The 55,477-nt window shown below is 66.1% G+C and carries 53 protein-coding genes, 3 tRNA genes and 3 rRNA genes (2 of these 59 cut by a window edge); 34 read left to right on the top strand and 25 right to left on the bottom strand.

All coding sequences use genetic code 11. The features are described from left to right. Both NP511_RS11515 and NP511_RS11510 read left to right on the top strand, forming a co-directional pair. Positions 1-752 carry the 3' portion of a coenzyme F420-0:L-glutamate ligase gene (locus NP511_RS11515; RefSeq protein ID WP_049965596.1) on the top strand. The gene continues 19 nt to the left of window position 1, outside the view, so only the last 752 of its 771 coding nucleotides appear in the window; its start codon lies beyond the left edge, outside the window; its stop codon occupies positions 750-752. Further along, positions 749-1,759 carry a 5,10-methylenetetrahydromethanopterin reductase gene (locus NP511_RS11510; protein WP_049965595.1) on the top strand — a complete coding sequence of 337 codons (1,011 nt, stop codon included), beginning with the start codon at positions 749-751 and terminating at the stop codon, positions 1,757-1,759. The genes NP511_RS11515 and NP511_RS11510 overlap by 4 nt, the downstream gene beginning before the upstream one ends. A 14-nt stretch (positions 1,760-1,773) precedes the next feature. Here the strand turns inward: NP511_RS11510 and NP511_RS11505 are convergent, their stop codons facing one another. Beyond that, a complete protein-coding gene (locus NP511_RS11505; RefSeq protein ID WP_006648101.1) occupies positions 1,774-1,968 on the bottom strand; it encodes a DUF8024 family protein in 195 nt (64 codons plus the stop codon). A gap of 107 nt (positions 1,969-2,075) precedes the next feature. Here NP511_RS11505 and NP511_RS11500 point away from each other — a divergent pair, with 107 nt between their 5' ends. From NP511_RS11500 to yciH, 6 genes are all read left to right on the top strand, one after another. Then, positions 2,076-2,327, top strand: coding sequence for a DUF7573 domain-containing protein (locus NP511_RS11500; protein ID WP_049965593.1), 252 nt, complete (start codon positions 2,076-2,078; stop codon positions 2,325-2,327). 96 nt (positions 2,328-2,423) lie between these two features. Continuing rightward, on the top strand, positions 2,424-2,618 hold the full coding sequence (locus NP511_RS11495) for a cold-shock protein (RefSeq protein WP_006648103.1): 195 nt from the start codon (positions 2,424-2,426) through the stop codon (positions 2,616-2,618). Between the two features lie 208 nt (positions 2,619-2,826). Beyond that, entirely contained in the window at positions 2,827-3,807 is a 981-nt protein-coding gene (locus NP511_RS11490; RefSeq protein WP_049965592.1) for an AAA family ATPase, read from the top strand. Further along, a complete protein-coding gene (locus NP511_RS11485) occupies positions 3,804-4,865 on the top strand; it encodes a DUF58 domain-containing protein (RefSeq protein WP_049965591.1) in 1,062 nt (353 codons plus the stop codon). The genes NP511_RS11490 and NP511_RS11485 overlap by 4 nt, the downstream gene beginning before the upstream one ends. Beyond that, positions 4,862-7,171 carry a transglutaminase TgpA family protein gene (locus tag NP511_RS11480; RefSeq protein ID WP_049965590.1) on the top strand — a complete coding sequence of 770 codons (2,310 nt, stop codon included), beginning with the start codon at positions 4,862-4,864 and terminating at the stop codon, positions 7,169-7,171. Before NP511_RS11485 ends, NP511_RS11480 begins: the two co-directional genes overlap by 4 nt. Positions 7,172-7,326: 155 nt before the next feature. Next, on the top strand, positions 7,327-7,620 hold the full coding sequence (gene yciH / locus NP511_RS11475) for a stress response translation initiation inhibitor YciH (protein ID WP_006180453.1): 294 nt from the start codon (positions 7,327-7,329) through the stop codon (positions 7,618-7,620). Positions 7,621-7,742: 122 nt separating this feature from the next. Here the strand turns inward: yciH and NP511_RS11470 are convergent, their stop codons facing one another. The 7 genes from NP511_RS11470 to NP511_RS11440 all read right to left on the bottom strand — a co-directional run bounded on the left by NP511_RS11470 (position 7,743) and on the right by NP511_RS11440 (position 11,276). After that, positions 7,743-8,108 carry a rhodanese-like domain-containing protein gene (locus NP511_RS11470; protein ID WP_049965589.1) on the bottom strand — a complete coding sequence of 122 codons (366 nt, stop codon included), beginning with the start codon at positions 8,106-8,108 and terminating at the stop codon, positions 7,743-7,745. Positions 8,109-8,213: 105 nt separating this feature from the next. Further along, positions 8,214-8,783, bottom strand: coding sequence for an NUDIX hydrolase (locus tag NP511_RS11465; RefSeq protein WP_049965587.1), 570 nt, complete (start codon positions 8,781-8,783; stop codon positions 8,214-8,216). A gap of 60 nt (positions 8,784-8,843) precedes the next feature. Then, positions 8,844-9,263 (bottom strand): DUF5809 family protein, encoded by a 420-nt coding sequence (locus tag NP511_RS11460; protein WP_006648109.1) that lies wholly within the window; start codon positions 9,261-9,263, stop codon positions 8,844-8,846. A gap of 25 nt (positions 9,264-9,288) precedes the next feature. Next, positions 9,289-9,717 carry a DUF5810 domain-containing protein gene (locus NP511_RS11455; RefSeq protein ID WP_049965586.1) on the bottom strand — a complete coding sequence of 143 codons (429 nt, stop codon included), beginning with the start codon at positions 9,715-9,717 and terminating at the stop codon, positions 9,289-9,291. Between the two features lie 36 nt (positions 9,718-9,753). Then, the gene (gene rimI, locus NP511_RS11450; RefSeq protein ID WP_049965584.1) at positions 9,754-10,227 is read right to left on the bottom strand and encodes a ribosomal protein S18-alanine N-acetyltransferase; all 474 of its coding nucleotides are present in this window, start codon (positions 10,225-10,227) and stop codon (positions 9,754-9,756) included. A gap of 201 nt (positions 10,228-10,428) precedes the next feature. Beyond that, positions 10,429-10,923: a DUF892 family protein gene (locus NP511_RS11445; protein ID WP_049965583.1), complete on the bottom strand. Its 495-nt coding sequence runs from the start codon at positions 10,921-10,923 to the stop codon at positions 10,429-10,431. Between the two features lie 62 nt (positions 10,924-10,985). Further along, entirely contained in the window at positions 10,986-11,276 is a 291-nt protein-coding gene (locus NP511_RS11440) for a DUF6360 family protein (RefSeq protein WP_006648117.1), read from the bottom strand. Between the two features lie 666 nt (positions 11,277-11,942). Here NP511_RS11440 and NP511_RS11435 point away from each other — a divergent pair. From NP511_RS11435 to NP511_RS11425, 3 genes are all read left to right on the top strand, one after another. Further along, positions 11,943-12,083: a hypothetical protein gene (locus tag NP511_RS11435; RefSeq protein WP_006648118.1), complete on the top strand. Its 141-nt coding sequence runs from the start codon at positions 11,943-11,945 to the stop codon at positions 12,081-12,083. Between the two features lie 57 nt (positions 12,084-12,140). After that, positions 12,141-12,836 (top strand): DUF7119 family protein, encoded by a 696-nt coding sequence (locus NP511_RS11430; protein ID WP_006648119.1) that lies wholly within the window; start codon positions 12,141-12,143, stop codon positions 12,834-12,836. Between the two features lie 60 nt (positions 12,837-12,896). After that, positions 12,897-12,970 (top strand) — tRNA-Lys (locus tag NP511_RS11425). A 227-nt stretch (positions 12,971-13,197) separates the two neighbouring features. Here NP511_RS11425 and NP511_RS11420 read toward each other — a convergent pair. The 5 genes from NP511_RS11420 to NP511_RS11400 all read right to left on the bottom strand — a co-directional run bounded on the left by NP511_RS11420 (position 13,198) and on the right by NP511_RS11400 (position 18,512). Further along, a tRNA-Cys gene (locus NP511_RS11420) sits at positions 13,198-13,273 on the bottom strand. Positions 13,274-13,415: 142 nt separating this feature from the next. Then, a 5S ribosomal RNA gene (rrf, locus tag NP511_RS11415) occupies positions 13,416-13,537 on the bottom strand. 129 nt (positions 13,538-13,666) lie between these two features. Next, positions 13,667-16,588 (bottom strand): 23S ribosomal RNA (locus NP511_RS11410). Between the two features lie 224 nt (positions 16,589-16,812). Further along, positions 16,813-16,884: transfer RNA gene (locus NP511_RS11405), tRNA-Ala, on the bottom strand. A gap of 155 nt (positions 16,885-17,039) precedes the next feature. After that, positions 17,040-18,512: ribosomal RNA gene (locus NP511_RS11400) — 16S ribosomal RNA — on the bottom strand. Together the 16S, 23S and 5S rRNA genes with 2 tRNA genes alongside form the textbook arrangement of a ribosomal RNA operon. 926 nt (positions 18,513-19,438) lie before the next feature. Here NP511_RS11400 and NP511_RS11395 point away from each other — a divergent pair. After that, a complete protein-coding gene (locus NP511_RS11395) occupies positions 19,439-19,816 on the top strand; it encodes a winged helix-turn-helix domain-containing protein (RefSeq protein ID WP_006648663.1) in 378 nt (125 codons plus the stop codon). Next, positions 19,813-20,109, top strand: a complete 297-nt coding sequence (locus tag NP511_RS11390; protein ID WP_006648662.1) for a DUF7521 family protein — start codon at positions 19,813-19,815, stop codon at positions 20,107-20,109. The genes NP511_RS11395 and NP511_RS11390 overlap by 4 nt, the downstream gene beginning before the upstream one ends. Before the next feature lie 195 nt (positions 20,110-20,304). Here NP511_RS11390 and NP511_RS11385 read toward each other — a convergent pair whose 3' ends face one another. From NP511_RS11385 to lipA, 5 genes are all read right to left on the bottom strand, one after another. Further along, the gene (locus NP511_RS11385; protein WP_049965401.1) at positions 20,305-21,822 is read right to left on the bottom strand and encodes a dihydrolipoyl dehydrogenase family protein; all 1,518 of its coding nucleotides are present in this window, start codon (positions 21,820-21,822) and stop codon (positions 20,305-20,307) included. A gap of 59 nt (positions 21,823-21,881) precedes the next feature. Beyond that, the gene (locus NP511_RS11380) at positions 21,882-23,522 is read right to left on the bottom strand and encodes a dihydrolipoamide acetyltransferase family protein (RefSeq protein WP_049965104.1); all 1,641 of its coding nucleotides are present in this window, start codon (positions 23,520-23,522) and stop codon (positions 21,882-21,884) included. A gap of 2 nt (positions 23,523-23,524) precedes the next feature. Next, on the bottom strand, positions 23,525-24,514 hold the full coding sequence (locus tag NP511_RS11375) for an alpha-ketoacid dehydrogenase subunit beta (RefSeq protein ID WP_049965105.1): 990 nt from the start codon (positions 24,512-24,514) through the stop codon (positions 23,525-23,527). A gap of 3 nt (positions 24,515-24,517) precedes the next feature. Continuing rightward, positions 24,518-25,627, bottom strand: a complete 1,110-nt coding sequence (gene pdhA / locus NP511_RS11370; RefSeq protein WP_006648658.1) for a pyruvate dehydrogenase (acetyl-transferring) E1 component subunit alpha — start codon at positions 25,625-25,627, stop codon at positions 24,518-24,520. A gap of 277 nt (positions 25,628-25,904) precedes the next feature. Further along, on the bottom strand, positions 25,905-26,873 hold the full coding sequence (gene lipA, locus NP511_RS11365; protein WP_006648657.1) for a lipoyl synthase: 969 nt from the start codon (positions 26,871-26,873) through the stop codon (positions 25,905-25,907). Positions 26,874-27,020: 147 nt separating this feature from the next. Between lipA and NP511_RS11360 the strand changes: the two genes are divergently transcribed. From NP511_RS11360 to NP511_RS11350, 3 genes are all read left to right on the top strand, one after another. Then, the gene (locus NP511_RS11360; RefSeq protein ID WP_049965106.1) at positions 27,021-27,536 is read left to right on the top strand and encodes a PH domain-containing protein; all 516 of its coding nucleotides are present in this window, start codon (positions 27,021-27,023) and stop codon (positions 27,534-27,536) included. A gap of 125 nt (positions 27,537-27,661) precedes the next feature. Beyond that, the gene (locus tag NP511_RS11355; protein WP_049965107.1) at positions 27,662-28,258 is read left to right on the top strand and encodes a DUF7978 family protein; all 597 of its coding nucleotides are present in this window, start codon (positions 27,662-27,664) and stop codon (positions 28,256-28,258) included. A gap of 55 nt (positions 28,259-28,313) precedes the next feature. Next, on the top strand, positions 28,314-30,668 hold the full coding sequence (locus NP511_RS11350) for a DEAD/DEAH box helicase (protein WP_049965108.1): 2,355 nt from the start codon (positions 28,314-28,316) through the stop codon (positions 30,666-30,668). 16 nt (positions 30,669-30,684) lie between these two features. On the opposite strand, the gene NP511_RS11345 is transcribed toward NP511_RS11350, so the two are convergent. Both NP511_RS11345 and NP511_RS11340 read right to left on the bottom strand, forming a co-directional pair. Further along, positions 30,685-31,335, bottom strand: a complete 651-nt coding sequence (locus NP511_RS11345; protein ID WP_006648653.1) for an HAD family hydrolase — start codon at positions 31,333-31,335, stop codon at positions 30,685-30,687. A gap of 293 nt (positions 31,336-31,628) precedes the next feature. Beyond that, positions 31,629-32,228 carry a DJ-1/PfpI family protein gene (locus NP511_RS11340; protein ID WP_049965109.1) on the bottom strand — a complete coding sequence of 200 codons (600 nt, stop codon included), beginning with the start codon at positions 32,226-32,228 and terminating at the stop codon, positions 31,629-31,631. 307 nt (positions 32,229-32,535) lie between these two features. Here NP511_RS11340 and NP511_RS11335 point away from each other — a divergent pair, with 307 nt between their 5' ends. The 9 genes from NP511_RS11335 (at position 32,536) to endA (ending at position 40,099) form a co-directional block, all read left to right on the top strand. Then, positions 32,536-33,090 (top strand): hypothetical protein, encoded by a 555-nt coding sequence (locus NP511_RS11335; RefSeq protein ID WP_049965110.1) that lies wholly within the window; start codon positions 32,536-32,538, stop codon positions 33,088-33,090. A gap of 24 nt (positions 33,091-33,114) precedes the next feature. Then, on the top strand, positions 33,115-33,489 hold the full coding sequence (locus tag NP511_RS11330) for a hypothetical protein (RefSeq protein ID WP_049965111.1): 375 nt from the start codon (positions 33,115-33,117) through the stop codon (positions 33,487-33,489). A 161-nt stretch (positions 33,490-33,650) separates the two neighbouring features. Further along, on the top strand, positions 33,651-34,001 hold the full coding sequence (locus NP511_RS11325) for a hypothetical protein (RefSeq protein ID WP_006648647.1): 351 nt from the start codon (positions 33,651-33,653) through the stop codon (positions 33,999-34,001). A gap of 127 nt (positions 34,002-34,128) precedes the next feature. Continuing rightward, complete coding sequence (locus NP511_RS11320; RefSeq protein WP_006648646.1) at positions 34,129-34,374, top strand: hypothetical protein; 246 nt, start codon at positions 34,129-34,131, stop codon at positions 34,372-34,374. A 111-nt stretch (positions 34,375-34,485) separates the two neighbouring features. Further along, the gene (locus tag NP511_RS11315) at positions 34,486-35,676 is read left to right on the top strand and encodes a helix-turn-helix transcriptional regulator (RefSeq protein ID WP_049965112.1); all 1,191 of its coding nucleotides are present in this window, start codon (positions 34,486-34,488) and stop codon (positions 35,674-35,676) included. 150 nt (positions 35,677-35,826) lie between these two features. Continuing rightward, a complete protein-coding gene (locus NP511_RS11310) occupies positions 35,827-36,528 on the top strand; it encodes a hypothetical protein (RefSeq protein WP_049965113.1) in 702 nt (233 codons plus the stop codon). A gap of 501 nt (positions 36,529-37,029) precedes the next feature. Further along, positions 37,030-37,695 carry a DUF4382 domain-containing protein gene (locus NP511_RS11305; RefSeq protein WP_049965114.1) on the top strand — a complete coding sequence of 222 codons (666 nt, stop codon included), beginning with the start codon at positions 37,030-37,032 and terminating at the stop codon, positions 37,693-37,695. 269 nt (positions 37,696-37,964) lie between these two features. After that, positions 37,965-38,741 (top strand): DNA topoisomerase I, encoded by a 777-nt coding sequence (locus NP511_RS11300; RefSeq protein WP_049965115.1) that lies wholly within the window; start codon positions 37,965-37,967, stop codon positions 38,739-38,741. Between the two features lie 281 nt (positions 38,742-39,022). After that, entirely contained in the window at positions 39,023-40,099 is a 1,077-nt protein-coding gene (gene endA, locus NP511_RS11295; protein WP_049965403.1) for a tRNA-intron lyase, read from the top strand. Between the two features lie 222 nt (positions 40,100-40,321). On the opposite strand, the gene NP511_RS11290 is transcribed toward endA, so the two are convergent. Continuing rightward, complete coding sequence (locus NP511_RS11290; protein WP_049965405.1) at positions 40,322-41,248, bottom strand: ornithine cyclodeaminase family protein; 927 nt, start codon at positions 41,246-41,248, stop codon at positions 40,322-40,324. A 63-nt stretch (positions 41,249-41,311) separates the two neighbouring features. Then, positions 41,312-41,908 carry a DUF8170 family protein gene (locus NP511_RS11285; RefSeq protein WP_049965116.1) on the bottom strand — a complete coding sequence of 199 codons (597 nt, stop codon included), beginning with the start codon at positions 41,906-41,908 and terminating at the stop codon, positions 41,312-41,314. A gap of 127 nt (positions 41,909-42,035) precedes the next feature. Here NP511_RS11285 and NP511_RS11280 point away from each other — a divergent pair, with 127 nt between their 5' ends. Both NP511_RS11280 and NP511_RS11275 read left to right on the top strand, forming a co-directional pair. Then, entirely contained in the window at positions 42,036-42,473 is a 438-nt protein-coding gene (locus tag NP511_RS11280; protein ID WP_006648637.1) for a helix-turn-helix domain-containing protein, read from the top strand. 81 nt (positions 42,474-42,554) lie between these two features. Next, complete coding sequence (locus NP511_RS11275; RefSeq protein WP_049965117.1) at positions 42,555-44,150, top strand: tryptophan--tRNA ligase; 1,596 nt, start codon at positions 42,555-42,557, stop codon at positions 44,148-44,150. Positions 44,151-44,179: 29 nt separating this feature from the next. Here the strand turns inward: NP511_RS11275 and NP511_RS11270 are convergent, their stop codons facing one another. After that, the gene (locus tag NP511_RS11270; RefSeq protein ID WP_233274323.1) at positions 44,180-46,207 is read right to left on the bottom strand and encodes a PAS domain-containing sensor histidine kinase; all 2,028 of its coding nucleotides are present in this window, start codon (positions 46,205-46,207) and stop codon (positions 44,180-44,182) included. A gap of 359 nt (positions 46,208-46,566) precedes the next feature. Between NP511_RS11270 and NP511_RS11265 the strand changes: the two genes are divergently transcribed. The 3 genes from NP511_RS11265 (at position 46,567) to pheT (ending at position 51,371) form a co-directional block, all read left to right on the top strand. Further along, positions 46,567-47,853: a hypothetical protein gene (locus NP511_RS11265; RefSeq protein WP_049965119.1), complete on the top strand. Its 1,287-nt coding sequence runs from the start codon at positions 46,567-46,569 to the stop codon at positions 47,851-47,853. A 279-nt stretch (positions 47,854-48,132) separates the two neighbouring features. Further along, positions 48,133-49,659: a phenylalanine--tRNA ligase subunit alpha gene (gene pheS / locus NP511_RS11260; protein WP_049965120.1), complete on the top strand. Its 1,527-nt coding sequence runs from the start codon at positions 48,133-48,135 to the stop codon at positions 49,657-49,659. Further along, complete coding sequence (gene pheT, locus NP511_RS11255; protein WP_049965121.1) at positions 49,659-51,371, top strand: phenylalanine--tRNA ligase subunit beta; 1,713 nt, start codon at positions 49,659-49,661, stop codon at positions 51,369-51,371. Before pheS ends, pheT begins: the two co-directional genes overlap by 1 nt. A gap of 163 nt (positions 51,372-51,534) precedes the next feature. Here pheT and NP511_RS11250 read toward each other — a convergent pair whose 3' ends face one another. After that, positions 51,535-51,732 (bottom strand): SymE family type I addiction module toxin, encoded by a 198-nt coding sequence (locus NP511_RS11250; RefSeq protein WP_006183297.1) that lies wholly within the window; start codon positions 51,730-51,732, stop codon positions 51,535-51,537. 222 nt (positions 51,733-51,954) lie between these two features. On the opposite strand from NP511_RS11250, the gene NP511_RS11245 reads away from it, so the two are divergent. The 3 genes from NP511_RS11245 to pheA all read left to right on the top strand — a co-directional run bounded on the left by NP511_RS11245 (position 51,955) and on the right by pheA (position 54,936). Next, the gene (locus NP511_RS11245; RefSeq protein ID WP_006183296.1) at positions 51,955-52,263 is read left to right on the top strand and encodes a non-histone chromosomal MC1 family protein; all 309 of its coding nucleotides are present in this window, start codon (positions 51,955-51,957) and stop codon (positions 52,261-52,263) included. Positions 52,264-52,714: 451 nt separating this feature from the next. Then, positions 52,715-54,025: an MFS transporter gene (locus NP511_RS11240; protein WP_049965406.1), complete on the top strand. Its 1,311-nt coding sequence runs from the start codon at positions 52,715-52,717 to the stop codon at positions 54,023-54,025. A gap of 92 nt (positions 54,026-54,117) precedes the next feature. After that, entirely contained in the window at positions 54,118-54,936 is an 819-nt protein-coding gene (pheA, locus tag NP511_RS11235) for a prephenate dehydratase (protein ID WP_049965122.1), read from the top strand. A gap of 24 nt (positions 54,937-54,960) precedes the next feature. On the opposite strand, the gene NP511_RS11230 is transcribed toward pheA, so the two are convergent. After that, positions 54,961-55,122 carry a hypothetical protein gene (locus NP511_RS11230; RefSeq protein WP_015298660.1) on the bottom strand — a complete coding sequence of 54 codons (162 nt, stop codon included), beginning with the start codon at positions 55,120-55,122 and terminating at the stop codon, positions 54,961-54,963. A gap of 91 nt (positions 55,123-55,213) precedes the next feature. Between NP511_RS11230 and NP511_RS11225 the strand changes: the two genes are divergently transcribed. Further along, on the top strand, positions 55,214-55,477 hold the 5' portion of the coding sequence (locus tag NP511_RS11225; RefSeq protein WP_049965123.1) for a peroxiredoxin. 195 nt of this gene lie beyond the right edge of the window; only the first 264 of its 459 coding nucleotides appear in the window; the start codon lies at positions 55,214-55,216; the stop codon falls past the right edge of the window.

The raw sequence follows: 55,477 nt of genomic DNA, 5'->3' as shown, positions 1-55,477 counted from the left end.
CGGACCTGCCCGAGGTCCGCCCCGGCGACGACATCGCCGCCCTCGTCGCGGATCGGGTCGACCTCGAGCCGGGCGACGTACTCACCGTCGCGAGTACGATCGTCTCGAAGGCCGAGGGTCGGACGGCGGATCTCGAGGACTATCCCGTCAGCGGGCGAGCCGAGGAGATCGCCGACCGGATCGAATCGGTCGCGGGCGAGGAGAAGGACCCGCGGTTCGCACAGGCGGTCTTGGAGGAGAGTTCGGAGCTGCTGATCGACTGTCCGTTCCTGCTGGCCGAGACGCGCTTCGGCCACATCGCGCCGAACGCGGGGATCGACCGCTCGAACGTGCCCGATCACGACATCCTCCTGTTGCCGCGCAAGCCGAGCGAGAGCGCCGAGCGGATCCGCTCGGGGCTCGCGAAGCGGGGCTACGATGACGTCGGCGTCGTGGTGACCGACACCTGCGGGCGACCGTTCCGGCACGGACAGACCGGCGTCGCGATCGGCTGGGCCGGGCTGCCAGCCAGCCGGGACTGGCGCGGCGAGGCGGACCGGGACGGCCACGAACTCGGCGTCACCGTCCAGTCGGTGATCGACGAACTCGCCGCCGCCGCGAACCTCGTGACCGGCGAGGGCGCGGGCGGGACCCCGGCTGTCGTCGTCCGCGACTGGGAGTTCGGCGACCACGAGGGGAGCGACGAACTCTTCCGGTCGGTCGACGACGACCTGATTCGACAGGCGCTGCGGGAGTGGAGGGGCGACGCATGAGCGACGGCTCGAGTCAACCGACCTGGGGGATCGAACTCACGCCCGAACACCCGCCCGAGCGGCTCGCCGATCTGGCCGGGCTCGCGGAGGACGAGGGGTTCGATGTCGCGTTCGCGAGCGGCCACTACTTCAACCGCGATCCGTTCGTCGTCCTCTCGCGGATGGCCGACGCCACCGACGACCTGCAGCTTGGCCCGGGCGTCGTCAACCCCTACGAGACCCACCCCGTGAAACTCGCCTCACAGACCGCGACGATCGACGAGGTCAGCGACGGGCGGGCGGTCTTCGGCGTCGGTGCCGGCGATCGCTCCTCGCTGTCGAACCTGGGTATCGAGCGCGACAGCCCGCTCCGGCGCGTCCTCGAGACGTTCGACCTCGCGCGGGACCTCTGGGACGGCGAGACGGTCACCCACGAGGGGACCTTCACCGCGCGGGACGCCTCGCTGAACCTCGAGCCGGCCGGGGAGATACCGGTCTACGTCGGCGCACAGGGCCCGCACATGCTCCGAATGAGCGCGAAACACGCCGACGGCGTGTTGATAAACGCCGCCCATCCGCGGGACCTCGAGTGGGCCGCGGGGCAGGTAGAACAGGGGCTCGCGGAACGGCCCGACGACTACGGCGACTTCGAGTCGCTCGCGTTCGCCAGCGTCAGCGTCGCCGCCGACGAGAGCGAGGCACGCGAGGCGGCCCGGCCACCCGTCGCCTTCATCGTCGGCGGGGCCGCCGAGCCGGTCCTCGAGCGCCACGACATCGACTGGGAGGCCGCGAGCGCGGTGAGCGAGTCCCTCGAGCAGGGTGACCTGCCCGAGGCGTTCGGCCGCGTCACGCCGGCGATGATCGACGCCTTCTGTATCGCCGGGACGACCGAGACGGTCGCCGACCGGTTCGGGGCGGCACTCGAACACGTCGACGGGATCGTCGTCGGTTCGCCGCTGGGGCCGGACCTCGAGGACGCGGTCGAACGGGCGAGCGAGGCGCTGGCGCGGGTGAGTACCGACGGCTGAAAAGCGACTCGCAGTCAGTTCGCGGTAAAGAGGTCACCGACCGCGCCGAGGGTGAGCGCGCCGAAGACGGCCAGCGAGAAGACGACGAGGAGGCCACCGATCAGGACCAGCAACGGCGCGAGCCCGTCCCCCGCAGCGACGTCACTGAAGAGTTCGGTCATCTCGGTGAGGTTGTCCACGACGATGTTCGACGGTGTGATGGTGTCCATATGCGGGGGTTGTTATCGGGGCTACTTGTCCGTGCCGGTCCCGCCCGGCCGGTCGACCACACAGCATCGTCGGAGCGATTAAGCCGCTCCCGCTCTAACATCGGCCCGTGACTGAGGACGCGACGCTCTCGGCGTTCGACGACGAGGAGACGGCCACCGAGTCGGCCACCGAGTCGGGCGGCGACGGGGCCGGAGCCGAGACGGAGTCAGGGAGCGACGACGCGAGTCCCGGCGATGGGGCGAGCGTCCGCTCGACGTACGCGTGGGGAACGTACACGTGCAGCCACTGTGAGACCGCGGTCGACCGGGTCTGGCGCGCGGACGGCGACCTCGTCTGTCCGGACTGCAAATCATGGTAATCGGCGACTGCCGGCGGTAACGACCGGCTTCTCGAGGGTGTCCTGCGGGCGGGCTCCCGAAGTTTTATATCTTCGTCGCGGCTTTGTACACGTGCAATGGCGAAAGGTACGGTCGACTTCTTCAACGACACTGGCGGCTACGGCTTCATCGAAACTGACGACGCGGACGAGGACGTGTTCTTCCACATGGAGGACATCGGCGGTCCTGACCTCGAGGAGGGGCAGGAGTTGGAGTTCGAGATCGAGGAGGCCGAGAAGGGGCCACGCGCGACTAACGTCGAGCGGCTCTAGGTCGTCCCGAACGGAGGTATCGTTTTCCGACTGCTAGCCGGATAGCTTCGGCACCGTCGATCAACGGGTTCGAGCGACGATCGGTCGACCGGCCGCCGATACGTCTCATACGAGTATTAATTCCCGTGACACAAAACATATGTCTCGGAGCGCCGGATGTCGTAGTAACGGCCGAGTCGCCCGCCTCCCCGCGGCCAGTGACGAGAGTATGACCGATGCCAATCCGACGCCGGACGCGAGTACCGATCCGCCGACCGACGGCGATACCCTCCGGATCGACACCGTCGAACGGCTCTGTGACGACATCGAGCGAAACGTCGCCGACGTCATCGTCGGGCACGACGACGCCGTCGAACACGTCGTCACCGCCTTGCTCGGCCGCGGCCACGTCCTGCTCGAGGACGTGCCGGGAGTCGGCAAGACCATGCTCGCGCGCTCGATCGCCAGATCCGTCGACTGCTCGTTCAGTCGGGTCCAGTTCACCCCCGATCTCCTCCCGACGGACGTGACCGGCGTCAACGTCTTCAACCAGAAGACCCGCGAGTTCGAGTTCCAGCCCGGCCCCGTCTTCGGCAACATCGTCCTCGGCGACGAGATCAACCGCGCGCCGCCGAAGACGCAGGCGGCCCTGCTCGAGGCGATGGAGGAAGAGCAGGTCACCACCGACGGCCGGACCCGCGAGCTGCCGACGCCGTTTACCGTGATCGCCACCCAGAACGCCGTCGAGCCCAACCGGACCTACGAGTTGCCCTTCGCCGAGGTCGATCGCTTCATGAAGAAGCTCCGCCTGGGCTACCCCGACCCCGACGAGGAGGCCGAACTGCTCGGCCGGACCGTCGGCGATCACCCCATCGAGTCCCTCGAAGCGGTGACCGACCGCGAGACCCTCGTCGCCGCCCGCGAGACCGTCTCGACGGTACAGGTCGCCGAGCCGGTCCGGGAGTACGTCACGCGGCTGGCGGCGTACACCCGCGAGAACGCCCACATCGGCGTCAGCCCCCGCGGGACGATCTCCCTGCTGCGGGCGGCCCAGGCCCGGGCGGTCACCAACGGTCGGGAGTACGTGATTCCCGACGACGTCGAGACCGAGGCGCGGGTCGTCCTGGGCCATCGGATCAAGACGAACGGTCGCGAGCGCGACGGTATCGCGGTCGTCGAGGACGCACTCGAGCGCGTCCCCGTCGAATGAGACTCACGCGCCGCGGCTGGGTCGCCGTCGCCGTCGTCCTCGCGGCCGCCGCGATGAGCTGGCGGTTCGGGCCGCGTGCGTTGAACGCGGTCGTCGTCCCGCTGCTCGTCGTCCTCCTCGCCGGCGCCGTCGTGGTCGCCCGCGCCGAACGGCCCCGCGTGACCCGCCGTCCGCTCGCCGAGGGGTTCATCGGCGAGGAACGAACGGTTTCGGTCGCGATCGAAACCAACGGCGCCGTCGCAGCGACGGTATCCGATACCGTCGGCGACGGCCTCTCGGCGATCACGGCACCCCACGCCGAGACGACCCTCGACGGCGAGGCGACGTTCGCCTACGACCTGCGGCTCGAGGCGCGCGGCCGCCATCGGGTCGGGCCGCTCTCGATCGTGGTCAGCGACGTCGTCGGCCTGGTCGAACGGCGGTTCGAATACGAGGAGACGGCGACGGTCCTGGTCTATCCCCGGGTTCGGGCCCTCGACGGCGGCCCCGCGGTCGATCGGCGGACGCTCGCCAGCGTCGCCGACCGACGGACCCGCGAGGAGTTCGACCATCTCCGGACGTACCAACGGGGCGATCCGATGGCCGACGTCCACTGGAAGAGCGCGGCCAAACGCCCCGACGAGGACCTCGTCGTCACGGAGTACACCGACGACGACGCGGTCGGTGCCGTCACGATCGCCGCCGATTGCCCGACCGACCGTGAGGACGGGGCCGACGAGATGGCGTCGGCCGCCGCCAGCGTCGCGACCGCCCTCCTCGAGCAGGGGGCGACGGTCGGGCTCGTCACACCCGACGCGACACAGCCACCGGGAACGGGCCGTGCCCATCACCGGGACCTGCTCGGACTGCTCGCCGTCGCCGAACCGGGTGAACTCCCCGAGGAAGAGCGCCGAGACGCCGACGTCGTGGTCCGGACCGAGTCGACCGGGACGACGATCACGGTCGACGGCCGGGAGATCCCCTTCGATCGGCTGTTCGGCACGGATCGTTCGGACCGGATGGGAGACGACGGGCCGGTCGATCCCGACCCCGGCAATCGATCGGGGGTGAGCGTATGAGGACGGAGACCGCGAGCCACGCCGGCGAGCGGACGGTCACGATCGATACCGACGGGAGGGTCGATGTCGCCCGCTGGCTGGCACTCGGCTGTGTCTTGGTCCTGACGGCGTCGTACGTCTCGGTCCTGTACGGCGTGACACAGGTCGTCGGCGGTAGTCGATCACTGCTGGCGATCGTCGGCCTGAGCCTCGCCGCGGCGACGGTCCTCGCGGGGCTGATCCGCCCACGGACCGCGGCGATGGTCGCCGCGGTCGGGGCCGGGATCGGGTTCGCCTACTACTTCACGTCGGCCGGCGTCGAACTCGGTACCGTTCTCACGGCGACCGACCAGCTCGTTTCCGATACCGTCGCGCTCGCGACCGGGCTCCCGTTGCTTCGAATGGTGCAGGCGGGGACCTGGACGCTCGGGTTCGCGCCCGCCCCCGTGTTCCTCTCGTGGTATCTCGCCGCCCGGGGCCGGTACGCCGCCAGCGTCGTCCCCGGCGGCGCGGCGCTGGGCTTTCTCGTTCTGACCGGGGACGCGGGGACACCGGCCGCGCTCGCCGGCACCCTCGCAGCCATCGGTGCCGTTGCCTTCGGCGACCTCCGCCACCGTGGCGGCTCGATCGCACAGGCGGACCTGCTCGCGGTCCTGTTCGCGGTGACCGTCGCGCTCTCGCTGTCGGTCTCGGTCGTCCCCGGCGAGCCGACGGGGCCGACACACCTGACACAGGGCGAACCCGGGACCCTCGAGGCGACGATCGACTCGGCACCCCAGCGCTCGGGGATCTCGGGACAGGTGGATCTCTCGCCGGAAGTGCGCTTTACCGTCGAATCGGACGAGCCCGCCTACTGGCGGACGGGCGTCTACGATCGGTTCACCGGCGACGAGTGGGTCCGGACCGGTCAGGACAGACGATACGACGGGCAGCTGGCTTCGCCACCCGACAGCACCGAGACCGTCAAACAGACCGTCACCGCCGAAACGGAACTCGGGATCATGCCCGTCGCACCCCAGCCGGTCGAACTCGGCGGCGAGGTCACGCGGCGGACGACCGTCTCCAGACACGGCCAGCCCCGGCCCGAAACGCCGCTCCAGCCGGGCGAGAGCTACACGGTCGAGAGCGCTGTCGTCGATCCCAGCCCGGCGGCGCTTCGAGCCGCGGGGACCGACTACCCGGGCGGAATCACCGACACGTACCTCCAGACGCCCGAAGACACCTCGAGCGCCTTTGGCGACCGAACCGACGAGATCACTGCCGACGCCGACACCCCCTACGACAAAGCGGTCGCGATCGAGGACGCCCTCGAGTCGACGAAGCGCTATTCGCTCGAGGTGTCCCAGCCCTCGGGCAACGTCGCCGAGAAGTTTCTGCTGGAAATGGAGGCGGGCTACTGCGTCTACTTCGCGACGACGATGACCCAGATGCTCCGTGAAGAGGGGGTTCCGGCCCGCTACGTCACCGGCTACACGACCGGCCAGCAGGTCGACGACGACACCTACGTCGTTCGCGGGCTCGACGCCCACTCCTGGGTCGAGGCCTACTTCCCCGACCACGGCTGGGTCCGGTTCGATCCGACGCCGAGCAGTACTCGGAGCGACGTCCACACCGACCGCCTGCAGGAGGCCCGCGCAAACGGGAACGACGACGCCGACACCGACGAGAGCGCCGACGTGCCAATCGACGGGAACGATCCCGGAACGGACGAGGAGCCACGAGATGGGGACGGATCCGACCCCTTCGACGGGAACGGAACCGAACCGAACGACCCGTCCGACGTGCAGGAACCCCAAAACGACACGGAACCCGAGAACAACGCTACGAACGACACCGACGACCCCGAGACGTCGTTCAACGGCACCACCGTCGACGGCGGGGACGAGCGATCCTGGCTCGAGCGCCTCTCGGCGATCGCACGCGAGTCGGTCGCGCTCGGGGTGGTGGCGCTCGTCGGCCTCGCTGCGGGGGCGCGTCGGACCGGCGCGCTGGCGCGACTCCGGCGGGAGATCGGCGTCTACTGGCACGGCCCCCGGCGCGATCCCGACCGGGACGCCGAACGCGCGTTCGAGCGCCTCGAGCGCCTGCTGGCTCGACAGTACCGGCCCCGACGACGGTCGGAATCGGCCCGGGCGTATCTGACGGCCCTTGCCGCGGCCGCCACCGAAGGCGAGCCACCGACGGATCCGCGCCTCGAGCGCGTCCTCGAGGCCTACGAACGGGCGACCTATGGCGGGGGCGTCGACAGGGAGGACGCCGACGCAGCGATCGCAGTCGTCGACGATCTCGCCCGGGACCGGCTCCCGGTGATCGGCCGTCGAGAGTGACAGCGACTCCGGGTGTCCACGGTCAGATGATTCCGGAAGTGGGGAGAGCGACCGCGATTTCCCCGCGTCTCCGGCTCGCCCCTTGAAAAAGAACCACGCGAAGGCATGCGGGTCCCGATAGTGTTTAATATGCCCGTTTCATACCAACGAACGTAATGTCGGAAGTCTGCTCGACGTGCGGGCTGCCCGAGGAACTCTGCGTCTGCGAGGACGTGGCCAAGGGCCAACAGCAACTCAACATCCGCATTGACGAGCGCAGATACGGGAAAGAGGTAACGATCGTCGAAGGATTCGATCCGAAGGACGTCGATCTGGACAGTCTCTCGTCGGATCTCAAATCAAAATTCGCCTGTGGTGGCACCGTCGAGGACGACCAGATCGAACTCCAAGGCAACCACACCGGCCGCATCGAGGAGTTCCTTCGGGACCGCGGCTTCAACGTCGCCTGATGCCCGCGATGCTCTGAGACGACTTCCGAACCCACGACCGCGTCGCCGCTTCAGTATCCGTTTTTCGCGTCGCTCCACTGAGAGCCACCGCTATCGGTCGAGTCGATACGATCGAGACCGCGTTAGAAGGGCGATTCCTGCTCGGCCTCGTCGTCCTCGCCGTCATCCTCGCGGACGAGCCCGAACTTCATCCCGTACTTGTCCAGCCCGCCCGCCATGCTCTCGACGCGCGCGTCGGCGGTCCCCTCGTAGGTGCCGATGAGCTGGGCCGCCTGGACGCTTGCCTTCCCGTGTGGACAGACCGTGACGATGTGATCCTCGCCCTCGAGTTCCTCGAGCCGGTCCATGAGCCGATCGAACGGAATGTTCTCGCTGTCGGGGATGTGGCTGTGGTCGAAGCTCCGCTCGTCGCGGATGTCGACGATCCGAACGTCCGCGTCGTCCTCTACGAGTTCCTTGACCTCATCCGGGGAGATTTCGCCGTCCATTACCGGAACGATAGGCATCGACGCGAATAAGAACCGGGGTTTGGGCCCTCGACGGCCCGACAGATCCCCTGCAATCGCCCGTCGTACCGATTTCGACAGTCCGTCTCAGAGGACGCCGTCTTCCTTCGCCAACAACAACCCCGAGAGAGTCGCGTCGTTCGTCGGTCCCTCGCGGACGCGCTCGAGCGCCTCGCTCACCGGGATCGTCCGGACGTCGAGGAACTCGTTGGTGTCCAGTTCCCGCTCACCCGGCTCGAGTCCCTCGGCGTAGACGATTCCGCGGTCGTGGCGCAACACGCCCGTCGCGACGGCGTACTCCTGTAGCAGGGCCGTACTCGAGGGCCGGAAGCCGGTCTCCTCCTCGAGTTCGCGGGCCGCCGCCGTCGTGTAGGACTCGCCGCCCTCGACGATCCCCGCCGGCAACTCGAGATGCGTCTCGCGGATCGTCGGCCGGTACTGCTCGACGAACAGGAGGTGATCGCCGTCGCCGTCCGCGTCGGCGAGAACGCCCCCGTCGACCCGCGCGACCACGACCACCGCGTCCGGCAGCTGGGCCCAGTAGTAGCGCTTTTCGGTTCCGTCGGGCTGTTCGAGCAAGTCGTAACCGCCGTCGTACCAACTCGTCTCGTACTCGGTTCGCTCCTCGAGCAACGCCCACTCGTCGGGTACAGTCATCGGCTATCACTGCGGACTCGAGGCCGTAATAGATGGTCGTTCGTCGAGCCACGAACCGTCTCAGGACCGGTCGACTACGTCCCGGTACACCCGCCCGAACGCCTGCCGACGGAGCGTCGCGACCGCCGCCTCGGGCTCGTTCTGGAAGGTCGCGGCGACGGCCGTACCGTCCGGTCCCGCGTGCCAGACGACGCGGTCGACGTCCTCGTGGCCGACTTCAGTCACCTCGCCGTCGTACCCCTCGCGCCACTCCTCGTACTCCTCGCGAGATCCGACGTGAACCTCGAGTAGATTGGCGAAGAGGGCGTCTCGAGCCGTTTCGACGACGTCGCCGGTGACCCGGTCGTCGTACTCCTCACGATCGAATTCCATGGCCTTCGCGACCTCGCGGACGACCGTCTGTGCCGCGGGTCCGACCGACTCGTAGCGTTCCCGCGCCTCGGCGGCCGACTCGAAACTGAACGTCCCCTCGGAGTGCATATTCGGACGGTCGACCGACTGGCAGTTACGCGTTTTCGTTCCCGTCGGCGCCGTCCGCCGAGTCGGCCCCCTCGTCCCCGTCCGAGGTCTGCATCTCGCGGGTCAACTCGGCGGCCTCCTGCAGAACGTCCGCCGCTTCGGCCGTCAGGTCGCCGCGACCGGGGCCGCGGCTCTGTCGACTCACCGCCCCCTCGAGCGAGTCGGGACGGCCCGGTTCGCGACCGTGGCCGTGATCGTGACCGCTCCCTTCGAACTCCGGCGTGTCGATCTCCTCGGCGTGCGGACTGACGCGGGCCCCGAGTTCCTCGGGGCTACAGTCGGCCCAATCGGGCGCGTACTCCTCGAGCCACTTGCGGTGTTCCTCGCGGCCCAGCGATGCGGTGATGGCGAGATGGTTCGCGAGATGGACCGCGTCTGCCTCCTCGGCATCACAGACCGGACAGGCGTATCCCATACCCGGAGATACGGCCGCAGACGGTAAAACGTCCCGCTACTCCACTTTGCGGATCATCACGATCGCGTCCTCGCCGTCGCCGTAGTACGCCGGCACCCGGCGGAGCGGCTCGAACCCGAACTCCCGATAGAGCCGTTTGGCCCCGTCGTTCGACCGGCGCACCTCGAGTTTGACCGTGCCCGCACCCTGAGCCGCGAGGACGCCGAGCGATCGGGACAACAGTGCGGAACCGATGCCGGCACCGCGGTGGTCGGGATGGACGGCGATGTCCTTGACGTGACCCAGCGCGCGGCCGATCTGCTGGGTCACGTCGGCCACGATATAGCCAGCGATCTCGCCGTCGGTTTCGGCGACCAGAAACCCGGGATTACCGAGAAAGCGTTCGAAGGCGTCGTAGGGCCAGGGCTGGGAAAACGAGTCGTTCTCGATGCGAACGACCGCGAGCAGGTCCGCCCGCTCCGCGGGCCGGATCGATACCCGTTCGCCGTCCTCCGGCGCGAACGTCGTCACAACCAGAAGTTACACGCCGAACAGTAAAAGCCGTACGCGTCCCGGAAGCGAGCCGACGATACGACGGGCTCGAGCCGGGACCGACCGCCTACTCCTCGGCGTCTTCGTCGTCCCCGTCGAAATCGGTCGTCGGTTCCGCGTCTTCGGTACCGCCGTACTGGGTCTGCTCGTCGTCCGCGGCGGCGTCGTCCGTCACGGGACTCACTCCGCTGGGATCGCACCCATCTCGAACTCCTCGGTCAATTCTTTCAACTCCTCGAGAGCTTCCTGTTCCTCACGGAGGTTCTGTTCGAGGAGATCGGCCGCCTCGTCCATCCCGAGCTGGTCGGCCAGCGGGATCAGGTTCCCATAGGCCGCGATCTCGTAGTGTTCGGTCTTCTCGGCGGCCGCCATATTGTGATAGTCCATCACCGCCTGGTCCGGCTCCATCGCCGTGAACTCCTCGTACTCCTCGAGCAGCCCTTCGACTCCCTCACACTCCTCTTTCTCCGGTGGCTCGCCGAAACTGTCGAAGACCTCCTCGAGCCGATCGATCTGTCCCTGTGTCTCCTCGCGGTGATCCCCAAACGCCTGTGCGATCTCGTCGCGATCGGTATTCGACTCCAGTTCCTCGAGCGCGTCGAGCAGCTGGTGTTCCGCGTGATAGATGTCCTCGAGGCCGTGTTCGAACAGGTCGTGGATCGTCTCCATACTCATCGTGAACCAGTCGCTCGTTCACCCGCTGGGCGAAAAAGCCGAGAGCCTGCGACGGCAGGCGCTCACGACTCCGTTTTCGTCGCCTCTTCGACCCGAGTCGCGTGTTTCTCGAGGTCCGCGGCCAGCGTCCGGGCCTGTTCGGCCGTCAACTCGAGATCCTCCATATGCTTCGGGATGTACTCCTCCGAGAGGTTGTCGAATTCGAGCCGGAGCCGGACGCGCTCGGGATCCTCCCGATCGGCCGTCGCGTCGACGACGGCGACCGACTCCCACTCGAACGTCTCGCCCACTGCCTTCCCCTCGACGTAATCGAGCGTCGTGCGTGCAGTGACCGACAGCAATCGATCGGACATGTCAGTCGGGTCAATTCGCCGAGTCGACTTATACTACTCGTCCACCGTATCGATCTCGGGGTTCGGCCACCGCCTCCGAAGGGCCGGAACCGAACCCACTCACCGACCGTTCCATCCGGCCGCGTACCCACCGCGCGCGCGAGCTGCTGGGAGCCACCGCCCGACGGATCAGCCGGGTCGTCGACCTCGATCGAATGCCGAACAGTGCCAAAGCCACCAGCACGACCACGAACCATCGACCAGAGACGGCGTTCGTGCCTCACCTACCGGCCGTTTTTGCCCCAAATGGCTCGAGAGAACTCGACGCCGACTCGGTTAGAAACGAGCGATACTGCGGCCGACGGTCCACGACGGCCGCCGCTCGGCCGCTGTCGAGATCCGGGAGTTCCCATCCGAGACGGCTATCGCTCCCGTTGTGACCGCCTAGACTCGCGTTCGTGGCCCCAGTGCGGAGCCGTTAGTTCCCCTTCCCAATAGTGGTGACTCGAGCCACGGGATAAGACGAGTACATCATCGCCCCGCAGCACCACATCGCTCGGCGACTCACGATCGGTTTCGATCGACCGACCCGTCGGAGATAGCGGCATAATCACCCCATAAGACAGAGCGCGGGTATTGCTTGCAGCCGAAGCGATACTTATCCCGTCGTGGTCCAAAGGGGGCCCCATGACAGACGCAGCCGAATGCAGACCGGAGCCGCTCGAGCAGGAGACGAAAGAGCGCGACGACGCCCACCTCGACGACATCGAAGAAGGAGCCGGCTGTACGGAAATCTGGGAACACCTCGCCGAGAAGCGCGAAGAGTAGTGCGAGAATTTCGCCACGGCAACGACCTTTTTGACCGTCACTCCCGTATTCAGGTGCATGACTGACAACCGGTCCGGAGATCGTTCCTCCCGCCGCGGTGAAAACGGTCGTTCGATCCCGACGGACCGAGAATCACCCGTCGGCGCACCGGTCATCCGGGGCGACGAGTCGGTCGCGGGAACACACGCTCGCGAGGCCGTCCAGTTCGATCCCGACGATCCCGAGAGCCTCGCGGACGCCGCCGAGATCGTCCGCCAGTTTGCGGGCGGTGCAACCAACGACGACCACCTGTACATGCTCCGCGGGGCAGCCGCCTGCGCGGCACTCGTTCGCGGCGAGGGATCCTACAAGGCAGCCGCCGAACGTGCCGGCGGCGAAGCGACCGTCTCCTTTATTCGGAAGTGGGCTCGAGTCCATGATCTGCCGCGCTCGGTACGTAAACAGGTCGCGATCGGACAAATCGCGCCGACAGCTGCCAAACACATTGCCCGCGTCGGCGGCGAAGCACGGCTGCTTCTGGCCTGGGCAACACTCGATGGTGACCTTACAGTCCGCGACGTCCGAAGCGTCGCCAGTATGATCAACGACGGCGACTCCATCGAACATGCCCTCGCGGATCACGGTGTTACCCTCGGCGAACTCAGTCTTACCCTCTCGCCAACGACCTATCGCGACCTCCGCCGTCGTGCATCGGTCGATGACGTCGATCCGGGCCGGATCGTCACCGAAGCACTCGAACAGTACTTCGAATAGCAGTCCCGCGCGACGAAGAAAGAAACGTTTAACCGCTCCTCACCGAAAGTAGGGAACACAGGGCCGGTAGCTCAGTTTGGCAGAGCGTCTGGCTTTTAACCAGACGGTCGCGTGTTCAAATCGCGCCCGGCCCGCTTCTGCGAGGAACAGTTCGTGACGAGCGGAGCGGGGATCGTGTGTTCAAATCGTGCCCGGCCCAGACTGTGAGGTGTTTTGCTACTAACAACTGGACCGACGCCACTGTATGTAGAGAGATCGTAGTCTTCTGCGTGAAGCGAGTACGAGAGACCCGACTGTTCGAAGGAAGTCACTCGTCATATAAACGGGTCAAACCGATAGCTGCCATCGTTGAAAACGGAAAAGCCAAGGGCCGGATTTGAACCGGCGGTGGGCGGCTCTGCAGGCCGCTGCGTTCGGCCGGACTCTGCCACCTTGGCGCGTTTTAGCGTTGTTACTGCGTTCGTTTAAGCATAGCGGTACGGATCAGCACTTGTATCGGATCGAAGTACGCTATAAATACAGAAACCCCCGACGGCCACTGGATAGCAGTGGCTGTTCGGGGGTGAAAGTGAGTATGAATGGTGGCGGCGAATCAGATTTCCCAGAGGGTCGCCCACTCCAGTACTGACCGAAACGCAGGCGAGCTTATCTTCCGTGTTCGGGATGGGTACGGGAGGCACCTCGCCGCTATGGCCGCCGTAATGCCGATTCACGGAATCGAACCGCGATCATGCCAATATCGGTGGTGTGTCCAAGACCGAATGTACGTGTAGTCCAGTTTGCGTCCGGACCCGTTCACGCGTCACGGATCCAATGCGATGTAGTGTATGAGTGTGTGGCTTGGCCGATTAGTTCTCGCGGGCTCAACACCTCGTTGCCTTGGTGCGTACACCCCGAGTCTATCGATCTCGTCTTCTACGAGTGGCCTCGGTGGTATCTCTTTTTCAGGTGGGTTTCGAGCTTAGATGCGTTCAGCTCTTACCCCGTGGTGCGTCGCTGCCCAGCACGTGCCCTTTCGGACAGCTGGTACACGAGTGGCACCCATTCGTAGTTCCTCTCGTACTATACGAACGTTCCCGTCAGATACCGTAACACCCCCAATAGATAGCAGCCGACCTGTCTCACGACGGTCTAAACCCAGCTCACGACCTCCTTTAATAGGCGAACAACCTCACCCTTGCCCGCTTCTGCACGGGCAGGATGGAGGGAACCGACATCGAGGTAGCAAGCCACCCGGTCGATATGTGCTCTTGCGGGTGACGACTCTGTTATCCCTAAGGTAGCTTTTCTGTCAGCAATTGGCCGCATCAAGCAGCCTAATTGGTTCGCTAGACCACGCTTTCGCGTCAGCGTCCGTCGTTGTGCCGGACACTGTCAGACTTCCGTTTGCTCTTGCGCTCTTTTCCGCGTCTCCGACGCGGATGAGGAAATCTTGGGGCGCGCCCGATATCTTTTCAGGCGCGTACCGCCCCAGTCAAACTGCCCGGCTACCAGTGTCCTCCGCCAGGAGTGAGAGTCGCAGTCACCATCGGGTAGTATTTCAATGCTGCCTCGGTGGCCCGCTAGCGCGGGTACCTGTGTACCGGCTCCTACCTATGCTGCACAATGGCGACCACGTCTCAGTGACAGCCTGCAGTAAAGCTCTATAGGGTCTTCGCTTCCCCTTGGGGGTCTCCAGACTCCGCACTGGAACGTACAGTTCACCGGGCCCAACGTTGGGACAGTGGCGCTCTCGTTGATCCATTCATGCAAGCCGCTACTGAAGCGGCAAGGTACTACGCTACCTTAAGAGGGTCATAGTTACCCCCGCCGTTAACAGGTCCTTCGTCCCCTTGTACGGGGTGTTCAGATACCTGCACTGGGCAGGATTCAGTGACCGTACGAGTCCTTGCGGATTTGCGGTCACCTATGTTGTTACTAGACAGTCGGAGCGCCCGAGTCACTGCGACCTGCCCCATTGCAGGGCAGGCATCCCTTATTGCGAACGTACGGGACTAACTTGCCGAATTCCCTAACGTCGGTTGCTCCCGACAGACCTTGGCTTTCGCCGCCACGAGTACCTGTGTCGGATCTCGGTACGGACAGTGTGTTTGCCTTTTCACGGGCTCTAGGTTGACCTCTCTTACGCTATCCAGCCATTCGGTCGCTTCGTGCCATTACGGCTTCCACGAACTTCGACTGTTCGACCGGGCGAAAGCCCGGCAGAGGCGGCCCCAAAGCGTTGGCTTTGAGTACACACTGGCATAGGAATATTAACCTATTTCCCTGTTGTCAGCTTCGACTTACGGGCTGACTTAGGACCGGCTAACCCTCAGCTGATCAGCATTGCTGAGGAACCCTTACTCGTTCGGCCGTCGGGGTTCTAACCCGACTAACGCTGCTACTATGACCAGGATTTTCGTTACTGAACGGTCCACACGACTTCTCAGCCGTGCTTCCACCCGAACAGAACGCCAACCTACGAGATCACCAGTCTGAGTGGTGCTGCTAGGTCTCGGTGGTAGACTTGAGCCCCGATCATTTTGGGCGCCTCAAACCTCGGCCGGTAAGCTGTTACGCTTTTCTTAGAGGGTAGCTGCTTCTAAGCTCACCTCCCGGCTGTCTAGGGCTTGAGACCACCTTCGATCGCACTTAGTCTACACTTGGGGACCTTAACCCAGCTCTGGGTTGTCTCCCTCACGGTACACAGGCTTACCCCGTGCACCGGACTCCCTGCGTCAAGCGGCGTTCATAGGTTCGGAGTTGGACAGGGGGGCACACTCCTCTCGGAGTGCGGTCCCCCAATCCGTCGCTCTACCCCATGAACTACCTCGGCAGAGGTCATGCTTCGACATGTTTCGGTTGGAACCAGCTGTTTCCGGACTCGATGGGCCTTTCACCCCTAGACGTAGGTCACGAGAGGGTATTGTAGGACACCAACTCTAACAGGCCTCCACGTGCCTTTCGGCACGCTTCGCCTTGCCCACGCCTAGATCGTCCGGTTTCGGGTCGTGCCCGTTTGACTCCCCGCGCTTGAACACGGCGGCCCTCGTGCAAAGCACTGCGGCCATGTCGGTTTCCCTACGCCTTCCTCGATGATCGAGTTAGACTCGTCAAACAGGCACACTCCCTGGTTCGTTTTTCAAAACGTACGACAGAACACCGGCTTCCCAAACTTCCTACTAGAGGTTCGCACCTCGATCGTTTTGTCCGGGACCTTGTGTGCCCTGTCGCTCCATCGCCAACTGATTTCACGCCCTATTGCACCTCCCTTCGTGGGGTGCTTTTCAGCGTTCGCTCACGCTACTTGTTCGCTATCGGTCTTGAGGAGTGTTTAGTCTTCGCGGTCGATGCCCGCGATATTCACGAGGGATATCCAACCCCCGATACTCTGGAGCTGACTCGTTCCTTACTTGTCGACGGTACGGGACTGTCACCCTGTCTCGTACTCTATTCCAAGAGACTTCGCGTCGCCGTTCGGGAAGTGATCGTCAGTCCGAACACCACATTGCCCGGAAGGGCTTCGGTTTGGACTGTGTCGCGTTTATTCGCCATTACTAACGACATCGCGTTTGCTTTCTTTTCCTGTCGATACTAAGATGTTTCAATTCTCGACGTTCCCCATTGCGCGAAGCAATTGCGGTGGGGATTCCCATTCGGAGATCCCAAGTTCTTTGCCTCCGTGCGGCTCCCTTGGGCTTATCGCAGCTTGGCACGTCCTTCTTCAGCTCTCAAGCCGAGCGATCCACCAGCTGGCACAGTAGCCACGTTCATCGGATCGGCGTTGCGACAGAGTCGCAACATCGTGACCCGGGAACGGGTCCAGTGGACGCCTGGACTACACGTACACACGGTCTCATCTGCACGCCGGTAGACGGCCGGCCTGCATTAACCCTTCCCACCCGCACTTGCGCGGGGTGGTGCATCGGTTCGTTCGGATTCAATCCTCGGGTCGTCTCCCACTTAAGGGGCACGATCCGAGATTTCCTCCGAGACATGGACCCACAGGGATTCGAACCCTGGGCATCCTCCTTGCAAAGGAGGCACTCTACCACTGAGCTATGGGCCCACGTCCGCCACGACGGCGGACAGAGCGTGAAGCGTTAGCCTTGGTAGTTCAAAGGTGCCCGATCGGCCACGACGTGGCTCGATCGAACGTGAAACCGCGTGGCGCAAAGCGCCACGAGTTAAGGTGGGCCGGGGCAGCGCCCCGGTCCCGGTCTGTGGAGGTGATCCAGCCGCAGATTCCCCTACGGCTACCTTGTTACGACTTAAGCCCCCTTGCGGAGCCCAGATTCGACCGGCGTTGCGCCGGCCTCATCCGGACCCCACTCGGGTGCTTTGACGGGCGGTGTGTGCAAGGAGCAGGGACGTATTCACCGCGCCCTTCTGAGGCGCGATTACTACCGAATCCAGCTTCATGAGGGCGAGTTTCAGCCCTCAATCCGAACTACGACCGAGTTTCGGAGATTAGCGCCCCCTTTCGGGGTTGCATCCCACTGTCTCGGCCATTGTAGCCCGCGTGTCGCCCAGCACATTCGGGGCATACTGACCTACCGTTGCCCGTTCCTTCCTCCAGTTTGGCACTGGCAGTCCTCCTAATGTACCCAACCACCGCTAGGTGTTGCTGGCAATTAGGAGTGCGGGTCTCGCTCGTTGCCTGACTTAACAGGACGCCTCACGGTACGAGCTGACGGCGGCCATGCACCTCCTCTCAATGGCTCCAGTAAGGTCATCAACCTGACTTTCACTGCACATTGTCGATGCTGGTGAGATGTCCGGCGTTGAGTCCAATTAAACCGCAGGCTCCTCCGGTTGTAGTGCTCCCCCGCCAATTCCTTTAAGTTTCATCCTTGCGGACGTACTTCCCAGGCGGTCTGCTTCACGGCTTCCCTGCGGCACAGCACAGGCTCGTAGCCTGTGCCACACCTAGCAGACATCGTTTACAGCTCGGACTACCCGGGTATCTAATCCGGTTCGTGACCCGAGCTTTCGTCCCTCACCGTCGGATCCGTCTTCCAGAGGCGCTTTCGCCACCGGTGGTCCGTCCAGGATTACGGGATTTCACTCCTACCCCGGACGTACCCCTCTGGTCTTCCGGTCCCAAGCCATGCAGTTTCCACCGGACGCCCGCGCGTTAAGCGCGCGGATTTCCCGATGGACTTGCACGGCCAGCTACGGACGCTTTAGGCCCAATAATAGCGGTCATCACTCGTGCTGCCGGTATTACCGCGGCGGCTGGCACCGGTCTTGCCCAGCACTTATTCCGCGACCACCTTACGGTCGCAAAAAGCGAGGACTATATGCCCTCGCACTTGGAGTCCCCTTATCGCACTTTCGTGCAGTGTAAAGGTTTCGCGCCTGCTGCGCCCCGTAGGGCCCGGTATCTTGTCTCAGATACCGTCTCCGGGCTCTTGCTCTCACAACCCGTACCGATTATGGGCACGGTGGGCCGTTACCCCACCGTCTACCTAATCGGCCGCAGCCACATCCTATGGCGCCGGAGCGTTTCAGATTCATGCCACTCCAGGCAGTGAATCGTATTCCGAATTAGCCTCAGTTTCCCGAGGTTATTCGGATCCATAGGGTAGTTTGGCCACGTGTTACTGAGCTATCTGCTACGAGTCTAAACTCGTGCAACTAGCATGGCTAAATCGGACTCCAATAGCAATGACCTCCGGCAGGATCAACCGGAATGCTATATGATCTCCCCAGTTGGGGAGGGTCTGTTTGGCGGTGAATGTTGGTACACACTCACACATGGGTCCACGTTCGCTGACGCCGGTCGTCTGACCGATCGAGCGTCACCGAACTACCAAGGCTAACATCAGATCCCATCTGTACGGCGGACCGCAGGGGTGGAATCCTCATTTCCTTCGGACGTATTCATACACCTTCCGGGGTACATAACCCCTTCGGGTTCGAACCGTCCGAGATGACGGACCGAGTTGAACGGCCCGTCGATCACGTCGTCTTTCGCATTTACATCCGAATGCCCTCGAGCATATAAGGGCGTCGGATCGCGGCCACGCCGGAAACCGCAGCCGGCGAGGCTGTGTGCGATCACGACTGAACGCCCAGACACGTATAAGGGCACCGGACTGTCACGGCCGGAAACCGGCCAGACCACGTCTTCGATGGAACCCTCGAGTACGCATAAGGCCGTCGGAACGAACCGACGGCATTCGAGAGCGGATGTGCAGTTCCTCCGTGCCGGGTGACGGCCGAAGGACGCGGCGACGAGCGCCACGTTGTTCGCATTACAATCGAGTGCCCGGGTAGTATATAAGGCCGTCGAACCGGGCACTCATCGAATCCCGATACCATGGCACGGTTTTCCACGAGAAAGGCACCAGCGTGTTAGTATTAAAACACTCGCTGCTCGAGCGGTACGACGGTCGGCCACGAGAATGTCACGCGGGCGGAGGTCGGCCGGTCATCCCACCCTCGTAGGGAGTCGGGCCGGATGATACCCGCGTGCGTCGTCCTCGAGCGCGGACGCGCAAGAAGGCTTCGTGTCACCGACCGCGGCCGAGAGTGCGTCTCGCTGCCGGGTGAACGGCTCGAGCGAGCGCGAGACGCATCGATGCCGATAAACCACGTGCGTTGTAACGTGGAGACGAATGGTCCGGGACCCGTTCGCTTCGGAGTCGACGCCGTCCGCGGAGGAGATCTGCTCTGCGCTGGACGATCCCGACTGCCGCGAGATCATCCGCAACCTCGAGGAACCCATGACTGCATCGGAACTCACCAAGCGCTGTGAGATCCCCCAGTCGACGCTGTACCGGAAACTCGAGTTGCTGACCGAGGCGACGCTGCTCGAGGAGTCGACCGAGATTCGACAGGACGGCCACCACGCGAGCAAGTACTCGGTCGCGTTCGACGAGATCACGCTGGGGCTGGACGAGGAGCGGCAGTTGACGGTCGAGATCGAGCGGCCGGCCCGGACCGCCGACGAGCGACTCGCGGAGCTGTGGTCGGAGGTGCGAAAGGAAACATGAACCCGTTCCCTGCCGGTCCGACGGAAACGATGCTCGCACTGGCGGTCGTGAAGACGCTCGTCCTCGTGGTCGGAAGCGTCATCACGTACTTCGCCTTCAAGGCCTATCGACGGACGCGCCAGCCGGCGCTTGGCTATCTCGCGGCCGGGTTCGGGATCGTGACGCTCGGGTTCGTCCTGGCCGGCATGCTGTACGAGGTACTCGGTGTCGCGCTCGTGACGGGGATCTTGCTCGAGAGTTTGCTCGTGTTGATCGGCTTTCTCGTGATCGCGTACTCGATGTACGCACAGTAAGCGGTCGCCGTGAACGGAACGGTCGTGGAGTTCTCGTCCCGGATCCTCGCTCGAGAGGCGTTGCGCTGTCCCAGCAGCACGGAGTTACCACACTGTTGCTGACGGACTCACACGGGGCCGTCCGTGGTCCGTCGGGAGCAAACCACACTCCGGCGCGCGCGGTGTCCGGGCGGCTAGGTCGGTCGATGGCCGGCGTCACCGATTCAGCGTGTGAATCGCGTGCCCGAGCGCGTTCTCGGCGGCTTCCATCACTGACTCCGAGAGCGTGGGGTGGGTATGGACCGTCGCGGCGACGTCCTCGAGGGTCGCGCCGAGTTCGATCGCGAGGCCGAGTTCGGCGATCAGTTCCGAGGCTTCGGGACCGACGATCGAGGCACCGAGAAGGTAGCCGGATTCCTCGTCGGCAACGACCTTGACGAAGCCGTCCGAGTCGCCGGTCGTCAGCGCGCGACCGCTCGCGCGGAAGGGGAACTGGCCGGTTACGGGTTCGAAGCCGGCCTCGGCGGCCTCGGGTTCGGTCATCCCGACGGTTCCGATTTCGGGGTCGGTGAAGACGGCTGCGGGCATGGCCTGATAGTCGATCGCGGCGGGTTCGCCGGCGATGACCTCGGCCGCGACTTGTCCCTCCGCGCTGCCCTTGTGAGCGAGCATCGGTTCGCCGGCGACGTCGCCGACGGCGAAGATATGCTCGAGGTTCGTGCGTGCGCGCGAATCGGTTTCAACGAAGCCGGCATCGTCGGTCTCGACGCCGGCTTCCTCGAGGTCGAGGGTGTCCGAGACGGGCTGGCGGCCGACGGCGACGAGTACCTTCTCGGCCTCGAGTTCGAGGCGCTCGTCTTCGACGGCTTCGGCGCCGCTCGCGGTTTCACCGCTCTCCTGTTCCGAGGCGTGTGATGCCTCGCCCCCACCATCGGCAGCGGCGTTGTCTGCCGGTTCGGCGACGACGCGGATCCCGTCATCGCCGTCGCGCTCGTGCCACTCCGACGCGGTATACCCGAATTCGAACTCGATCCCGAGGTCGGTCGCCCGCCCTTTGACGGGGCGTTTGAGATCGTCGTCGTACCCCGGCAGGATCGAGTCGAGCATCTCGATGACAGTCACGTCGGTCCCCAGTTTGGCGAAGACGCTTGCCAGCTCCATTCCGATATAGCCCGCGCCGACGACGACGATCGAGTCCGGCACCGACTCGAGGGCGAGCGCCTGTCTCGAGTCCAGCACGGGCTCGTCGCCGAAGTCGAAATTGGGGATCTCGATGGGGCGGGAGCCGGTCGCGATGACGGCGTGTTCGAACTCCAGGCTCTCCGAGCCCTGGCCCTCGCCGCTGTGGGAGACGCGGGCGGTGTTCTCGCCGGCGAAGCGAGCGGTGCCCTCGAGCAGGGTCACCCCATTGGCCTTGCAGAGCTTTTCGACGCCGCCCGTGAGCTGGTCGACGACGCCGTCTTTCCACGCCATCATCTCGCCGAGGTCGATCTCCGGCTCGGCGTGGATTCCCATCTCCTCGGCGGTCGCGGCGTCGTGAGCCACGTCGGTGGCAGTAATCAGGGCCTTCGACGGGATACAGCCGTAGTTCAGGCAGGTCCCACCGTAGGCGTCCTTCTCGACGAGCGTGACGTCGAGGTCAAGCTGTCCCGCGCGGATCGCGGCCACGTAGCCCGCGGGGCCCGCGCCGATTACGAGTACGTCCGTGCCGGTCGTGACGTCTCCGACGACCATCAGCGATCCGCCTCCGTCGTGCGTGTACTGAATGTCATGTTCGGTAGCTCCGTCTTCGGTCACTCGAGCAATAGTAGGTGCGGGTTCTCGAGGTACTCCATGACGGTGTTGGTGAACTGCGCGCCGACCGCACCGTCGATCAGTCGGTGATCGAACGACAGCGAGAGGGTCATCACGGAACGGGGTTCGATCGACTCGGTGCCGTCCTCGTCGGTGACAACGCGGGGTTTGCGCTTGATCTCCCCGATCGCGAGAATGCCCGCCTCGGGGTAGTTGATGATCGGCGTGGCGTACTCGCCGCCGATGCCGCCGATGTTGGTGATGGTAAACGTCGAGCCCTGCAGTTCGCTGGGACTGATCGTTCGATCGCGGGCCTTCTGGACGACCTCGTTCATCTCCGAGGAGAGTTGCAAGAGCCCCTTCCGATCGGCGTCCTCGATCACCGGGACCATCAGTCCGACGTCGGTCGCGGTCGCGACCCCGATGTTGTAGTAATCGCGGTAGACGATCTCCTCGCTGGCCTCGTCGATGACGGCGTTCATCTCGGGGTATTCGTGCAGCGCCGCGATGACGGCCTTCATGATGAACGGCATGTAGGTCAGCCGGATGCCACGCTCCTCGGCGCGCGGTTTGAGGTCCTCGCGGGCCGCGACGAGTTCGGTCACGTCGACCTCGTCGTGGTGAGTGACGTGGGGCGCGCTGTACTTGGACTCGACCATTGCGTCGGCGATCGTCTTGCGCACACCCGTAAACGGCTCGCGACGTTCGCGCTCGCCCTCGGCGAAGTCAGCGCCCGTCGTCCCGACCGGTTCGCCCGCCTCGAGCGATTCGCGGTCGGCCTCCTGTGCCTGTCGCTGGGCCGCAGCGTACTCACGGACCGCCTCGGGCGTGACAAAGGCCTCGCCGTCGCGCTCCTCGTCAGTCGGGATGGCGTCGATATCGACGCCTTCCTCCTGGGCGATCCGACGGGTTGCGGGCGCTGCCAGCGTTTTGTCGCGGTCGGCGGACTCGACCTGCCCCGGCGTCTCGTGTCGCCGGGCGCTCGAGTCCGCGGTTGCCGTCGCCGCGCTTTCGGTGGCCGTCTCCCCAGTAGTACCGGTCGCGGTCGAATCGGCCGTCTCGGACGCGGCCTCACCTGCCGTCGCGACGGCGCTCCGTGACTGCGATCCCGCCGTTTCGCCGCCGGACTCGCCGCCCGCCGCGGCCCGCACGTCGGCCGCGGTGATCCGCCCGCCGGGACCGCTCCCCCGAACGCTCGAGAGGTCGATCCCCCGCTCGCGGGCCATCCGGCGGACGCGCGGGGGCGCGAAGACGCGGTCGTCGGGCGGCGCGACGGCCTCGGTGTCGGCGCCGGTCGCACCGGGATCGCCCGGCTGCTCGCTCGGCTCGTCACCGCCGGCGTGTTCGCTCGTCGTCTCCCGCTCCGATTCGGTCGGCTCTGCAGTTCCCTCGGTCTCCTCACCTGCAACGTCGAACGAGATGATCACCGTCCCGACCGGAACGACCTCGCCCGCCTCGACGTGTAACTCGCGGACCGTGCCGTCGACCGGCGCGGGGACCTCCACGAGGGCCTTGTCGGTCTCGACCTCCGCGACCGGCTGGTCCTCGGTGACCTCGTCGCCCGGCTCGACCAGCCACGAGACCAGTTCGCCCTCCGCGACCCCTTCGCCGACGTCCGGTAGTTCGAACTCCCTGACCATGGTTAGAACTCCGCGGCCCGTCGAATGCCGTCCTCGATGCGCGCCGCCTCGGGGAGGTAGTAGTCCTCGAGGGCGTACAGCGGGAACGGGGTGTCGAACCCGGTGACTCGTTCGATCGGCGCTTCCTGATACAGCAGCGACTCCTCCTGTAAGGTGGCGGTGATCTCCGCGCCCAGCCCGCCGGTCTTCGGGGCCTCGTGGACGACCGCCGCGCGGCCGGTCTTCTCGAAGGACTCGACGATCGTCTCCTCGTCTAACGGCGACAGCGTCCGTAAGTCGACGACCTCGGCGTCGATCCCCTCTTCGGCGAGGTTCTCGGCGGCCTCGAGGGTCGGTCTGGTCATCGCGCCCCACGTATAGACCGAGACGTCCGACCCCTCGCGGCGGACGGCCGCCTCGCCGAGCGGTACCTCGTAGGATTCGTTCGGGACGTCGTCGCGGAACGCCCGATAGATCAGCTTCGGCTCGAGGAACATCACCGGATCCGGACTTCGGATCGCGCTGATCAACAGCCCCTTGGTGTCGTAGGGGGTCGAGGGAACGACGACTTTGAGCCCGGGCTGGTGGACGAACATCGCCTCGGTCGACTCGGAGTGGTGTTCCGGGGCGCGGATGCCGCCGCCGTAGGGGGCCCGGATCACCATCGGGCACGTAAATCGCCCGCGCGAGCGCGTTCGCAGGCGCGCCGCGTGCGAGACGATCTGGTCGAATCCAGGATAGATAAAGCCCAGGAACTGGATTTCGGGGACCGGCCGCATCCCGTAGGCGGCCATCCCGATCGCTGTGCCGATGATGCCCGATTCGGCCAGCGGAGTGTCGACGACCCGGTCGTCACCGAATTCGTCGTAGAGCCCCTCGGTCGCGCGGAAGACGCCGCCGTTTTTCCCGACGTCTTCGCCCATGACGATGACGTCGTCGTCGCGTTCCATCTCGGTGTGCAGTCCGTCCCGGACCGCCTGTACCAGCGTCAGACTCTCTGATTCTGCTGCCATGTGTTAGCCCTCCAAGAGCGCGTCGTCGCCGTGTTCCTCGCGAATCGATTCGAAGTACTCGAGTTGCCGTTGCAGCCGTCGGGGCATCCCCTCGTAGACGTGGGCGAAGATCTCCTCGGGGTCGGGCCGGTCGAACGACTCGGCCCCCTCGATGGCGTCGGCCACGTCGTCCTCGATCCGGTCCTCGATCGCGTCGACTCGCTCGTCATCGAGGATCCCGGTCGAGCGCAGATACGTCTCGAGACGCGGGATGGGATCCTTCTGTTTCCAGCGTTCGACCTCCTCGTCGGTGCGGTAGACGGAGGGGTCGTCGGCAGTGGTGTGGGCACCGAACCGGTACTGGACCGCTTCGATCAGCGTCGGTCGCAGTTCGTCCGCATCGGGGTCTTTGGCCTTTTCGACGGCCTCCTTGGTGACCTTGTAGACCGCCAGCGGATCCATGCCGTCGACCTGGACCCCGTCGAAGCCGTAGGCGGTGGCCTTCTGGGCGAGGGTATCGCTCGCGGTCTGGCGCTCCCGGGGCACGGAGATCGCCCACTGGTTGTTGTTACAGAAAAAGACCGACGGCGTGTCGAAGACGCCGGCGAAGTTCAGCCCCTCGTGGAAGTCACCCTCCGAGGTCGCGCCGTCGCCGAAGTAACAGACGAAGGCCTTCTCCTCGCCCTTGAGCTTCGAGGCCCAGGCCGCGCCGGTCGCGTGGGGGATCTGGGTCGCGATGGGGACCGCGACCGAGAACATGTTGACGTCCTCGGGGATGTAGTTGCCCCGCTCGTGGCCCATCCAGTACAACAGGGTTCGCTCGAGGGAGAGACCGCGAACCAAGCCGACGCCGTGTTCGCGGTAGCTGGGGAAGACCCAGTCGCCGTCGGCGAGCGCGTGAGCGCTGCCGACCTGTGCGGCCTCCTGCCCCGACAGGGGCGGATACGTCCCCATTCGGCCCTGGCGTTGGAGACTGACGGCCCGCTCGTCGAATCGCCGTACGAGCCGCATCTGCTCGTACATCTCGACGAGTTCGTCCTCGGAGAGGTCGGGTACGTCGGCGTCGTCGAGGACGCGGCCGGTGTCGTCGAGAACCTGTACTCGCTCACGGGGATCGCGTTGTATCGTACTCACAGGAAGACCCACCTGTACATACCCTACTGAACTATCGCTCAAGGTAAAGGAGTTTCCCAAAATACGTTACTATTGGTGTGATTCTTGCCTGGCAGTTATCGAATCACCGCCCAATACCGAACAGTATCGGGTGAAAGCGAGCGAAAGAGGTCATTCTTTGACGTTCGTTGGATTCGAATCGGGGAATCGGTGTCGGACTGGACGAACTCGAAATTCGATCGCGGGCGACTCGTGATGGACGGAGCCGGCGGGCCAGAGACGGTCCGTCGGCCGTCGCTCAGTGGCCCGTCTGCTGGGGCCTCGAGCGACGGGCATCAGCTCTCGCCTCCTCGAGGCTCTTGCCCTCGCGCAACACGGCGTCGACGAACAGTTCGCCGGCCTTGTACGACGAGCGGACCATGGGACCGCTGGCACAGTAGAGAAAGCCGAGTTCCGCCTCGGCGACGCGCCGCCACGTCTCGTACTTGTCGGGGTGGTCGTAGCGCTGGACCGCGAGGTGGTCCCGCGAAGGCCGCAAGTACTGGCCCAGCGTGACGATGTCGACGCCGCGCTCGCGACAGTCCGCTAACGTCTGATAGACCTCGTGATCGTACTCGCCGTGGCCGAGCATGATCGAGGTCTTCGTGTAGATGTCGGACTCGCGGTCGACCTGTTCCAGGACCGAGAGGCTCTGTTCGTAGCCCGCACGGCGGTCCCGGACCGGGAACTGCAAGCGCTCGACGGTCTCGACATTGTGGGCGATCACGTCCGGTTCGGCGTCGATGATCTTCCGGACGAGCCGTTCCTCGCCCTGGAAGTCCGGGATCAACACCTCGACGAGGATGCCGGGATGGCGGGCCTTGATCTCGCGGATCGTCTCGGCGAACTGGCCCGCGCCCTGATCGGGAAGGTCGTCGCGGTCGACGCTGGTCAACACGACGTAGTCCAACCCGATCTCGGCGATCGCGTCGGCGACGTTCGCGGGCTCGTCGGGATCGAGCGGCTCCATGCCGCCCGTTTGTACGTCACAGAAGTTGCAGGCTCGAGAACAGCGATCGCCCAGCAGCATGAACGTGGCCGTTCCGCCGTCGGCCGACCCGTCGCCGGGTCCCGAACGACCCGACCAGCACTCGCCCAGATTGGGACAGTTTGCCTCCTCGCAGACGGTATGGAGGTCGTACTCGCGCAGTGTCTCGCGGATGCCGGCGAACTCCTGGCCAGACGGGGGGCGGCTCTTCAGCCAGTCGGGCTTTCGCGCGCGACTCATACCGGTACGTCGGGCCGATAGCCAAAAACCGTGGTGGTCCGGCGAACGGTCCGCGGAGCCAGCACGGACGCTCGACTCGCTCGAATCACCATTAACCGGTCCGTTACCCCGATAGCTTTACGGACGGGTACGGAATAGGCGGGGCCGATGGCCCTCGGCTCGACTCCCGACTGGTTCCACATCAGCGACGACGAGGATGTCGTCTGGGAGAGCCGTCCCCATCCGGTCACGATGGGAACGCGACTCCCGGTCGGGATCGGAATCGCGATCGCGGGGTTTCTCCTCGCCGGCTGGAGCGGGACCGACGGCGTCGGGACCCTGACGATCCTCGGCGTTCTCGTGACCGTCGTCGGCGCGGCCGTCGCCGGTGCCCGCTATCTCGTCTGGACGAACACCCGCTATGTCATCACCTCCACGGAACTCTACAAGAAACGCGGCGTCGTCTCCAGGGACGTCACCCAGTTTCGCCTCGAGCGGGTCCAGAACACCAGCCTCCGCCAGTCGTGGATCGGCCGGATGCTGGGGTACGGCGACCTGACGGTCTACACCGCGGGCTCGGGCGAGCCGGAGCTGACCTTCGAACGGGTACCCAGCCCCGAGCGGGCGAGCAGCCGGCTCAGCGACCAGCTCGAGGCCGTCGCGGCCGACGAGTCGGCGGTCTGATACGGTCTCCCGTAAGTCACCGCCAGTGGGACCACAGGGCGGTTGCGGCCCCACCGGTACATCGGTACAGCAAACCGTATGAGGACCACAAGACCCATTATTGCGGGCTGGGGACCCCCGATACGATGTCGACGACTCAAACGGCGTCCGGCGAACCCGTGGTATCGAGCCGCTCGAGCATCGCGGCGAGCGCCGGCGTCGGCGTCCTGACGGCCGCGATCGGCTATCTCGTCACCTACCTGTTGATCGGGAGCGAGGTCCGCGAGCGGTTCGGCGACGGCGTCGCCGACTGGCGGGGCGCTGCCTGGTACTTCTACGAGGCCCACATGGTCGACGTGGAACTCACCGGACAGGTCGGCTCGGTCGGCGGGACCGACACCCTCGATCTCATCGCGCGAACGGGCGGCGCCGCGGACCTGCTGTACGTTGTCGTCCCGCTGGCGCTGATCGCGGCCGGGGCGGGGCTGGCCGTCCGGCTGGGAGCGAGCGAACTCGGCGACGCCATCACCATCGGGCTCCCGGTGATGATCGGCTATTCGGCGGTGCTGAGCGTCGGCGCGGTCGCCGCCAAATCGACGACCGAGGTGTCGGCGTTCGGGATCGAAGCGACGCGGACGGTCGCACCGGCGCTCGTGCCGGCAGTCCTCCTCGGCGGTGTGATCTACCCGCTCGTGTTCGCCACGCTGGGGGCCGCGATCGCGACGGTCCTCGCGTCGCGGTAGCCGGGAGACGCCTCGAAGGAAACGCCTTTGACCCGCCGCTTCTCCTGTCCGTGTGATGGAGGTCGCCGAGGTTCTCCCCGAGTTCGCCGACGCCTTCGCCTTCGAGGAGTTCAACCGCATGCAACGCGAGGCTCTACCGGCCTTGCTCGAGTCGTCGGAGAACGTGGTCGCGAGCGCGCCGACGGCCTCGGGGAAGACGGCGCTTGCGGAACTGGCGATCTGTAAGGCCTTAGCCGACGGCGGCACCGCGCTGTTTATCGCCCCGATGCGGGCGCTGACCAACGAGAAAGAGGACGACTGGGACCGCTTCGAGGCGCTGGATTACTCGGTCTACGTCGTCACCGGCGAGCGCGATCTCAACCCCCGCCGCGCGCGCCGGGCGGACATCCTCGTGATGACCCCCGAGAAACTGGATTCGGCGACCCGCAAACACGACTCCCGTCGCTACGACTTCGTCACCGACATCGACGTCTGTGTCATCGACGAGGTCCACTTGCTGGACGCGGACCGACGGGGGTCGGTGCTGGAGGTGACGATCTCCCGGCTGCGACGGCTCTGTGCGCCCCGCATCGTCGCGCTGTCGGCGACGATGCCAAACGTCGACGACGTGGCGGCGTGGCTCGACGCCCCCGAGGAGGCCACCTTCGAGTTCGGCGACGAGTACCGGCCTGTCGATCTCAAATCGGGCGTCAGGACCTACACCCACGGCGACAACGCCTTCGCAGACAAGTACCGCCGGCTCTACCGGGCGCTCGATCTCGCCGAGCCACACCTCCGGGAGGACGGCCAGGCGCTGGTTTTCGTCTCCTCGAGACAGGACACCGTCCAGGCGGCCAAGAAGGCCAGAGACGAGATCGCCGAACGCGACGTCTCGATGGGCGTCCGGGGGGACTACGATTTCCACACCGATCTGAAGGAGGCGATCGACAACGACACCCTCCGGCAGTCGATCCTCGACGGCGTCGCCTTCCACCACGCGGGCCTCTCGAAGGAGGAGCGGGACCTCGTCGAGGAGTGGTTCAAACAGGGCCACATCGAACTCCTCTTTTCGACGTCGACGCTGGCGTGGGGCGTCAACCTGCCGGCCCGCTGTGTCGTGATCCGGGATACGAAATACCACGATCCCCTCGAGGGCGAGGTCGATATGAGTCCGCTCGACGTCCTCCAGATGCTCGGCCGCGCCGGCCGCCCGGGGTACGACGACGTCGGCTACGGCTGGGTCGTCTGTGACTCGAGCGAGGCCGACAAGTACCGCCGCTTGCTCCGGGACGGCAAGGAGATCGAGTCCCGGCTCGCGGAGAGCCTCGAGACGCATCTCAACGCCGAGATCGCGATGGGGACGATCACCGATCTCGAGGACGTGATGGACTGGCTCGAGACGACCTTCTACTACGTGCGCGGCCAGTCCAAACCCGACGAGTACGACTTTCCGAACCTGCGCGAGCGGGTCCGGGACTGCCTCGAGGGGCTGGTCGAGCGCGGCTTCGTCGAGACCGGCGAGGACCTCTCGATCGAGGCGACGCCGTTGGGCGTGTTGACCTCGAAGTACTACCTCCGGCTGGATACGGCCGCCCGCTTCGCCGCGCTCTGTGACCGGGCCGAATCGGGCCCGATCACGGCCGGGGACGTCCTCGAGACGGTCGCGACCGCCGAGGAGTTCGACTCGGTGTCGGCCCGACAGGACGAACGCGACGCGATATCCGCGGTCTTAGTCGGCGAGGACACCGACGATCTCGACGCCGGCGAGCGGAAGGTCCTCGCAATCTTGCGCGGGGCGGCGAGCGGGTCGACGCCGGCGGAACTGCGCAGCGACGCGTGGGCCATCCGGCGCAACGCGACCCGGCTCGTCTCCGCGCTGGGGGCCTTCCTCGATCGGTTCGTCGGTCCCCACGCCGCGAACCTCGCACGGCGGGTCGAGGCCCGCATCGAGAACGGCGTCGCCGAGGACGCGGTCGGACTGACCGCCATCGACGGCGTCGGGCCGGGCCGCGCGAGCAAGCTCGCGAAAGAGGGACTGTCGACGCCCGGCGACGTCGCCGACGCCGGCGTCGAGGGGCTGATCGACGCCGGCCTCTCGGAAGGCGTCGCCGAGCGTGTCGCCGAGGGTGCGTCGTCGCTGCCCGCCCTCGAGATCGACTGGGGGCAGTTCCCCGAGACCGTCGCGACCGGCGAGAACGAAGTCTGTGACGTGACCGTTCGGAACGTTGGCGAGCCGGCCCGCGCAGGGATCCGGGTGACCGTCAACGGCGTGGAAATGACGAGTTCGAACACCTACCTGCGCGACGCGGAGACCGTTCCGGTCGGCGTCTTCGGCGCGGATGCCGAGGAACTCGAGTTTACCGTCAGCGTCGCCTTCCCGGAGGAGCCGCTGGTACCGATCACGGCGAGCCGGACGGTCGAAGTCGAATAACGGCTTCGCGCTGCGATCAGAGGGTCGACTCGAGAACGGTCGCCCGGAGTTCGGCGGACGAGTCGACGACCGCGTCGGCTCTCGAGCGGTCGATGTCGCCGTGGGCAGCGATCCGGTAGGCGACGACGGTCGCGCCCGCTCTGTCGCCGGCTTCGATCCCGTTTTCGGAGTCCTCGACGACGACGCACTCCACAGCCGAGACGCCGAGTTCGGCGGCCGCGTACTCGAAGACGTCCGGTTCGGGCTTGCTCGCCGCGTCGATGTCGTCGGCGCTGATCACGCGGTCGAACGCCCCCTCGAGGTCGAATCGCTCGAGGACCATGTCGATCCAGTCGTGGGGTGACGAGGAGACCAGCGCCGTGTCGACCCCGCGGTCGTCCAGTTCGGCGAGCAGATCGTAGAGACCATCGAGCAGGGCGACCCGCTCGGTGTAGATCTCCTCGGCGGCAGCCTCGAAGCGTGCGACGAACTCCGTACGGGAGATGGCCGTCCCGTACTCGGCCTCGAGGTAGTCGTAGATATCGCGGAAGTTCATCCCGCTGGTCTCGGCCAGGTCGACCTCGGCGTCGGGGACGGTCGCGGGAAAGATCTCCTCGCGCTCGAACTCGACCCAATAGTCCTCGCTATCGACCAACACGCCGTCCATATCGAACAACACTGCGTTCATGTGACCCAGGCTATCCGGTCGTGACGGATAGCCGTTTGGCACGACGCGGTGAGCAGTGGCTACTCTGTGCGGTGGCGCGCGCTGTCAGCCGCCCGAACGATAGTGAGGGCTGCTGACGATACTGTGCGAGGGATGAGCGAGCGACTCCGGAGCGAGCGTTAGCGCGGAACTGCAGGTCCCGCGAACCGTCCGAACGGGTGCATCGCACCCGTGCGGAGAAATCGGCTGGGGAGGGCGTGGCTACTCAGTGTTGCCACGGTAGCAGGACGCCTCTCGTCGGTCGTTCCCAGCGGTCACTCCAATCCGAACACGTCGCCGCGCCGCTCATGGGCCATCTCCGCGGTCACCGCCTCTGCGATTTCGCCGCCGAACTCCCGCTCGAGCAGCCACAGCGCCAGATCGATCCCCGAGGTCACGCCGCCGGCCGTAACGACGTCGCCGTCGTCGACGACCCGCTCGTCGACCACGGTCGCCGCGGTGGCCGCGAGGTCGTCGACGGCGACGGGATGGGTCGCGGCCGGTCGGCCCTCGAGGATCCCGGCCGCGGAAAGCACCATCGCGCCGGTACAGACCGAGGCGATCGTCGCCCCGTCGTCGTAGCGCTCGCGGACGGCCTCCGGGAGCGCGCCGTCCTCGACGGCCGCCCGGACGCCGCCCTCGGTCGTCCACCCGCCACCGGGAACGAGCAGCAGATCCGGCTCCCCAAGCGTCCCGTCGGGCTCGAGGCGGAGCCCGTGGCTCGCCCGCACGGGATCCGTCTCCGCGAGGGTCACCAGCCGCGTCTCGAGCGACGCGCCAGCCTGGGCCCCGTTCCGGAGGACCTCGTAGGGACCGATCGCATCGAGTTCGTCGAAGCCGTCGAATAGTACGATTTCGGCAGCAATATCGGCCATACCTCCTCGTCGCCGGCGACGAGCAAAGCCGTTTGTGTCTTCGGCAGCCATCGCTGGACACTCCGCTCGATCGCCCGTCCCGAGCCGTCGGTCGGCCCGCTCGAGGCGGCGGCACGTGTCGCGCGACGCGCCGTCCCGTCGTCGCGCCGGAGTCGCCCGGGTGTCGCCGACCCCCCGGCACTCGGATCGCGGTAAACCGGGCACAAACGGGCGAAACCGTCGGTCAAACTCCCGAAAACGGCGGCAAAGCGCGTTCACGGCGTCACCCCTTCAAGTGCGTCGACCCGCCGAGAATCGGATGCGAGCTATGAACCGAACGACCATCATCGCAGTCGCACTCGCCGCATTGATCGCAGCCACCGGGTTCGCCGCCGCGGCACCCGGCTCCGCTCCCGTGTCCGTGGACACGGGCGCGGACAGTACTGCCGACGACCACCCTGCGAACGACCGCGCAGGATCCGCGGACGACCACGACAACGGCAGCGAGAACGGAGCCGCCGACGCTGACGACCGGAACGGGCAGGGGCCCGCCGTCGACCTCCCTGAACAGGTTCCCGACCACGTCTCCGCGATCCACGACCGGATCTCGGCGTTCCTGAGCGGCGACCTCGAGACCTCGCTGGGCGATGCGATCAGTGAGGTCACGCCGGACGACGAGGACGCTGCCGACGACGATGACGCGACCGAGAGCGGTGACGACTCCGACGAGAGCGACGCCGGCGACACCACCGACGAGGACAACGACGCTGACGACGAAACCGACGACGAACAGTCAGACGAGAGCAACGCTGGCGACACCGCCGACGAGGACAACGACGCTGACGACGAAACCGACGAAAACGACGACTCGACCGACGAATAGACCACCCGGTAACGCTACACACCTATGCCCCCATTCGCACAGCCGGCACCGCTCGGACTCGAGGACCGACTGCTGGCGTTCGCCGTGAGCCTGCTGGTCGGCGGCGCGGCCCTCCAGGCCGGCACCTACGTCGTCGCCGAGACCCGCGACTACGGCCACGCGGTGGTGACCGCGCTGCTGGCCGCCCTCGCCTGGGCGGTCCTCGAGTCGGTGCCGCTGCTCGGTGGCCTGCTGGCGATCGTCGCCTGGGTCGCGGTCGTCAAGTGGCGCTACGACCTCGGCTGGCTCCGGTCGGCCGGGGTCGGCGTCGCCGCCTGGGCGGCCGCCGTCGTCGTCCTCGCGGCCCTCGAGCTGGTCGGTATCGGCTCGGTGTCGGCACTCGGCGTGCCGGGCACCTGAATCGCGCTCCCGCTGACGGTTCCGTACCTGTCCCGCTGACGTATCCCCCACCACCCCGCTGACGCTTCTTCCGAACACGACCGTCTCCCCGGCGGCGACGGCCTCACACGGGCGGTTATCGCGAGGGAGGTATCAAGTGTATTGAAAGCGTACCGGTTCGTATGGTTTCCATCGTCGGCTCGTTCGTCGCGTTTCTGGTCGCACTGGTAGTCGGCGGGCTGGCAATCTACGTCAGCGCGCGGGTCGTCGCCGACGTGGACGACTACTCACACGCGTTCGTCACGGCGATCCTCGGCGGGTTCGCGTGGGGACTGACCGCGTGGATCCCCCTGTTTGGCCCGATCCTCGCCCTGATCGCCTGGGTCTGGGTGATCAACTGGCGCTACCCCGGCGGCTGGGGGGCGGCCGCGGCCATCGGATTCATCGCGTGGCTCGCCGCGATCGCGATCCTGTTCGTCCTCAACGCCGTCTTCCGACTCGGCGTCGGCGCGTTCGGCGTCCCGGGGGCGTAAGCGGCCCTGCCATCGGCCGACGGCGATCAATACCCAGCCGACGGTGGCGACATCCGGCTCAAATCGGCGCAAATCGCGGTCACCGACTGCCCGGTTGATAGGGGTGAGCCGCCACGCTCGAGCCGTGATGCAACGACCGATACTCACGATCGCGGTTGCACTGACACTCCTCCTCGGCGCGACCGGTGCCGCGGCGGCACAGCCCGCGGACGGCCCGCCGAGTGACCTGCCCGATCGGGTTCCGGACTTCGTCTCCGACCTCCTCGAAACGATCACCGACGTCCTCGGCGGTGCCCTCGAGGCCGTCGGCGAGGCCATCCGGAGCGTCACGCCTGGTAATGGCGCGGCCATCCCGAACGGTAACGGCGAGTGATAGTCTCCCAATACGTTCTCGTCGAATCCGGCACGGAATCCCGTTTTAGCGTGTGAGGTGCCGTTTTCCGACATCCGTGTGTTTTAAGCGAGCTGGGAAGTACCGACCCGTATGAACGGTCGCGCCGGCGTGACGGTCGCGGTCGTCGCGCTACTACTCGTCGCAGCCGGTCCCATTGCAGCGACCGGAACGGTGGCGACGGGAGGGGCCCAGTCGGAGCCGTTTACCCTCCAGCAGGACGGGATCGACGCCGACGAGGTCCGGATGGACGTCGCGCTCCGGGCCGACGGCAGCGCCGACTGGACCCTCGAGTTCTGGATCCGACTCGACGACAACGAGAGCGAGGCGGCGTTCGAGTCGTTACGCGACGATATCCGGGAGGATCCGGCAAACCACACGGCGCGGTTCGCCGAGCGGATGAACGGGACGGTCGCGACGGCGAGCAACGCGACCGGGCGGGAGATGGCCGCCACCGACTTCTCCGTCGAGACCGAGCGCCAGTCGTTCGCCCGCGAGTACGGCGTGGTCAGGTACACGTTCCGCTGGGACGGGTTCGCCGCCGTCGATGGCGACCGGCTCCGGGCCGGCGACGCCGTCGCGGGACTCTACCTCGACGACGGGACCCGACTGCTGATCGAGTGGCCCGAGGGCTACGAGCGAACGTCGGTCGCGCCCGACCCGGACGACGAGCGCGAGCGGGCCGTGATCTGGCGGGGCGACGACACCGACTTCGTCGACGACGAGCCCCGCGTCGTCGTCACCGCCGCGGGCGGCGCGACCGGCTCGAGTCCGCTGCTGATCGCGGGCGGGGTGGTCGTCCTGCTCGGCCTCGGAGCCGCCGGCGCGTGGTGGTACCGGACCCGCAAGCCGACGGCGGATCGGCCCGGCGACGGCGACGGGACCCCTGCGGCCGGCTCCGGGGGCGGGTCCGCGTCCGGTACCGACACCGAGTCGCCATCCGGATCGGCTGCCGAGACCGCATCGGCCGCCGACTCGAGTCCGGCGGGCACGTCTGACCCGGCAAGCGACGCCGCGGCCGCGAGCGCGGCCGCGGGGGTCGACACGGAACTGCTGAGCAACGAGGAACAGGTCCTTCGGCTGGTCAAAGAGCGGGGCGGCCGGATGAAACAACAGGCGGTCGTCGAGGAACTGGACTGGACCGACGCAAAGACCAGCAAGGTCGTCAGCGGGCTCCGCGAGGACGGCAAGCTCGAGTCGTTCCGGCTCGGCCGCGAGAACGTCCTCTCGCTGCCCGAGGTCGACGACGGAATCGTCCCGGACTCGGCAGATGAGGACGAATGACTCGCGTCGGGCCGACCGAGACGGGTGCGGAGCGAAAACCGTCGAAATCGCCGGACGGGAGCGGATCGAAAACAGCGTTAAACGGCGTTAACCGTCGATGACCCCAAGTCCTCGCCCCGCCTGGTATCGATCGAGCGACACCCACCACCAATGAACCGACCCACATCGATCACGCTCGTTGCGGTCCTGCTCGTCGCTGCAGTCGCGGTCCCGCTGGCCGCGGCGACCGTCGCCCCGAACGGCGGCGCTCAGGACGGGACCGCCGACGAGGCAGGCAACGACTCGATCGCCCCCGGCGAACAGTTCGCCGCGGCCGTCGGCGTCCAGAACGCCGAACTCGAGGGCGACGTCTCGGAGCGGGCCTTCGGCGTGCGGTTCGCCAGCGCCGAGACGAACGAGACGAAAGCGGCCGTCATCGCCACGGAAGTCAACGAGAGCCGGCAGCGACTGGCGGAACTCGAGGACCGCCTCGCGACCCTGAACGAATCCCGTGAGACTGGCGAGATCAGCGAGGGCCGTTACCGGGCGGAAGTCGCGACGGCCGTCGCGGAGATGCGCGGGATCGAGCGCCGGGCCGCCGCGGCCGAAACCGCCGCGAGCGAGGTCCCCGACCGAGCGCTCGCCGACAGCGGGGTCGACGCCGAGGCGATCCGGACGCTCCGGGACCGCGCGGGCGAACTCGGCGGCCCCGAGACGGCGGAGACTGCTCGCTCGATCGCCGGCGACGACGTTGGCCGATCGACGAACGCGGATCCGACTCCCGGCGGATCGAACGACGGAAACGGCGAGTCGCAGTCCGACGAACGCGCGGACGGTAACGCTGGAACCGACGGCGCGGCGAGTGACGGCTGAGACGGTATCGACCGAGTCGCGACGAAGCCAGTTGTCCGTGAGTAGCAGTACACTGGGCGACGAGGCCGTCCGACGAATCCGTCGGATAGAGGGACGAGACACGTCCCGACGTCATCGCGACCGGATCGCACCTGCCGAACGAGGGCAGCCACAGGACGCCATCGAGACGGTTTCGAACGCGCGCTGTGAGCCAGGGACCGCGTCCGTACGCTACTAGCTCAGAGACATCTCGACGACCCCGATGGCTGTGACTGGGGCCGACCGTCGGGGGATCGACGAATCGCGCTCCGACGAACCGTCGCGGCGCGAACACGGCGACGCCGCTCGAGTTGTAGCGAAACGCAAGACCCGCCTAAATGCGGCCAAATCGGCGAAATTCGTCGCCATCAACTATCCGGATTAAGTGACTGTCCGAGAAGGGACAATTGCGATGAACGGGACGAAACGACTGACGCACGGAACTGGACGGCGGTCGAACGCGGACCACACGAATTCACACTCATGACAGAACTCAATCGACGGACGTATCTCAAATCGGCAGGTATCGCAACGGCAGGATCGATCGGATTAGCGGGCTGTACCGGCGCGAACGCGGCGACCGGGACGCTCGCAACGCAGGTCACGGACCAACCGGGAGACATCGCCGACTTCGAGTCATGCATCGTCACGATCCAGGGGATCTGGGTCAAACCGAGCGGCGACGACGCCGATGACGACGGCACTGACTCCACGGACAACGAGACTACCGAGCAGCAAGACGGGAACGAGACCGTCGAAGAACAGGATGAAGGCGATGTCGACGAAAGCGATGGGCGCGAGTACCACGAGTTCGACGACCCGCAGGAGGCGGACCTCGTGAAACTGCAAAACGGGAACACGCAGCTAGTCGACGAACGCGAACTCGACGCCCAAGAATACGAGTTCCTCCAGCTCGACGTGACGGGCGTCGAGGGCGTCCTCGAGGACGGGGGCGAGGCCGACGTCGGAACGCCCGGGGATGCGCCACTGCAGTTCAAACACCGGTTCGAGATCCGCGAGGACCAGACGACGACCTTCGTGGGTGACTTCACACCCGTTCGTCGCGGTCAGACCGAACAGTATCTCCTCCAACCCGTCGCGAACGGGACGCAGGTCGAGTACGAGGACACATCGCAAAATAGCGGGTAGCACAGCGATGCTGTTGCTTGGCCGATCGGTTCGCCACTGACAATCGTCGTGGCGGTCGTCCTCACCGCCTCGCCATCTGGGTACTCGCTGCACTGGGGATCGGCTTGTTGGAACCCGCGGCGATTCCGACAGCGCGTGCCAATCGGCGGCAGTAACGCGAACGGGTGCCAGTATGGCGTGATCGACCAGCGACCGAATTCGAGCGCGCGATAGCGATCTCCCGGTTTCTCGGCCGCGAATTTAAGTACGATACCGCGGCCAACGCGGCCATGATCGACGACGCGATCCGCGTGCTTGCGGGTGACTGTACCGTCATCGCCGAGAACGGCGACCGCGAGGAGTACCGGGGTCGAGTGACCACGATCGTCAAGCCCGACAACACCGTGTTGGTCCACGACACCGACGGCTACCAGCCCGTCGCGTGGCTGACTCGCGCCGACAGCGTCTCGAGCGACCGGACCGGCGACTTCACCCTCGTCGCGAAGAAGGACACCCAGACGCTACGGATCGCCGCCCACGAGCAGGACGGGTTCGCCCACTACCCCTCGTCGGCGGCCGGGACCCCCATCGGTACCTGTCCCGACTGCGACGGGACCTTAGTGCGCTCGAGCGGGGTCCACTGTGTCGGCTGTGGCGACGAGTACGGCGTCCCCGCCGACGCGACGGTCCGGGAGGACCAATGTGACTGCGACTGTGGCCTCCCCAAGATGCGCGTCGAGCGCGGGCTGGCCTTCAACGTCTGTCTCGATCGGGGCTGTGAATCGCTCGACGCGGCGGTCAAAGAGGCCTTCGACCGCGAGTGGGACTGCCCCGAACCGGACTGCGACGGCGACCTCCGGATCCTCCGGCGTGGCGGGCTCATCGCCGGCTGCGAACACTATCCCGACTGTGAGATCGGCTTTGCCGTCCCCGCCGGCGTGGTCGACGGCGAGTGTGGCTGTGGGCTGCCGACCTTCGAAACCGCCAGCGGGATCCGCTGTCTCGACGCGACCTGTGACCGGGCGCTCGAGGGGCCGCTCGAGAGCGACGCCGCGGCCGACGACTGAACCGACCACCGGTCCCGTCGACCCTCGACCACACCTCCACGACAGCACCCCGATCAGCCGCCGCTGCGGTGGGCGGGACTGAAAGGGGCTGCCTCGCTCCGGGAAGCCGGACGACGCAAGGACCGCAGCCGAACGAAGTGAGGCGAGGACCACAGCGAGTCCTGCGACTGGAGCGAGGCAGGGGCTTTCGGGGAGGCTGCATCCGAAGCGATCTCTCGCTCACGATCGACGAAGAGGAATCGATCCGCAGCCACTTAGTGCCGGCCGGCAAACACCCGGCCATGACACTCGAGGGGCGGTTCGACGCGGCCGACGGCGTCGTCCGGGTCGGCGGCGACGCGCGCCAGCGGTATCACGACTCGCGGGGGTACGGCTACCCGCTCGAGGGGAACGAGATCGCGCTCGCACCCGTGGAAGCGGCCCATCTGCTCTACCGAGGTGACCTCGAGGCGGTCGTCGACGCCGACGGGGGCGAGCGGTTGGGGTTCCGGGAGTTCATCGCTCGGGAACCCGGTGACGATTTCGGCGTGCGATTTCTGGTCTACGCGGACCTGCGCTCGCGGGGCTTTTACCTCTCGCCGGCCGCGAAGCCGTGGGTCGCCGACCCGCCGGGCGGCGCGGCCGACTTCGCGGTCTTCCCGCGGGGGAAAGGCCCCGGCGACGGTGAGATCGCCTACGCCCTGCGGATCGTCGGCGAGCGGACGGACATTCCCGCCGCGGAACTCCAGCCGGGCGTGCTGGCGGTCGTCGACGAGGAGAGCGAGATCACCTACTTCGAGGTCGATCAGCGCGATCCCACCGGGACGTCGGGGTCCGACGCCGACCTACCCGACGGCTGCGAGGCCGACCTGCTGGCCGACCGGGTGGTCGTCTGGGAGCCGCCGCTTGACCTCTACGAGCGGACGTTCTACGGCCAGCCCCTCGAGGGCAGGGAGTACGACGAGCCGACGCTGCAGTGTTCCCTGCTCGAGGCGGCCTATCTGGCCGAACGGGAGGCGATCGATCTCGAGCCGACGACGGTCCGCGAGCGGGGCCGTGAGGTCGAGGGCGAGCGGTTCGATCGGCGGCTGCGGGTCTACGCGGCACTGCGCGAGCGCGGCGTCGTGCCGAAGACGGGCTACAAGTTCGGCGCTGACTTCCGGACCTACGCCGACGTGGAGTCCGTCGAGAACCTGGGCCACTCCGAACTGCTGGTGCGGGTACATCCGGCCGACCACGTCTTCGAGCCGCGGGATCTGGCGCTGGACGTGCGGCTGGCACATGGCGTCCGGAAGACGATGGTGTTCGCGCTGGTGGGCGACGAGGCGGCCGACGGCGACGGGATCGAGTGGTGGTCGCTCGAGCGATTGACGCCCTAGTAACTGGCCAGAGTATCGGTGCCGAAGACGAGCGTTCTACCGGCAACGAGGACGAAACGACGAGTGTCCTGCTCAAACTGGCAACACGGCGTAGCCACGCCCTCCCCAGCCGATTCGTTCGGTCACGCCGTTCCCTCACTCATCCCTCGCGCAACGTCGTCGGCCACCCTCACTACGTTCGGCTGGCCGACAGCGCGCGCCACCCAGAGGAAGGGCTGTCCGCTACACGAACTGCTCGAGGAACCGCTTCCCGAGGACGACCTCCGTCCCGGCCAGCCCGACCGAGCAAAACAGCGTGATATCGTCCGCGCGCTGGCGGCCGAGATCGGGGTCCTCGAGGACGGCGGCGAGTTCGACCATCCAGTCGCGGTCCGCGCCCGAGGCGATGTAGGGGCGGTCGTAGGCATCGACCTGCGGGAGCGAGTCGGTCACGATCGCGTCGGCCCGGTCGACGGCCTCGAGAGGGAGTTCGTGGGCGTCGTCGAACCGCGGGCCGATCGTCGTGACGTGGGTGCCGGCCTCGAGCCAGTCGGGGTCGAACACGGGCTCCTCGCTATTGGTCGCACAGACGAGCGCGTCGGCCTCGCGGACGACCGGCTCGGGGTCGGCGGCCGCGCGAACGGTCGGCTCGACCTCGCCCTCGAGGGTGTCGGCGAAGGACTCGCGGCCCTCGGCGGTCGGGCTGTAGACCGCGACATCGTCGAAGTCCCGAGTCGCACACGCCGCACCGACCTGCGCCCGCGCCTGAAAGCCCGTTCCCAGAATCCCGAGCGTGTCGGCGTCGGAACGAGCGAGCGCATCGATCGCGACGCCGCCGATGCCGCCGGTCCGAAGCCCGCCAACGGCGTGGCCCGCGAGCAGGCCCTCGAACGCGCCGGTCGCCGCGTCGAAGACCGCCACCAGTTCCGTATGGTCGTCGCCGGTCCCGTGGGTCTCGTAGACCCGAAAGCCGGCGGCGTTGGTCGGCCCAGTCGCGGCCCCCGCGGTAAAGACGAGGTCGCCCCCGCCGGCCGGAACCCGCCAGCGCGGCGGGGCCTCGAGCGTGCCGGCCGCGCGTTCGGCGATGGCGTCGCGCACGGCGTCGACGACCCCGTCGTAGTCGAACTGCGAGTAGACGTCACCGTCCGTGAGGATGGGAAATTCGGTCACGGATGCCCGGTCGGACGGCGCACCCATAACAGTATGTGGCCCGACGGATCCGGAGCTCGAGCGTCACGGAACTTCGTCGACGACGTCCCGGAGTTCGTCGGCGTCGAGCCACTCGTATGCGCGGTCACCCGTTAGCAGGAGTTCGACGTACGAAGCGGCCATTCCGTTGTCGTAGCGTTCTCGCTCGGTCTCCGGGTCCGGATAGCGTCGTTTCAGTACCCACGTCTTATCGCGATAGGTGGGCGCGAACAGTAACCCGAGTTCCCAGACGTACCCGCCGTCGAAGTCCTCGATGACGGCGACGATGTGCGTCGCCCGTCCACAGAGGATATCGAAGACGCGCGTCCACAACTCGATATCCTCGGGCGTGAGCCCGAAGTCCTCGAGTTGCATCGCGACTGCCGGCGGATCGGTCCGTGCATCGAGGCGATCGTAGACGATCCCGCGTCGGGTTGCAGCCCCCGTTTCACCTCCTGCCCCGGCGACTAGATAGCGGCGATCGTCGCCCCTGATACGATCCATCTCCGGACCGTTCACGAGGTCCTTGATCCGCTGGTGGTCGCTCGGAGTGAGGCTGACGTCCTCGAGTTCAGTCAGGAGTTCGTCTTCGTCCGGGAAACCGCGTTCGGAGCCATCACCGTCATCGTCGCCGGGTTCCATCGCTCTCGAATCGTTCCGGAAAGAATATTAATTGCGTGGTCAGTGCCAGATCAGTTGTGGAACTAATTGTGGTACCAGACTCAATTAGATGCAAGTGTTTATGATGATGGCGCTCCAATACGGGAGTATGAGGCCAGAGACGGCGGTAGCCGACCCGACGCAAGGGACGGGACGCGTTACCGACGAGGGGTTCGATACGTGGCGGGCGCTCCAGAAGGCGACCGACAAGAAGCGGGCCGACATCCTCGCGGACATCGTCGGCCACCCGAAAGGTGCCCCGAGCGTCGAGGAGTTGGACTACATGAATCCGCCGCTCAGCGACGACGCCATCCGGCGACACCTCGACGCGCTGGAATCGGTCGGCGTCGTCCGGGAACGGACGTTCGAACCCGGGGAGCGGCTTCGGGACTACCCCTACAAGTTCTACGAACTCACCGACGCGGCCCGTGACCTGTTCGACCGGAACGGCCTGTTCCCGCGGGACGCGTGGCGACGGCAGTACCGAGCCGTCGAGAAGACGGCCCGGATCCGTGACCTCGAGGAGATGCCCCGACCGGACGCCTGAACGCGTCCCTTCAGCCGTCAGTCGGTCGCGCGAGCGCCGAAGCCGAAGGCTTTTGCGCGCCGGCGCGCCAAAACGCAGGTAATGACCGGAGACGACCCACTCGAGGAGTCCGAGTCAGGGGAACCGACGACCGGTGAACCGCTCACGGATGGAGGGGCTGCAGGTGCCGATGATGTCGCGCTTGACCCCTGGGGATCCTCGAGCGTCTCCGACTACCGCAAGCTGTTCGAGGAGTTCGGCATCGAGGAGTTCGACGAGATCCTCGAGGAGGTCCCGAACCCACATTACCTGATGCGACGGGGGGTTATCTTCGGCCACCGGGACTACCGGCCGGTCGCCGAAGCGCTGCAGAACGACGAGCCGGCGGCGGTCCTCTCGGGCTTTATGCCGACCGGCGACCCCCACATCGGCCACAAGCTGGTCTTCGACGAGATCATCTGGCACCAGCAACAGGGGGCCGACGCCTACGCGCTGATCGCCGACCTCGAGGCGAATTCGGCCCGCGGCATGTCCTGGGCGGAGATCGACGACCACGCCCGCGATTACCTCCTGTCCCTGCTCGCGCTCGGCTTCGACCCCGAGGAGGGCGAACTCTACCGGCAGTCGACTAACCGCGAGCTGCAGGACCTGGCGTTCGAACTCGGTGCCGACGCCAACTTCTCGGAGTTCCAGGCGATCTACGGCTTCGACGGCGAGACCGACGTCTCGCACATGCAGTCGGTCGTCACCCAGATGGCCGACATCCTCTACCCGCAACTCGAGGAGCCCAAGCCGACCGTGATCCCGGTCGGCCCGGATCAGGATCCCCACGTCCGACTGGCGCGGGATCTGGCCGAACGGATGCGCTTTTTCAAAGTCTCGGAAGCCTACGCCAGCTTCGAACTCGAGCCCGAAGAGCGTGCCCTCGTGGCCGAGTTCTACGCGGACCTCGAGCCCGCCGACTTCGACGACGACCAGCTGCGGTGTGTCCACGTCGCCGAGGCGATCGAGGAGACGCCGCTGTCGGAACTCGCGGTCGACGCCGACACGCTGAGTTCGGTCCTGACGAAGCTCGAGGAGGCCGGCATGGAGCCGATCCGGCCCCGTACCCGGTTTTTCGACCGGCGGGCGACCGACGAGGCCTTCGACGCCCTGATCGACGCCGTCGAGGGCGAAAAGCGAGTCTACGAGAACCACGTCGACGCCTTCGACCTCGACCGCGCCGCGGCCGAGGAACTGGCCCGCGAGGTCGAGGTCGACAACGGCGGCTACGGCTTCCAGCCGCCGTCCTCGATCTACCACCGCTTTATGACCGGGCTGACCGGCGGCAAGATGTCCTCCTCGATCCCAGCCTCCCACATCTCCTTGCTGGACGACCCTGAGGACGGCTACGACAAGGTCAAGGCCGCGACCACCGGCGGCCGCGAGACCGCCGAGGAACAGCGCGAGAAGGGCGGAAAGGCCGACGAGTGTCCCGTCTACGAACTCTACGCCTACCTGCTGTCCGGCGACGACGACGAGTTCGCCAAGCGCGTCTACGACGAGTGTGTCGACGGCGAACGACTCTGTGGCGACTGCAAGGAACAGGCGGCCCAGCTCATGAAGGAGTTCCTCGAGGACCACCAGGAGAAACGCGAAGAAGTCGAAGGCCTGCTCGAGGACGCCGACATCGAACTCGAGTCGCCGCGGCGTCGCTGACGGGAAACGACTCCCCCGGCCCCGCTCGGTCAGTCCGTGACGGTCACGCCCGTGAACTCGAACCGGGCGCCGCCCGACGTACTCTCCGTCACGCGGACGTCCCAGCCGTGGGCCTCGGCGATCGTCGCGACGATCGAGAGGCCGAATCCGGTGCCGTTGGATGCCGTCGAATACCCGTTCTCGAAGACGCGCTCGCGTTCGTCGGCCGGAATGCCCGCCCCGTCGTCTGCGACGTAGAACCCGTCCTCGAGCGGCCCGACGGAGACGGTGACCGTTGACCCGCCGTATTCGACGTCACCCTGATGAGCCTGCGAGTCGGGATTCGTCGACCCATGCTCGACGGCGTCCTGCTGAGCGTGGGAAGCAGGGCTCGTCGAACCATGTTCGACGGCGTTGTGAAACAGGTTCTCGAGGAGTTGGCGGAGCCGCGTTTCGTCGGCGTGGATCGATCCCGAGACGTCGGTTCGAAGCGTCGCAGACCCCGTCTCGACCGTCTGCCAACAGTCCGAGACGACCCGCTCGAGGTCGACGGCGTCGATCGCGTCGACCTGCTCGCCCTGCCGGGCGAGCGTCAGTAGGTCGTCGATGAGCCGGTCCATTCGGTCGACCGCCTCGTGGCAGTGTTCGAACGGCTTCGGGTCCCCGGTCGCTTCGGCCTGCTCGAGCCAGCCGGCGAGGACGTTCAGCGGGTTCCGCAGGTCGTGGCTGACGATGCTGGCGAACCGCTCTAGCTGTTCGTTCGTTCGCTCGAGTTCCCGCTCGCGTTCCTTGCGCTCGGTGATGTCGTGGGCGGAGGCGATCAGCGAGACGACCTCGTCCGTGGCGTTCGTGACTGGCCGGATCGTCCCCGTGACGGTGAAGGTGTCGTCGGTGCCGACGTGGTCGCGCTCGTAGTCGACGTACTCGCCGGCGGCGGCGCGATCGGTCCACTCGCGGACGTCGGCCCGCGCGTCCTCGGGCCACCACGGCGTGTCCCAGAACGGCTCGCCGACGATCGACTCGAGGTCCGCATCGATGGCTGCCATCGCCGTCTCGTTCGCCTGCACGAGCGTTCCGTCGGGCTCGAGCAGCCCGACGAGGGTCTTCGGGTCCTCGAAGACGGCCTCGAACCGGCGCTGGTACCGACGGAGGTCCCGTTCTCGTTCCTTGAGCGAAGTGATCTCACGTCCCTCGGGAACGAGCAGCGTCACGTCCCCCGAATCGTCCCGGATCGGCCGGATCGAGAAGTCGATGATGGCGGTGTCGTCCGTACCCTGCATCTCGATCGTTCGCCGGACGAACTCCCCGTCGGCGGCCCGCTCGACGTCCCGTTTGGTCTGCTCACGCAGCGACGCCGATCGATCGAACCAGTCGGCTTCCCAGAAGGGACGGCCGACGACATCGTCCCGGTCGAGTCCGGCGAACGCCAGTGCAGTATCGTTGGCCTCGAGGATCGTACCGTCCGGCTCGAGGAGGCCAGTGAACTGAGACGTCCGGTTGAAGATCGCCTCGTAGCGGTCATCAGCTACCGGCCGGCCGGTGCCGTCGCGATCGATCGGGAGATCGACCGCGGTATCGACGGTATCGTCTGAATCGGTGCGGGCCGGCCGCTCGGCCGCTCGCTCGAGGGGGGTCTGTCGAGATCGCTCGTCGCCCGTCGTCGCGTCAGCGAGTAGTGTACGCGACTGGTGGCGTCGGACGAGCAGTGAGTGGACGCGCCGACGGAGTCGGTCGGGATCGAGCGGTGTATCGACGACCGCGTTGACGAGTTGTGGCTCGTCGCTCTCGGAGGGGTCCGCGACGGCGATGTCGTCGGTACGGGAATCGCGACGAAGCAAGATGACGGGGGTAAACGCCGGTCGGTCGGCCGTTCGCTCCCGGAGAGAGGGGGCATACTCGGAGAAGCGATCGGAGTCGACGACGAACAGGTCCGCGTCGGCGACGGGACCGCCGATCACCAGCTCGTACCGATCGGAGAGCAGGGCCTGGACCTTCGTTCGACGGTCGTCGGCAGCGAGCAGTAGCTGGACGGTCGAATCGTCCGCCCCGGCCTCCCCGTCGTGTCCCGCTTCGGTCATTCGTATCGAAACGTCGATCAGGTCCGTCCGCAGGGCGAACACAGCGCGTCTCGGACTCCCCCGTTCGCCCGGCTGTGGTCGCGAGCGCGACCAGTACCGGCCCTCACCGATCTCGTTTCGCTAGAACGAGTCGACCGGCTTGGTAGTTGTGGCAGAAACGCGGGGGTCGATCTCGTTCTCCGGCATCCGTCGCCGGTTTCGGGTTACCATCGTCCGCCGGCCGGCGGGGTGAGCGATGCGCGCTGCCCGTCGCTTCCGGGCCGACGACCGCTGTCCGCGTCCATCCGGTCGGCTCGCGTATGCGTTGTCCTGCGTCTGACGAGGATATATGTGCCCGTTCGTGGAACCGGGAGCCACCGATGGCCCTGGCCCTCCCGACCACTGACGATCCGCGGGTCGCCGCCGACGTCCTCGGCTCGTTCGGCGTCACGCCGGCCGACGTGACCGCAGCCACGTCGAGCGACGGCTCCCTCGAGGCGGCGCTGGCCGACGCGTTCGCGACCGACCGCGACCGGACGGCAGTGCTTCGCCGAACGATCGCCCGGAGCGACCGCGGGATCGCCTGTGACGCTCGCTACCGGACGGCCGCGCTCGAGCGGGCACTGACCGGTGTCTTCGAGTCGGTCGGCTGGTCGCTGGCGGTCGAGCGTACCGGCGACGGACTGGGACTCACCGCCACCGATCCGCGCGGTCGGAGCCGCGAGACGACCGTGACCTACCCCGAGACGCCGCTGGGGACCGACAACCTGCCGGCCGTCCTGTGGACGATCACCGAGGACCTCTTCGCGGGGACCGACGCGCGATTCGTCTTGCTCTCCGCGGGCGTCGACCGCTGGCGGGCCGCGCTGGTCGACGAGTCCGCCCTCGAGCGCCTCCGGGAGTCGTACGGGCCGCGGATCGACGCGTTCGATCGCCCGCTGCTCCCCGAACACGGGCTCGAGGCGTACGTGCCCGCGACCAGCGCCGGCGCGACCGGTGGCAGCGACGACGGGCCGTGGCCGCCGTGGGCGCGCGAGCGGCGCGAGCATCGTACCGAGCCGCCGGCGGGAAGCGTCGATGCGCTCATCGAGGAGGCAGAGCCCGCGACGGGCGCGACGGCGACCGACTCGAGCGACGGGGCGACGGCGCGAGCGTCGTCAGTCGACGGGTTCGAACTCCGGGGGACCCCGTCGGTCTCGCGGCGAGGCGAGGGGCCCGACGAGCGGGCCGAAGCGGGTGCTGCTGAGACTGGAGGAGCCGGTCGCTCGAGCAAGACTGACGACTCACGAGCCGGCGATCGATCGACGGCCGTCGACGAATCCGGGACGGATTCGGACGGGTTCGGGACGCTCTCGGGGACCAGCGAGCGGACGCGGATCGACGACGACTCGTTCGGAACCGATATCGAGGGTGCGTCGGCGCCCGATCGTTACCGCGCGCTCGGCGCGGCGCTCGATGCAGGCGGGGACGTCTCGGTCCGCGGGCTGCTCGAGGACGACGACTTTCTCCCCGAGTTACCGGCCGCCGACCCCGACACGGTCCGCATCGAGTACGCCGACGGCTGCGATCCGGTCGACCCGTCCGAGGCGGCGGCCGTCGCCGAGGAAGACGGCTTCGAGTGGGTCGACGCTGGGGATCTCGAGACGACGCGGCTGGCCGGCGAGTAGCGACGGTGGTGTGGTGAGACGTATCACAACGTTTTTGCCCACTCACGAGTGCCACCGAGTATGGCACCCGAATCCCACGAAGCCGGTGTCGGCGATCAGCTACGGCGGCCGCGATCGGGATTCGGTTTCTTCTTCGCCCGGTGAGACCGGGCCGGTGGACCCGAGAGCGGTCACATCGATCGCTCGCGGCGAAACCGACCGTTCGCGACGCCGGCGGGACCCGTCCCGCACGGTATCGGAACCGCTAACTGACCGACACGCAGCCATTCAACCAAGCGAATGCAACTCCCATCACAACAGGTCGCGGTCCTAGAGGCCGCGAGCGCGGACGAGGCAACGTCCGTCGACGCCCTCGCCGCGGCGACCGACCTGCCCCCCGAAACCGTCACGGGGGCCGTCTTCGAACTCGAGGACGAGGGGCTGGTCGCCGTCAGCGAGCGGGTCGACGAAACGGTGACGCTCACCGACGAAGGTGTCGAGTATGCCGGCGACGCCCTCCCCGAGGTACGACTCTACGAGGCCGCCCTTGAGGCCGGCGCCGACGAGGAATCGACCCAGATGGGGCAAGTCATCGGCTCCTCCGGGCTCGAGGGACCGCAGGTCGACATTGCGCTCTCGAACTACGCGCGGAAGGGATACGGCACGATCGACAGCGGTGAGATCACCGCCGATCCCGACGCCGACCCCGCGGCCGACGCCGAAGCCGACGCGCTCGCTGCCCTCGCCGACGCTGGCGAGACGCCGGTCGACGCCGTCGACATCGATTCGGACACCGTCGACCAGCTCGAGCGTCGCGGACTGGTCGACCGCCACGAGTCGACGGTTCGTGACGTCACGCTGACCGAACGCGCCGTCACCGAACTGATGGCGGGCATCGAGACCAGCGAGACGGTCGGCGAGGTCACGCCCGAACTCCTGACGAGCGGCGAGTGGGACGACGTCGAGTTCGCCGACTACAACGTCGAGGCCGACGCCGAGCGCTTCGACGGCGGCAAGGTCCACATCCTGCGCCAGACCGCCGAGCGGGTCAAAGACACCCTCGTCGGGATGGGCTTTCAGGAGATGGACGGCCCCCACGTCGACGCGGACTTCTGGATCAACGACTGCCTGTTCATGCCGCAAGACCACCCCGCGCGTACGCACTGGGACCGGTTCGCCTTAGAGCAGCCGACCCACATCGACGACCTCCCCGAAGACCTCGTCGACCGCGTCGAGCGCGCCCACAAGGAAGGCGTCGGCCCGGACGGCGAGGGCTATCACTCGCCGTGGGACGAGGACTTCGCTCGTGCGCTGGCCCTGCGGGGCCACACCACCTCGCTGTCGACCCGCTACCTGTCCGGCGAGGAAGTCGGCGATCTCGAGCCCCCACAGCGGTATTTCAGCGTCGAGAAGGTCTATCGGAACGACACGCTCGACCCGACCCACCTCCTCGAGTTCTTCCAGATCGAGGGCTGGGTGATGGCCGAGGACCTCTCCGTTCGCGATCTGATGGGGACCTTCGAGGAGTTCTACTCCCAGTTCGGGATCGAGGACATCCAGTTCAAGCCCCACTACAACCCCTACACCGAGCCCAGCTTCGAACTGTTCGGCACCCACCCGACGACCGGCGAGCTGGTCGAGATCGGCAACTCGGGGATCTTCCGCGAGGAAATGCTCGAGCCACTGGGCGTCGAATGCGACGTGATGGCGTGGGGACTGGCCCTCGAGCGACTGCTCATGCTGATGTACGGCTTCGAGGACATCCGAGACATCCACGGAACGCTGTGTGACCTGGAACTGCTGCGCGAGACGGAGGTGACCTACTGATGCCCACGGTCGACATCGACCCCGACGAACTGCGCGAGCTGACCGGCAGCGAGGAGAAAGGCGACGAAGAACTCAAAGACGACCTGTTCGGGCTGGGCCTCGAGTTCGAGGGCCGGACCGAGGAGGGCGCGTTCGAACTCGAGTTCGCGCCCGACCGGCTCGACCGGCTCTCCGTCGAGGGCGTTGCCCGCTCGCTGCGGTACCAGTACGGCGACGCGCGGGGGATCCACGTCCCGTCGCCGAACTCGGCCGAGTGGACGATCGAAGTCGACGACTCCGTTCCCGACGAGCGACCCTACGTCACGGGCGCGGTGATCCGCGACGTCGACCTCGACGATGAGGCCCTCGAGTCGCTCATCCAACTGCAGGAGAAGCTCCACGCGACGATGGGGCGCAAGCGCGCGAAGGGCGCGATCGGCATTCACGACCTGACGATGCTGAAAGGCACTGCCGCCACCGAAGGTAATCCGACCATCCAGTACGTCGGCCTCGAGCCCGACGAGGACCGGTTCGTCCCCCTCGATTCGGACGCGGAGATGACGCCCGCGGACGTCCTCGAGGACCACCAGACGGGCCAGACCTACGCCGACCTCGTCAGCGAGTACGAGCGGTATCCGGCGATCTACGACGACATCGGGCTGTTTTCGTTCCCGCCGGTGATCAACGGCCGGCGCACCGAGGTGTCGACGGACTCCCGTGACCTGTTCGTCGAGATGACCGGCACCGACCAGTGGACGATCGACAAGATGTTGAACATCGTCTGCTACGCGCTGTCGGCCCGCGGGGCCACCATCGAGGAGGTGAACGTGGAGTACCCGGATCACGAGGTCGTCCGACCCGACTTTGCGACGAAGACGAAGACGGTCGCCCACGACCGCATCGAGACGATCCTCGGCATCGGGCTCGATCCCGAGGAGGTCATCGACCTCGCCGAGCGCTCCGGGCTCGAGGCCGACCGCGAGGAGAACGACGCGGGCGACCTCGTCTACGAGGTGACGATCCCGCCCTACCGGGTCGACGTCCTCCACCCGCTGGACGTCATCGACGACCTCGGACGGGCCTATGGCTTCAACGACCTCGACCCGCGCTATCCCGACGTGGGGACCGTCGGCGGCCGTCACGAGCGCTCCCGGCTCGAGCGAGCGGCCCGCGAGCAACTCGTCGGGCTGGGCTTCGAGGACCTGCTGAACTTCCACATGATCAGCGAAGCGGAGAACTACGACCGGCTCGACGTGTTGCCCGGTGACGACGTCTACGGGGCCGGCGAACCCGCGACGATCAAAGAGCCCTACAGCGAGGACTTCACCATGCTGCGGACGTGGGTCATGCCTTCGCTGTTGATGGTGCTGGAGCGAAACACCCACCGCGCCTATCCCCAGAACCTCGCGGAGATCGGCTTCGCGGCCAACGTCGACGAGAGCGAGAATACGGGCGTCGCGGAAGGCCGTCGCGTCGGGGCCGTCCTCGCCCACCACGAGGCCGGGTACGAGGACGCCAAGGCCCGACTCCAGGCGCTGACCCGAAACTTCGGCGTTGACCTCAAGACGCCGCCGACCGACCACCCGACCTTCATTTCGGGTCGAACCGCGGCGGTCGTCATCGACGGTGAGGAAGTCGGCGTGATCGGCGAAGTCCATCCGAAGGTGCTGGTCGAACACGACCTCGAAGTGCCGGTGTCGGCCTTCGAGTTCGACCTCGAGGCGCTGCGCTGAGAGAAGGCGGTTTTCTCAGTTTAGCGGTTTGCCGCGATGGCGGCCCAGATACGGTACCGCGAGCGAAGCCGAAGGCTGAGCGAGCGGCCTTTTTGGTCCAGATTTTTGCGCTGAGTGGTTCGCTCGCGGAGCGAGCGAATCCCGAAGCGTAAAAAGGTGGGTCTTAGAACTCGTGTTCGACGTCGTCCTCGTCGGCTTTCTGGATGATGATCTTGCCGTCCCGGACTCGGACGAAGACTTCGTCACCGATATCCATGCCCGCGACCTCGAGTTCGTCCTCGTGGAGGTTCAGATGGACGTTGTGGTAGTTACCGTCTTCGTCTTTCGCACCGCTTGGACTCAGCTTCTTTTTCCGTACCATCGCGGGATTCTATCCCGAACTTCGCCGTAGGATATACTTAAGTGTTTTCGACGCCTTGGAGCGTGACCCGGACGGGTGGCGCACGCGGTGGCGGGACCGTCGACGCGGAAACTGCGGAAACGTGGCGGCCGCTGCTCACTTAAAGATACCGACGCAGTCGGTCGATTAGTGGGGATATCTTTATGTCGGATCGTGTGCTGGACTGACACGGAGGCGAAAATCATGGTACGCGAAGACGGGAAACGAAACTTTGCACTGCGCGAATCGGGCGGCGACGAATCGAGCGTCTTCTCGGGGAACACCCCCCGGCAGGCGGCGCTCAAGGCGGCCCGGCGACTCGAGCCCGGCTCGAGCGAGGAGTCGGCCGAGCGGGTCGAACTCAGACTGCGGGAGAAAGGGACCGACAAAGTCCACATCTACGACGGCTGGGCGTGGGAGGAGACGGCACCGGACGACAAACCCGACTGGATGCCCGACGAGATCACGGAAGCGAACGTCTCGAAGAAGGGAATCGAACACTTAGACGAGTAAGTCGCCCGCTCGGTCGTTTTCTCGGTGTCTCGACGACACCGGCGTGGGCGCAGTGGAGAGCCCGTCACCAGCGTCGCCCGAACCGACCGGGATGGGTCGGCCGCAACAGGAAGTCGACGATCGACCACCAGCCCTTCGTTATGGTTCTGTATGTCGATGGAAAGATCGTATAGTCTGCATTTGTCAGAACTACATATGGAATAATACTGGACGTACCTGTTGGGAAGTGACCCAACAGATGGGGTTGTTCTAATAAGTAGGTTTATACGGACGGTCGCGTTTCGCTCGAGCAGAGCATGTGGATGAACGTAGACTGTTTCACCGGTTCATACAGCACAGATAAGAGTATATCGGCAATATTGGGAGGGTTTGTCCCCTTATCTGCGCTATTAAGATCCATATCGAAAAGAGGAGTTGTTACCGTTTCAGGAGGTGAGCAGCCGTGATCAAGATGACCAAGTGGCGGACGTTGGTGTTGGCGACGATCGGGTTCAACTTCTCGTTTCTCATCTGGTTTTCCTTCGCGCCGTTTACCGGGCCGATGGCCGAGGAGTTCGGCCTCTCGGTGACTGAGATCGGGATTCTGGCGAGCGCGGCGATCTGGCTCGCACCGTTCGGTCGGATACTGACGGGCTGGCTCTCCGATCGCTGGGGCGCGCCGACGGTGTTCGCCATCGTGTTGGCGTACGTCGGCGTGTTCTCGATGGCGTCGGCGTTTGCCCAGTCCTACAGCGTGTTCTTCGTCACGCGGCTGATCGTCGCGACGGCGGGGATCACCTTCGTTATCGGCATTCAGCACGTCTCCGAGTGGTTCGACGAGGAACACCTGGGGACCGCTGAGGGGATCTATGCCGGCGTCGGGAACGCCGGTGCCGCCGGCGGCGCGTTGATCCTCCCTCGCGTGTTCGGCGAGGGGTGGAGCGGCCCCCTCTTCGAGAGCAACTGGCGGGCCGCCTTCTTCTACACTGGGATCGTCTCGATCCTGCTGGCGATCGTCTACTACACGATCGGGGAGGCCGCCAAATCCGAGCAGCGCCGGCAGGCGACCGCCGAGAGCGCGACGCTCAAACAGTGGCTTCACACCGCTACTCGCTACGGAACCGTCGTCCTCGCGCTGGCGTACGTGATGAGCTTCGGCCTCGAGCTGTCGATGAACGGCTGGCTGGCGACCTACTACCGCGAGGGGTTCAACACGGAGAACCTCGTCCTCGCGAGTACGTTCGCGGCGACGTTCTCGGTCGCGGCCGGGCTGTTGCGGCCCTTCGGCGGCTACGTCAGTGACCTGCTCGCGCGCAAGGAGAAGAACATCCTGCCCGTCTTCACCGGCCGGTACCGCGAGCAGTGGACGTTCGTCTCGCTGTGTTTCATCGTGCTGGCAATGAGTGGGATGACGCTGGCCGGACTGTCCGGACAGGTCATGCTCGCGGTCGCCGCCGGCTTCGTCGTCGGGATGGGCTGTGCGTTCGCCGAGGGCGCGATCTTCGCGCAGGTCCCGGCCATGTTCCCGAACAGTTCCGGGAGCGTCGCCGGCGTCGTCGGCGGCGTCGGGACGGTCGGCGGGATCGTCTACCCGCTCGTCTACGCCGCACCGGTGATGCCGAGCCTCCACACCGGCTACTCCGTCGTCGCGGCCACGATGATCCCCATCGTCTTGCTGTGTGCGTGGGTCTTCCAGCCCCACGTCGCCGAGCGGGCGACCGAGGACGGCTTCGTCGCCGCGAGCGCCGGGAGTACCGTCGCGGGCGAACCGTCCGACGACTGACCTGCGTTCGACGAGCCGCCGGCCGTGGAGCCGCCAGCACACCGCCGAGAAACCCAACGGTCTTTTGACCCGTAGCCTGCTATCGGTTGGTAATGGCTGCAGTCACGCTGGGACCCGAAGGGACCTACTCACACCGAGCGACGACGGCGGTCGCCGACGACGGCGAGATCGACTTCCGCCAGTCGGTCACGGCGATCGTCGACGCCGTCGACGGCGGCGAGTACGACCGCGGCGTCATCCCGATCGAGAACAGCATCGAGGGATCGGTCACCGAGAGCCTCGACGCCCTCGCGGAGTACGACGTCGCCGTCGTCCGCGAGATCGTCACGCCGATCAGACACGCCCTGCTGGCGCAAGGACCCGAGTTCGACACCGTCGCGAGCCACTCACAGGCGCTCGCACAGTGTCGCTCCTACCTCGAGCGCGAGTACCCCGACGCCACCCTCGAGGCCGTCGCGAGTACGGCCCAGGGGGTCGAGTTCGCCCGCGACGATCCGTCGGTCGCGGGGATCGGCCACCCGGCCAACGCCGACGACGGCGTCGACCTCGAGGTCCTGGCCGAGGACATTCAGGATCAGGACTCGAACGCGACGCGCTTTTTCGCGATCGCGCCCGCCGCGGAGCGATCGACGGGCGGCGGGAAGACCTCGCTGGTGGTCTACCCCAACGCCAACTACCCCGGCCTGCTACTCGAGTTGCTCGAGCCGTTCGCGGACCGCGACATCAACCTGACCCGCGTCGAGTCACGGCCGAGCGGGCAGCGACTCGGCGACTACGTCTTCCACGTCGACTTCGAGGCGGGTCTCTACGAGTCCCGAACGCAGGCGGCGATCGCGGACCTCGAGGAACTGGCCGAGAAGGGGTGGGTCAAGCGGCTGGGTTCGTACGATACCGAACACGTCGTCGAGTAGTCGACGGCACGACGACCCGGCGGATCAGTCGGTCGTCGAGCCGTCCGGGCGGAGCCACGCCCGAATGCGGTCTGCATACGCGAAGAGGCCGATCGCGAGCCCGGCGACGAACGAGAGCAGGGCCGGGACGACGATCCACAGGAGGTCGGGATGTTCCGTACCGGTGTGAAGAACGACGTCTTCCATGCGCGACCGTAGGCCGACGCCCGGCATAATAGTCGCGATCGATCCCGAACCGTACCGGAAGCCGTTTTCCGTGCCCCGCCGTAGCACGGGTATGGCACTCGATGCAGGCGACGACGCGCCGACCGTAACGGCACCGAACCAGGACGGCGAGGACGTCACCCTCTCGTTCGAATCGCCGACGGTCCTGTATTTCTATCCGAAAGACGACACCCCCGGCTGTACGGTCGAGGCAAACCAGTTCCAGCGCGAACTCGAGACCTACCGCGAGGCCGGCGTCGACGTCTACGGCGTCTCGATCGACGACGTCGACTCCCACCGTGCGTTCTGCGATTCGGAGGGGCTCGAGTTCGATCTG

Origin of the sequence: Natrinema thermotolerans, assembly GCF_031165565.1 — an archaeon.
GTDB classification, from domain to species: Archaea; Halobacteriota; Halobacteria; order Halobacteriales; family Natrialbaceae; genus Natrinema; species Natrinema thermotolerans.
This window is presented reverse-complemented; position numbering and strand designations above follow the sequence as displayed.

Bases quoted from the DNA above. Each gene is read 5' to 3' on its own strand.
- NP511_RS11480 (WP_049965590.1), top strand. From the start codon at position 4,862: ATGAGGACGGAGACCGCGAGCCACGCCGGCGAGCGGACGGTCACGATC.
- NP511_RS11270 (WP_233274323.1), bottom strand. From the start codon at position 46,207: ATGACCGAAGCGGGACACGACGGGGAGGCCGGGGCGGACGATTCGACC.
- NP511_RS11460 (WP_006648109.1), bottom strand. From the start codon at position 9,263: ATGCACTCCGAGGGGACGTTCAGTTTCGAGTCGGCCGCCGAGGCGCGG.
- NP511_RS11435 (WP_006648118.1), top strand. From the start codon at position 11,943: ATGACAGACGCAGCCGAATGCAGACCGGAGCCGCTCGAGCAGGAGACG.
- NP511_RS11240 (WP_049965406.1), top strand. From the start codon at position 52,715: ATGACCAAGTGGCGGACGTTGGTGTTGGCGACGATCGGGTTCAACTTC.
- NP511_RS11470 (WP_049965589.1), bottom strand. From the start codon at position 8,108: ATGGACGGCGAAATCTCCCCGGATGAGGTCAAGGAACTCGTAGAGGAC.
- NP511_RS11250 (WP_006183297.1), bottom strand. From the start codon at position 51,732: ATGGTACGGAAAAAGAAGCTGAGTCCAAGCGGTGCGAAAGACGAAGAC.
- NP511_RS11430 (WP_006648119.1), top strand. From the start codon at position 12,141: ATGACTGACAACCGGTCCGGAGATCGTTCCTCCCGCCGCGGTGAAAAC.
- NP511_RS11265 (WP_049965119.1), top strand. From the start codon at position 46,567: ATGGCCCTGGCCCTCCCGACCACTGACGATCCGCGGGTCGCCGCCGAC.
- NP511_RS11390 (WP_006648662.1), top strand. From the start codon at position 19,813: ATGAACCCGTTCCCTGCCGGTCCGACGGAAACGATGCTCGCACTGGCG.
- NP511_RS11485 (WP_049965591.1), top strand. From the start codon at position 3,804: ATGAGACTCACGCGCCGCGGCTGGGTCGCCGTCGCCGTCGTCCTCGCG.
- yciH (WP_006180453.1), top strand. From the start codon at position 7,327: ATGTCGGAAGTCTGCTCGACGTGCGGGCTGCCCGAGGAACTCTGCGTC.
- pheT (WP_049965121.1), top strand. From the start codon at position 49,659: ATGCCCACGGTCGACATCGACCCCGACGAACTGCGCGAGCTGACCGGC.
- NP511_RS11340 (WP_049965109.1), bottom strand. From the start codon at position 32,228: ATGGCCGATATTGCTGCCGAAATCGTACTATTCGACGGCTTCGACGAA.
- NP511_RS11280 (WP_006648637.1), top strand. From the start codon at position 42,036: ATGAGGCCAGAGACGGCGGTAGCCGACCCGACGCAAGGGACGGGACGC.
- NP511_RS11325 (WP_006648647.1), top strand. From the start codon at position 33,651: ATGGTTTCCATCGTCGGCTCGTTCGTCGCGTTTCTGGTCGCACTGGTA.
- NP511_RS11350 (WP_049965108.1), top strand. From the start codon at position 28,314: ATGGAGGTCGCCGAGGTTCTCCCCGAGTTCGCCGACGCCTTCGCCTTC.
- lipA (WP_006648657.1), bottom strand. From the start codon at position 26,873: ATGAGTCGCGCGCGAAAGCCCGACTGGCTGAAGAGCCGCCCCCCGTCT.
- NP511_RS11335 (WP_049965110.1), top strand. From the start codon at position 32,536: ATGAACCGAACGACCATCATCGCAGTCGCACTCGCCGCATTGATCGCA.
- NP511_RS11275 (WP_049965117.1), top strand. From the start codon at position 42,555: ATGACCGGAGACGACCCACTCGAGGAGTCCGAGTCAGGGGAACCGACG.
- NP511_RS11490 (WP_049965592.1), top strand. From the start codon at position 2,827: ATGACCGATGCCAATCCGACGCCGGACGCGAGTACCGATCCGCCGACC.
- endA (WP_049965403.1), top strand. From the start codon at position 39,023: ATGACACTCGAGGGGCGGTTCGACGCGGCCGACGGCGTCGTCCGGGTC.
- NP511_RS11305 (WP_049965114.1), top strand. From the start codon at position 37,030: ATGACAGAACTCAATCGACGGACGTATCTCAAATCGGCAGGTATCGCA.
- NP511_RS11505 (WP_006648101.1), bottom strand. From the start codon at position 1,968: ATGGACACCATCACACCGTCGAACATCGTCGTGGACAACCTCACCGAG.
- NP511_RS11230 (WP_015298660.1), bottom strand. From the start codon at position 55,122: ATGGAAGACGTCGTTCTTCACACCGGTACGGAACATCCCGACCTCCTG.
- NP511_RS11345 (WP_006648653.1), bottom strand. From the start codon at position 31,335: ATGAACGCAGTGTTGTTCGATATGGACGGCGTGTTGGTCGATAGCGAG.
- NP511_RS11310 (WP_049965113.1), top strand. From the start codon at position 35,827: ATGAACCGACCCACATCGATCACGCTCGTTGCGGTCCTGCTCGTCGCT.
- NP511_RS11320 (WP_006648646.1), top strand. From the start codon at position 34,129: ATGCAACGACCGATACTCACGATCGCGGTTGCACTGACACTCCTCCTC.
- pheS (WP_049965120.1), top strand. From the start codon at position 48,133: ATGCAACTCCCATCACAACAGGTCGCGGTCCTAGAGGCCGCGAGCGCG.
- NP511_RS11245 (WP_006183296.1), top strand. From the start codon at position 51,955: ATGGTACGCGAAGACGGGAAACGAAACTTTGCACTGCGCGAATCGGGC.
- NP511_RS11380 (WP_049965104.1), bottom strand. From the start codon at position 23,522: ATGGTCAGGGAGTTCGAACTACCGGACGTCGGCGAAGGGGTCGCGGAG.
- NP511_RS11495 (WP_006648103.1), top strand. From the start codon at position 2,424: ATGGCGAAAGGTACGGTCGACTTCTTCAACGACACTGGCGGCTACGGC.
- NP511_RS11300 (WP_049965115.1), top strand. From the start codon at position 37,965: ATGATCGACGACGCGATCCGCGTGCTTGCGGGTGACTGTACCGTCATC.
- NP511_RS11440 (WP_006648117.1), bottom strand. From the start codon at position 11,276: ATGTCCGATCGATTGCTGTCGGTCACTGCACGCACGACGCTCGATTAC.
- NP511_RS11285 (WP_049965116.1), bottom strand. From the start codon at position 41,908: ATGGAACCCGGCGACGATGACGGTGATGGCTCCGAACGCGGTTTCCCG.
- NP511_RS11510 (WP_049965595.1), top strand. From the start codon at position 749: ATGAGCGACGGCTCGAGTCAACCGACCTGGGGGATCGAACTCACGCCC.
- NP511_RS11455 (WP_049965586.1), bottom strand. From the start codon at position 9,717: ATGGGATACGCCTGTCCGGTCTGTGATGCCGAGGAGGCAGACGCGGTC.
- NP511_RS11360 (WP_049965106.1), top strand. From the start codon at position 27,021: ATGGCCCTCGGCTCGACTCCCGACTGGTTCCACATCAGCGACGACGAG.
- NP511_RS11385 (WP_049965401.1), bottom strand. From the start codon at position 21,822: ATGGTCGTCGGAGACGTCACGACCGGCACGGACGTACTCGTAATCGGC.
- NP511_RS11375 (WP_049965105.1), bottom strand. From the start codon at position 24,514: ATGGCAGCAGAATCAGAGAGTCTGACGCTGGTACAGGCGGTCCGGGAC.
- NP511_RS11315 (WP_049965112.1), top strand. From the start codon at position 34,486: ATGAACGGTCGCGCCGGCGTGACGGTCGCGGTCGTCGCGCTACTACTC.
- NP511_RS11330 (WP_049965111.1), top strand. From the start codon at position 33,115: ATGCCCCCATTCGCACAGCCGGCACCGCTCGGACTCGAGGACCGACTG.
- NP511_RS11465 (WP_049965587.1), bottom strand. From the start codon at position 8,783: ATGACTGTACCCGACGAGTGGGCGTTGCTCGAGGAGCGAACCGAGTAC.
- NP511_RS11395 (WP_006648663.1), top strand. From the start codon at position 19,439: ATGGTCCGGGACCCGTTCGCTTCGGAGTCGACGCCGTCCGCGGAGGAG.
- NP511_RS11445 (WP_049965583.1), bottom strand. From the start codon at position 10,923: ATGAGTATGGAGACGATCCACGACCTGTTCGAACACGGCCTCGAGGAC.
- NP511_RS11355 (WP_049965107.1), top strand. From the start codon at position 27,662: ATGTCGACGACTCAAACGGCGTCCGGCGAACCCGTGGTATCGAGCCGC.
- pheA (WP_049965122.1), top strand. From the start codon at position 54,118: ATGGCTGCAGTCACGCTGGGACCCGAAGGGACCTACTCACACCGAGCG.